Here is a 57,671-nt window from a genome sequence, read left to right on the forward strand (position 1 = left end):
AGTCGAGGTAAGGCCGCAGGTCGGCGATCCGGCCGGTGTCCAACGGCCCCAGCTTCACCAGCACAGCAGGGATGGGAGAAGATGCAGCAGCAGGCACGGGCCACCTCGTGATCATCTGGCTTCGACACCACAATGATCACGAAGCCCGTGCCTGCCCTGCTATACACCCCAACCGGTCACAACCCGACCAGCCACACAACCCCGGAACTTGCAACCGCCCTGAGTCGAGGAACGGGATGAACTCGGCCCACGCGTTGTCCCACAGCCGGATCACCGCCGGATACCGGCCACGCCACTTGTCGGCCAGGTCGTCGAACGCCGCCCGGGCGGCGTCGGCGTTGACGGCCGTGTAGATCGGCTTGATGTCCCGCTTGAGCTCGTCCCAGTACTTGCGGGAGGTGAGCCGGAAGGTGTTGCGGATCAGGTGGATCACGCAGGTCTGCACCACCGTCTGGGGCCACACGTTCGTCACGACCTCGGGCAGGCCCTTGAGACCGTCACAGACGAGGAAGAACACGTCCTTGACGCCCCGGTTACGCAGGTCGGTCAGCACACTCATCCAGAACTTCGCGCCCTCACCACCAGCGCCGGCCCACAAGCCCAGGATGTCCTTCTCCCCGTCGAGGGTGACGCCGATCGCGGCGTAGAACGGCCGGTTGGCGACCTGCCCGTCGCGCACCTTGACCACGATCGCGTCGATGAACACCGCTGCGTAGATCTCGTCCAGCGGGCGGTGGGACCAGTCGGTCATCTCCTCGATGACCTTGTCGGTGATCCGCGAGATCGTCTCCTTCGACACCGAAGCCCCGTAGATCTCCGCGAAATGCGCCGAGATCTCCCCGGTCGTCAGGCCTTTGGCATACAGCGACAACACGACCTCGTCGACCCCTGACAGGCGCCGCTGCCGCTTGCACACGATCTGCGGCTCAAAGGTGCCTGTCCTGTCCCGCGGCACGTCGATCTGCACCGGCCCGTTGGCCTCGGTCAACACGGTCTTCGACCGGGTGCCGTTGCGGATGTTGCCCGAACCAACACCGGCCTGGTCGTGCTTTTCGTAGCCGAGGTGCCCGGTCATCTCCTCGTTCAGCGCGGTCTCCAGGACCGTCTTGGTCAGCTGCTTCAGCAGCCCGTCCGGACCGGTCAGCGACAGCCCTTGTTCCTTCGCGGCCCGGACCAGCTCGGCGGCGGCCTTCGCCTCAGCCGACGGCTCGGGCCGCTTCTTACGTCCGGTCTGGTCGTTCAGTGTCGCGGTCATCACGGCACCCTCCTCACCAGGCACAACGCCCGGCAGGTCAGGCCGGAAACACCGTTAGATCCACAGACCCGTGTATGGGTCGGCAGCAGACAGTGAGGGTGGCGTGGCGGGAGCTTCATCGAGCGATCGAGTCCCGTTGGACGCGTCTCCTAACTGGCTGCAAAGGGAACACCTACATGGATCAGTCCTTCCTCCTCAGCAGTTATGCATTTGGCCAGCTGGTAGCTCCCACGAGGAAGCCCTGCCGCCACTTGGCGCATCGCAGTGTTGTAAAAACTGCGCAAGACGAATTCCACGAAGTAGTAAGGCGTTACCGGAGCGGTAGTAGCAATCCGACAGTTTGTGTATTGGCCTAGCGTCAGATGTGAGACGGGATGAAGCAGGCTGGATGCGACGCCTGGGCGCGGATCATAGTCGAATCGAAAGGGCACACTGACGGCCTTTCTATCGATGACGTCCGCGTATAACACGTCCTCCTCGTAGAGTTCAGGATTATTCTGATAGTCCAACAGGCTCGGGGAGGGCAGGAACCCCAGCCGCGACTGTTGCAGAACCCCTGAGTCGAACGAGTAGGTCAGTTGCAGCATCGCGCCATCAACCATCAGTATATTAAATGCGCGCAAATCGAGAACCTCCCGGTACATTTCCGGGTACGGCCTGTCTCTTAGCATCGGGGCGAACGAGACAGTGTTGGAGAAGCTGACTACAAAGGCATCTTTCCCCCTCTGCGCCACAACCGGGTAGTTCTGATCCTGCGAAAACCCTTCCTCAATGAGATAGCCCGTCAAGTCTTGAACCTCTCGGGCGATGCGTCGGGCGAGCGAGAGACCGCTACTCATCTTCTTGCTCAAGCAGGGCACGAAGCTCGGCAAGAACTGTGTCGTCCAAGTCGCCGGCCAGGAACCTCCGGTCTCGTAGATCTCTCACGAGAGAGCTCAACTCCTTCTCGTGCTTCTGCACCACCTTCGCCTGCTCTGGGGACACGTCTCGGTGAACTACTTGCAGCCGGTTGCGCTCACCCTCGGTCGGATATCTGAAACGGAGCTCGAAGTTCGCGTCCCGAGTCGCTTCGAACTCGGTCTTTAGGCGCTCCATGTCCTCGCCAACCCCTACAACTCGTACCCAAGCCTTACTTCGCGTAATGGCCGTGAAGAGGCGGTTCCTTATTGTCGCAAGACTTCTGGGTGCGTCGTAGGACTCATGCGCGTTCACGACGTACACCATTGCGGCTTCGTTGCCCTTGGCCCGGTGAATACCGGAGAATGTAACGCTCTTCTCAAGTTCCGGCCTAAAGAAGACGTCCGCAGCCGTGTCAACCCCAGCAATGTGACTTGCTATGCCGCGATCAAACAACAGCTTCCGGATCATGCCGACCCCAGCCTTGTTAGTGGTCAGAGGGTCGGGGTTCACCACGACGAGGTCATCCGGTCGCAGTTCGTCGGACGTCAGGTTTACCTGAATTTGAGAAGCCACCCATTCGGCCTGCTCCCGGGCACTACCAAAGACATGAAACTGCACGATGTCTTCGATGGGCGAGTGGGTCTCCAGGAACGCCGGACTCGTCTCAGCGGTTCGCTCTAAGGTTACTGCGCGCCCATCCTCCAGCGCTCCATCTTTGACGTGGTACCCGATCTCCTCCCAGAGGTCAGCCTCATCGAACATTTGGACCAAGCCCGTCTTCTCGTTCTGACGAGTTGGAGTGCGGTAAATGCCAAATCCGAGCGCGTGCGCCGTGACCAGGACCGGACGAGAGTTGCGATAGCATTTGCTTAAAATGATGTCTCGCCGCGCACCGAGGTCGTAGGGCGTCTCCTTGAAAGAGACTTCGGGTTCGCCGGCTGCGGTAATTCCGAAGATCTCGGTGGCGGACGGGAGACTGCTGTTCGACAGGTTTTGCAGTTCGTCGTATGCGTAGACCAGTCGTCTGGGTTCCCGCAGTATTAGACGACAGAGTCTCAGAAACTCTGGGGGCAGGTCCTGCGCTTCATCAACGAGAATGGCGTCGTAGGTTTGCTTCGGCTCGGGCACCGTCTCTAGCGCTGTTCGGCACGCTCCCTTGAATGCATTGACCCGTCCGAAGGCACTCTTCGCCGAGATGTAGTCGAAGTACTCCGTGCCGTTCTCAACGCAGAAGTCGTAGTAGATGCCTTCGCGTGTCGCACCTCCACGAGCACCCCAAGCGTTGACAACCCGCAAGTTGGCCCAGTCCGGCTCTTCCCCCGTGGCCTCAATGGTGAAGAGGTTAATGAGCCGGATCAAATGACCTTTGAGCGACCGGGTGTTGAAGGTGACCGCGATTCGCCAACTCGGGTGTTGCGCATGTAAGTAGGCCGCCTTAAGTGCAAGAACGATGGTCTTGCCTGAGCCGGCGAGGCCTCTGATCCGTTGAACGCCCTCGACCGTCTCAATAACCGCCTTGCCTTGAAGGTTGTCGAGGGTTGCGATAGCGGCTTCGAGTCGCTGCAGCTTTGCGCCTCGCGAGCCTTCGTTCTCAATTTTTCGGGCCGAACGGGCCCTTCGGATGGTTGAAATATTCTGGATTGCAGACAGTGTGCGCTCGTAGACCTCTACGCTAGCAGGCTGCCAAGCCAGCTCGGAGAGTGCCGACGCAAGAGTTTCGGTATTCGCCACTAGATAATCAGAATCGTCTTGCTGACGCAGGTTCGCGGCAGGAGCGTACGTAACAGTGTGGATAGCAACCGCCAGATCGCGCCGCCGCACCAGTTCCTTGTATCCAAGTAGACGCGACTTGAGCCTGGTCGCAGCATCATCTTGACGGTCCTGGTAGCCGCTGACGTCTAACCCTTCCACTAGGTCGAACACCACAACGCCCTGTGTAGGCGAGACATACACCGCGTCAATGGGGTGCTTGCCTTCGATTCCGCCAATAATGGGATAGCCGATGAAAAGCTGGCCATCGACACCGTCTGCGCTCTCAAAGAACCGGGCAAGGCTCTCGCTTGCTACGGGCTTATCGTTCGTGCCCTTAACGATCGTGGGGCTGTCTGTCATTGCCGCCGTTCCTCATCCGCCGCATGTCACCTGCCCCGTCACCCGGCTCGTCGTGGTGGGCGCTGCGGGCTGCCGGGTCGAGTACAACATGATCTAACTACGGCGAGGCGGGATGGCCAAGGACCGGCGCAAGTACTCCGCCTACCGATCCTCTTCAGCGACAGATCGGTCCCTGGCCCACGTTGCCGAGGACGACTGTGGACCAGGGTGCCGAGCCGCGTGAGCTCGTGCGATCCTTGCTTTTGATGTTGATGGGCTCCGCTTGGGACGCCCTCTGCCAGCTGAGGTACGCCCGCACTTGCCGTCATGATGTTGATGCCGATCGCACCGATCATTGCGGCCGCAGATCCCCGTAGTAGATCCAGCGAGGCGCTTCCGCGCCACTGGCCGCAGCCCACGCCGCGAGGAAGCCCTGCGCGACGACGGCGAGCACAGCGACGAGCGCTGCGGCTGTCGTACGCAGACGGGGGGTGCACAGCGAGCGGCGGGGTTCGAACCCGCGACTACGCCCCCAGCGCAACCCATCAACATCACTCCTTCAGTGTGGCTCGGCGTCGCAAGATCACGCCCACCCGCGGGTGAGCCGAATGCTTTCAGCCCCATCAGAGCATGTCGAAAGCCTCCGAGCTACCGGGGAACCTCATGCGCGACCTTGCCCAGCTTGCGCACGGCGTGAGCCCCGTTCATCCAGTCTCTTCGCGGGCCTCGCGCAGCCCGGCGTCCGCCGGTTCCTCACCCGGTTGAACGCTGCGGCCCGGCATCTGAATGCCGACCTCCTCGTAGCTGAGGCCGGTGTACCGGAAGACGAGCAAGTGTCCTTCCCGCAGGACGTAGCAAAGAGCCTTGTTTCACCTCCTCGGAAACGGCACCTTTATCCTCTCGTTCCTGAAGCTCTACCTGGGTCTGCCAGGGGTGGATCGGGCAGCTCGAAGATGGATCGAAGGATCGCGCGGTGGTTGTCTCCTATATAGGCAACACGCCCAACATCGGCAAGTCGTACACCACTTCCGTGGACGCAACCATGGCTTCTTGAGCCGCTCGGGCGAGGGCGGTCCAGACGGCCCACCAGATGCCGAACTGCGCCTCGATCGCGGGGTGCCGGTGAGATGCGTGACGATGGACGAAGCATACGGACAGCCAAAGTCGCTGCGGCTGCGCCTGAAACACCGGGATGACAATTGTGCGCACGAAGAAGTGCGACGATAAGAATCGTCTTGCATTACCCAGCGGAGACTGTCGAAGAGTGCTGAAAGAACACGATGGCCGCGGAGGCGGACCGAACCCCGACTTCGTCCAAGGGAATCACAGTGCGACCGCTGGCGGCAATGATGGCCGACCGCTTATGGCCGGAGTCGGGCACTCTGCCTTCCGACACCCTGCCCCCGTAGTCGCAATGAAGGCCGGCCGCATGCGGCCGGCGTAAGGACAGGGCCAGGGCGTGGGCAGTAATGCCTCAGGCGGTTTCGCAATGAGGGCCGAGGCGCACTTTCGATCAGCGGGTTTGGATCAGGCTTCCGACGTACAGGGATTGTTGAACGTGGTCCCAGACGATGTGCCGCAATGAGGGCCGGCCGGGTACAGCAGGCATTGGTGTTAGTGATGTCCTCGCGGGTGGGTTCGGTCGAGCCGTCGCAATGGTGGCCGGCGGCGCACCGCGGCGTTGCGTCATCCCGCGGACGCGAGGTTCGGATCGCGGGCGAGTCGCAATGAGGGCCGGTCGCGCCGGCTGACGTTGGGTTCCTGCGCGGCTACGAGGAGCCGGCGATGTACGAGGCGCAATGAGGACCGAGCACACGACCGATGCTTGTCGGATGCCGCGTAGAAATGGCCATCGATGGGGTTTCTTCGCAATGAGGGCCAACCGCGTACGGCCAGCATCGTCGGACAGCACGTCTCCGCGGGCAAACTCCAGCTGGTTTTCGCAATGAGGGCCGACCGCCTTTGGCCGGCGTCGGGGTCCAAGGATCAGGGCTGGTGCAACGAGGAGGGCCTGTCGCAATGAGGGCCGGCCACGTGGCACGGCGTTGGCGTACGTGACGTCCTCGCGGGTGGGCTCGGCCCTGCCGTCGCAATGAAGGCTAACCGCGCACGGCCGGCGTTGGCGGACACGATTTGCACGTATTCAGCGGAGGAACACTCGGATCAATACTGGTTGGCCGCTTAGCATTCCTCTGGATTATTTAGCTGCCTCGGAACCTACCGCTTGCAATCGCTTGCAGAGGGTTTCGAACCGGAGTTATGCCGCTCTGTTCAGTTATCAAATGCCGGCAGCGGCTTAGTCACCAGCTACTGTAGCAGTATTTGGCCTTTTCGTCGTGGTCTAGCGAGTGGTTATGTCGGTTGCTGGGGTGAGGGTCCCTGCGGAGTTCTTGCCTGTGGTACGGATCGCGCTTGCGGTGGTGAAGATGCCGAGTGCTGGCCAGGCGTCGCGGTTGCGTTGGGCGGGGTGTTCGAGGAGTGCGGTGACGGCGTGGGTGTCGAGGGGTTGTCGCCAGAGGGGCCAGGTCATGACGGGTTGTTGGTGGTTGGGGTGGTGCCAGCAAGTGGCTCGGGGTTTGGTGCCAGTGCCGGTGAGGCGCAGGAGGGGTAGGGCCATGATGGCGAGCCAGGTTGCTGCGGGGACGCCGGCGGGGACGGAGGTGCCGGTGGGGTGGTCGGCTGCGGTGCGGATGGCGCGGTGGTCGAGGTATTCGCCGGTGTAGCCGTCGAAGCGTCGCCAGCGGGCGAGGGCTTCGTGGAAGCGGTTGGATGGTTCCGGGCGGATCTGTTCGAGGGTTTTGGTGAACATGGTCCGGAAGCTTTGTTGTCCGGCGGGGGCGGCGTAGGGGGTGATGGCGACTCTGCCTTGGCTGTCGGTGGCCAGGTCGGTGACTAGGGCGGATAGCCATTGCTCGAGGGTGGGGTTGTGGTTGTCGCCGGTCAGGGCTGTGTGGGCAGCGCGGTAGTCGACGCGGGGTGAGCGCATCGGGTCCTTTGCTGTGCCCACTTTGGCCTCGGGAAAGGTGGCGGGGACGCTGGGGATGACGCCGTCGTCGGGTATCGAGGCGAGGATGGCGGTGAGTTGCTCGACGACGTCGGTGAGGTCGGCGAGTGGGCTGTGAAGGACGGCGCGGGCAGTGTCGTCGTTGAAGCTGAGGTTGACGTCGAGTCTGGTTTCGTCGGTGAGGAGGCGCAGGAGGCCGAGGGAGGCGAGGAAGCCGAGTGGGTCGCGGCCGTCGAGGGCGGGGAGGTCGACCGGGTGTTTCATGGTTTCTCCTCGTCTCGGGCGGAGCACCAGATGTCGGCGAGCCGGACGATTGCCTCGAGCAGTGCCAGCCCCCACCGTCCGTATTGGCAGTTGAGGCGGCTGAAACGGGCGGGGGCGGCCCAGTCGATGGTGTCCGCCGTGTTGAGTGCGGGCAGCCCCGGGATGTTGATCTTTATCGGTTCGGGGTCGGTGACGGGTGGGAGCAGGGGCCGGTTGCGGCCGTGGTGGCTGGCGATGAGGTGCACGACGAGGTCGGCGTCAAGGTCCGGAGTGTGGGTGAGTCGGTGGCGGGCGATGCGGGCGGAGAGGGCTTCGTGACGCATGCCGGGGGGATATTCGGCGGCTTCCCTCGCTCGGATGGCTTCGGCCCGATTGGTGGGGTCGAGTCCGGATTTGGCGAGGGGTTCGGGGGCGAGTTCAGCGGCGCCGCGGCGCCCGGCGAAGAGCATGGTCTGGAAGCGGAGGTCGCGTTTGCCCTCGTCGTGCCAGCGCCCGGCTGCTTCCACGCTCGCCGTGAGGTAAGGCGCGAGGCCGAGGTTGGTGGCGAACTGCGCGGCGCGGGCGGCGACGGCGCGTTGGTGCGCGTCGAGGCTGATCTTGCGGCGGGGGTAGGCGGTGGTGGAGCTGCCGATCTCGGAGTCGTCGTCGGCGCCGCTGGTGTTCGTGGCGGCGAGGATGACCGGGAAGGCTGGGGTCCAACTCGTACCGGTTGCGGGTTCGGTTTGTTGGGTCGGCGTGGCGGTGATCCTGCCCTGCAGCCCGGTCAGGGTGCGGCGCAGTGGCTCCCCGTGGTCGAGCACCGCCGCCAAGGCAGTGAGGGCTTCTCGATAGGTGTCGGGCTGGGTTTGACCTGTCTTGCTGGTGGCGAGGGCGAGGAGTTCGTTGAACGGTGCCGCCCACGGTGGCGCCTCGGGGGATGTGTCGGGCGAGGTCGTGGGGGCGGGGTTCGCGCCGGTGGCGTAGGTGGCGAGGTGCCGAAGGTGCGGTCCGATCCGTAGGACGGGTTTTCCCCGCCGGTAGGCGAGGTCGGCGACGTCGATGGCGGTATGGGTGCTGGCGGGATTCCAGCCGTACTGGTCGCATCCGCCGTACTCGACGGGTACGACGATCGTGTCGCCGGGCTGGATGTGCCCTGCTGTGGCGATTTCGGTGTCACCGCGGTGGTGGTACCGCAGCACTCGGCGTTCCTCACCAGCGTTGCGGAGTGGCAGGGGTTTGCCGGTGGCTCGCCGCTTGTCCGTATCGGTTTCGGGGACTTCGATGTCGGCGACTGGTTCGGTGTCCGGGTCCTGAAGGAGCCAGCGTCGCAGCTCGCGCAGCGGGATGTCGATGGCTTCCTCAGTGGCCGGCGGCAGGAGGTCGATGATCGCGGGCCAGCGCTGCGGTTCGTCGTTGGGGAGCCCGGTGCGCCAGATGACGGTGACCGGTGGGGCGTGGTCGGTCAGGCCGTGCAGGAACGGTGGGATCGGCGGGTCTGGGTGTGGGGTGGGTGAGGTGCGGCTCCAGGCGTCCAAGGTGGCGGAGGCCAACACGGGCACGGTGACCATCGTCCCGGCGCCGGTCTCGGTGGGGGCGCTGGCGGCGAGGGTCCTCAGCGTGGCCGGTGAGGCGTCAAGTCCGTTGCCGGCGGCCTCGGGTTTGGCGACGGTGCCGGACGGGGTCTGGGTGGTCAGCCACTGCCAGGTGGCGAGCCGGGCGGGCCCGTAGACCGGGTCGTCGTCGGTGACGCTGGCGTCGTGCACGATGTAGGCAGGGGCGGGGTCGTCGTACAGGCCGAGCCGGTTGAGCCGGCCGAGCCGCTGGATCAAGGCGCTCAGCGGCGCGGACTCGGTGATCAGCGCGTCGAGGTCGATGTTCGCGCCGACCTCGATGGTCTGGGTCGCCACGACGATGAGGGGCCGAGGGTCGGCGCGGTTACGGCCGGCTTTGATCCGTTCGTAATGTCGAGCGAGGAGGATGTCGCGGTCGATGGGGCGGCTGCGGCCGGTCAGTAGGATCACCTCGACCGGCCCGCCGGCGAGGTGGCCGAAGATGCCCCGCGCCCGCGCCACCGTGTTCGCCACTACCCCGACGACCGTCGCGTTACAGGCGAGGCGCGAGGCGAGGGTGGCCATGGCCCGGGGAACGTCGGTGGCGGCCTTCGCCCGGCTCGTGGGCACGGTGAGCAGGCACAGTCGTTTGCGGGCCCGCAGCCGCCGTCCGGCGGCCGGGTGTTCCTCATCGGCTGCGCTGATCCGGTGCACCCACGCGCCACCGGACTGCTCCTGCGTCGTGGGGGTGGTGGCGGACATGGTCACCACGGCCGGAGCGGGGGTGAGCGGCCACGGGTCCAGGGCTGACGCGGCGGTGATCGTGGTCTGGAACGCGTCGGCGAGGTGCGCCTCGTCGATCACGATCAGGCTGTCCGTGGCCACGAGGGCGGCGTCGATGCTGCGGGCGTGTTCGCTGACTCCGTAGCCGCGGAACAGCAGTCGGCTGCCGACCTGGTCGACGGTGCCGGTGACGATCGCGTACCGGTCGGGGCGCTCCACCCAGATCCGGTCCCAGGTAACCCCGCCGCGCATCCGCGCGACGGTGAGAACCTCCCCGTCATCACCCGGCATCCTCAAAGCCTGCGCGACCTGCGCGCAGACGCCGGAGGTGGCGTCGCGCAGCGCGGTCGCCAGCCGGGTGGCGTGCTCATGGGCCTCGTCAACCACCAGCCGCCGGTCCACCACGAAGAACACGCGGCGTCGCGCCAGCTGCGGGCGCAGCGCGGCCACGAACACCGCGACGTCCAGCACCGAAGTCTTTCCCAGCCCGGTCGGCACGTCGATAACGTCCGGCCACCGCCCCTCGGCCAGGATCCGGTCGAGCAGGGCCCGCTGCCACGGAAACGGTGTCCGGTCCCCCAGATCAGGGCTATGGACCTGCGCCACGAAGGCGGTGAAGTCGTCAGCGGTCAGCACGAGATGCCTCCGGGATGAACAGGCCGCAACCCAGGTAACGCAACGCGCCGGCGATCACCGGGCCCCGCACCGGCACGGAAAACTCGATGCGGCAGTGCAGCAGCGGACGCCGGTCCCGCCCGGCGGGAATCGTGCCCCGCCGCGGCCGCGTCACCGCACCCCGCGGCAGCGGACCCTCCAGCAGCGTCACCGACGACGGCTCGGGATACCGGGCCGTGATCAGGGACTCGACCACCAACTCGGCGGGGTCGCGTCGACCCGGGTAGCGGTCCAGCATCACCGGCGTCGTCGTGACCCACCGCCGTGCGCCGTTCCGGCCCGTCCAGCGGTCCGGGCGCAGACCCCACCCCTGCGGTGGTAGCGCCGGATCACCCAACCGGAGCCTCGGTGCGGCGCCGCCGCGCAGCTCCCGAATCGGATCTTCTCCACCATCACCGAGAAGACCCCGCAGGATCGCCAGCCGATCGCCCGGCTCCAAATCCCGAGGGACGGCGACCCCGACGCCGAGCAGATGCCCGTCGGCGTGCGGATGACCGACGTCCAGCAGCGGCAGAAACGCCAGGTGCGGCCGGTCATCCGCGCCATGACCGCTAGCCTGCGCCGGCACCGGATCCTTGATACGAGAGATCGCCGCGCGGCGCAGCAGCTCCGCCACCGTCAACAGCGCGTCACCTCCAACCGGCACCTGACCACGCGCCGCTGGCCACACCAGCAACTCCGCGTACGGCCCCGCTTCCGCGAGCGGTTCGGCCTTTTCGTTGGCGGGGCGGCAGGAGTAGGCCATCTCCTCGGACATCTCCCACGCCCGGTGCCCCTGCGCATAGGCGTCCCGCAGCGCATCGAGGTAACCCGGGTAGGGCACCCGCACCCCTACCGACCCCACGGTGCCAATCTTCACCGGCCGGTACGTCACCTGGGACGGCCCACACTCGACCACCTCATCAAGAACCTCCACCTGCGCCGACGACGTCGACCGGCCGACGTACGGCACCCGACGGGCAAGCCGCGACAACCGCCACAACACCCCATCCGGCGCCGACGCCCGCGGCCACACGAACACGACCCGATCGTCAGGGGGAAGCGCTCCCGCGCGTCGGGACTCTCGGTTCGTCCGGCCCGGCCACACCGTGCTACCCGCTCTGCCGTTGGTAGCATTCGTCACCACGAACCCCGCCCGCATAGACGCCGTCACCTGCTCGGCCGCAGATGCCAGCACCAACGGAGCCCCCGCCGCCTCCAACCACCGCAACGCCTCGCTGTCGGCCTCGAACCCCGGCGCCGTCGGATCGTGCTCGGCGGAGGCGACCAGGGCGCAGAACAAGCGGGCCGGGTGGGGCGGCCACTCCATTCGATCTTTCGGATAGGCAGCGTCGTAGCGGCCCGCCCGCAGCCGCACCGTGATACTCACCGCCACCGCTACTCCTCCTCGGCGGCAGCCGACCGCACCGCGAACCGGATAGCCTCCGCCAGCTGCTTCGTCGGCGACACCGACACCACATCCACATCCATCACCACACCCGCCGCCGCCGCGCGGTCCCGAAGCTCCACGAACGCGGCCACCGCCTCCTCCGCAGACACCTCCAATGGCTCCCAACTTCCGCCGTCCTGCTCGAAGCCCACAGTTTCGCTCATCCGCGTCAGGTCGCACCCCGAACGCAGCCACAGCGACGGACGGCCGAACGTCAACCGGTCCCCGACCAGCGCCAACGCCGCCAACGTCGCCCGCGCCAACGTCGCCGCCTCCGCCGAGGCGTCCCCGAACCGCAGCCGCTCCAACCCGGCCAACGAGATCCAGCCCTGCCGGCGCACCTCCCGAACCGTCACGCCACCCGGCGCCGGATTCGGAGCGATGTGCCCATGGCCGATCTCGCTCGGCTTCCCGCCCTTGACCTTGGCGCCCTCCGGGAGAAACCGCCACTCGCCCTCCGCTTTGGTTTTGTCATCGATGGCGCCGGTGATGTTCATCGGGTCGACCTTGCCGGCTTGGCGGGCACCTTCCAGCCAGTGCAGGCCAAACATTTCCGAGGAGTACACCCGCGGGAACTTCGGCCACCGGCCCTTACGGTGCGAATCCCACGCCCCGAACACCAACGAGTAGGGCTCACGCCGGAACAGCGGACGAACGTCTACCGCGGATGCCGTCCGTAGCAGCTGCCCCACCTCGCTGCGGTCAAAGCGCACCCCGCAGACCTCACTGTCGCGTAGGTAGGCATCGGCATAGCGGTGAGGGAAGTCCAACGACGTCAGCCGGACACCCTCCTCCTTCATCGCCAACTCGAACAAAGGAAGATCCACACGGCCGCTGTCCCGTGCCTTGAGCAGAGCCTGCTCAACCCGATTCGCCTGCGACGGGACCTGATCAACCACCACCGTCTCGCATTTTTCGCCTTCGACCAACCGAAGCTCGAAGATGTATGGCCGGGGGAACCGGCCCTCCTTCTTCGCCGACCGCTCCTCCACCTCAGAGATCGGAAACGTCGGTGGCGCGATGCGCCCGCCCTGTCCCCCAACAGGCTGATACACCGCCCGGAACGCAATCCCCGCGTCCCGGCGCTCCTCTTCCACCGCCCTTACGAGGCGACCACTCAAGCCCAACATGCCACTCCTGGTAGATCAGTCCGACGCAGCCAGATACACCTACCAGACCCGACCGACATGTTTCGGCCCACGGACAGCGGAACCCACGCAGCCCCGGCGAACTCTCATTCAGCAACATGTGCAGATCCGGCGCGGAGTCACTACAGGTCGGACGCCCCCTGGCCGCCTGTTGCCGGCACGTGTCGGGCTGGCTACGCTGCCCGACACTCTCCGCGACGGTCGGAGAGATGCCAGCCAGCGGTGGCCATCGCGACAGCAAAGAACACAGCGGAGAAGAGGCTCTGGTCGTTCGCAATGGCGCTACAGATCTTCCATGGCGGCGCAACCCGCACTCACCGACGCCTACCCGCGGACGCTAAAACCGCGCAAGCCTGCGCGCGCCCTTCGACCAGGCGTCGCGCAGTTAGCGACGGGACTGCGTAGATTTCCGTGTTTGACCTGGGTGTGGTCCGTTGGACAGGACGTTGATCCTGTCCGGGAAGGACCACGTCATGGCAGACAAGAAGAAGGCGGTTCAGCTTCCTGAACCGACGGCGGCGGAGGTGGAGTTCGCGCAGCAGTTGGTCGAGCGGGCCAAGGCCGATGGAGCGTCGTTGGTCGGGCCGGGTGGGCTCCTCGCGGGGATCACCCGGACCGTCCTTGAATCAGCGCTCGACGCTGAACTGGATGCACACCTCGACGAGGTCGGCGTCGACGAGGCGACCGGCCGGCGGACCAACGTTCGCAACGGGCACGGGGCGAAGACGGTGCAGACCGAGGTCGGTCCGGTGCGGATCCAGGTTCCTCGGGCTCGGGCGGGTTCGTTCACGCCGCGGATCGTGCCGAAGCACGTCCGTCGGTTGGACGGTTCAACGAGGCGATCCTGTCGCTGCATGCCAAAGGGCTGACCACCGGGGAGATCTCCGCGCACCTGGCAATGTGTGTGACCCCGAGGTGTCCCGGGAGTTGATCAGCCGGGTCACTGACAGCGTCCTGGAGGAGATGGAGGCTTGGCGGCAACGGCCACTGGACAGGATCTATCCGGTGGTGTTCATCGACGCCCTCGTCATGAAGATCCGCCAGGGGCAAGTCGCGAACCGGCCCGTCTACGTCGTGGTCGGGATCAGCCTCGACGGGGAACGTGACGTGCTGGGCATATGGGCCGGGACCGGCGGTGAGGGCGCCAAGCAGTGGGCCGGCTACCTCACCGAACTGCGCAACCGCGGCGTCGCGGACGTGTTCATGGTCTGCTCCGACGGCCTCAAGGGCATGACCGACGCCATCGAGCAGGTCTGGCCGCAGGCGGTGCACCAGCAGTGCGTCGTCCACCTGGTCCGGGCCAGCCTGCGTTACACCAACCGCAAGGACTGGCAAAAGATCACCCCCGCGTTGCGGGAGATCTACACCGCCCCCACCGTCGCCGCCGCCGAGGCCCGGTTCGAGGAGTTCGCCACGCAGTTCGGTGACCAGTACCCCGCCGTAATCTGGCTCTGGCGCCAGTCGTGGCCGCAGTTCGTGCCCTTCCTGGACTACGACCACGAAGTCCGCAAGGTCCTCTACACCACCAACATCATCGAGTCCCTCAACGCCCGATTTCGGCAGGCCGCCCGCCGGCGCAGGCACTTCCCGACCGAGCAGGCCGCGATGAAGGTCCTCTACCTCGTCGTCCAGCAGAACGCCCGAGCGGCGGGAGCATCACCGGCTGGGTCTACGGTTGGGCCAAGGCCCTCAACGCCCTGATCCTCGCCTACGGCGACCGGATCGCCATCTAACAGCATCGATCACACCACAGGCCCAAACACGGAAATCGACACACTCCCTTAGCGACCGTTGGCCTCGCGAGACGGGGTCCGTCGTGCTGCTCTGATGTTCGAGTGGCGGCTTCCGCTCCATCAACACAGGAAGGGGATGAGGGTTTCGTATGCGTGGGGCCACGGGATGCGCTCCTGCTCTAGCAACAGGCCAACCCCGTTCTGCGCCGCGTGGTGAACGAGGTGGGCAAACAACGCCGATTCGCTCGCGTTCAGATTCGCAAGCTCGGTGCGCTGCGGACCCGCGCCATCGACGGCAAGGTGACGGAATTGCTCCAACGTTGCCATGCTCATGAGTACGGTTTCTGCCTTGATTCCATACCCTCGCAGATCATGGACGAACTGTAAGCCGGGAGCGTCGATGTCGCCCCAGTAGAGGACTCGATCCGCGTTGGCCACCCAGTCGATTCGGGCGTAGTGCGCGACACTGAAGCCTTGGCCGTGGAGAACGGCGACGCCCGGGTGGTCGCCGGTGAATGCGTATCCGGTTTCCTTGTTCTCGATGATCAGAACGGTACGGGGTCTGTGTTTCCAGGCGCTGAGGTCGTTCACGCTCGCGGCGAAGTTCCGCATGCCGCCTACGCCGTCGCGAATGTGGGGGTCGAGGACGGCGACCTGAACGAGGTCTGGTGGTAGGCGGAGCCCGAGGCGTTGGTGAAGGCGGACGCGGCTGGAGGATCCGGCGGCCGCGGGCGCGTCGTCCGCGTCATCTTGGTCGCTGTCGCCAAGGAGAGCCAGTACGAGTCGTGCATGTTTGGCGAGCCATTTGGTGTCGAGGCCTTCGATGGGGAGTTGGCGAAGCAGCATGCCGGAGGCCGGGTTGTTGTGTAGCCATGTGGCGGCTCGGGCGAGCCGCTGGTAGTCCGCGTCGTCGAGTTCGGTGATGCGGCGGATGATGCCGGCGAAGTCGGCGCAAGGGAATGTCCGCTGCAGCGTGGTGAGCCGCTGGCCGCATCGTCGCCAGGTCGCGAGGGTGTCCGGGTGGCAGGCGGCAGCCTCGCCCGGATGCCGCAGCATGAGCGCCCGCGGCATTGGGTGGGTGCCGGTCGGGAAACGCAGGTTGGCGTTTTCGACCTGTCCAGGTCCGCGGTACGACGCCCACTCGTCTGCCCAAGCGTGGCAGCCGACCGGGTCCAGTGAACGCTGGTCTGTCGTGGGTGGATGGAGGGGGATACGCATGGGCCAGGCGGTGGCCCCGCGGGCCCACGTCGGATAGTCCTGCTGGAACCGCTGGCGCACCCACGCCATCACTTCTTCAGGTCGGCGCATGGAGGACGTCATTCCTCGTCGCGCCGGGCGGCGAGTTGCCCGAAGGTCGCCGAGGCGGCGTTGGAGCGCGGACCGTCGGGCAGTTGCCGCTTCTCCACGAGGACGGCCTGTCCGATGAAGGGCTCGATGATGCCGGACATCCGGATAGGAGCGGCGATGACCAACTGGAAGCCGAACTCGTGGAAGACGCCGAGCGCCTGGGCGGCGAACGTTTCGTCGGACTTGCTGAACGCCTCGTCGAGCATAAGCGGCGCGAAGAGCGGTACGCCGTCGCCCGTGCCTTCGGCCAGGTTGTAAGTCAACGCTGCCGCCAGGCAGAAAGCGACGAGCTTTTCCTGTTCGCCACCGGAGTTCGTGGAGGTGTTGCTGAAGGTGGCGACAGTGGTTCCATCCTCGATCTTTTCTTCGCGGCCATAGAAGGAGAAGATGTTTCGGACGTCGAGGACGTTGTCACGCCATTGACGGCCGTCGTTAGTGTCTGCGGTGAAGCGGGCCATCAGCTGCCGGACCCGCTTGAATTGGAGCCGAGACGCCTCGGCATCCTTGCGGGCGGCCGGCGCGTGTCGCAGTAGCGTGTCCACGGCATTGCGGAACAGGCGCGCGTCCTCGGACGGCTGCGCCTTGTGGGCGATCTGCAGCCGCGTCCCGGCATTAAACTCCACGCGCTGCAAGCCCTCGTTGACCATGGCGATCCGCTTGCGGATCTCGGTCGATGATTTCTCGACCTCACGTTGCAGGAAGCTGATCGATGGCACCATGTCGTCGGCGATCAGTCGCTGAAATCGATCCATCGCTTCGGGCAGGCGCCGCCGGGCAATGTCGTCATGCAGGGCCACAAAGTCCGCCCCGCTGCGTTCGACGTCACCACTGGTATCGGGCGCGGCGTCGGGCCACTGGTCGAGGAACGCCTTGATGGACGACTCCAGCTTCGTCTGAGCCACCTTCCGATCGCCGTCGGCCGCGTCACGGCGCGCAGTCAACTCTCTGCGCATGGCGACCACGACAGGCTGAAACGCTTCCGGATTGAGGGGTACCGCCGTTGCGGCAAGCACCTCGTCCAGAAACTCTCGGTCGCCGAGGTCGTCAACTTCGTGCGGATGGTTTTCCAACGACTCTTGAAGGTCGACGAGTCGGGGCATTCGCTTGGTGAGCGCCTCGATCTCATTGCGGATGCCCGCACATTTCTGTTCGGCAGCCCTGTGGCGGCCCTGCGCGTCGTTGCGCTCCTTTTCCAGGCGTTGCAAATCCTCGTTCTCGCTCCGAATTGCCTCGATGCGCTGCTGCAGCTCGTTAATGCGGCGACTCGTCTCCCATTTGTCAAGGACAGCCCAGGCGGGATAGTCATCGAGCTGACGCACGGCGGCGATGGTGTTTTCCGCCGCGCGCAGGCGGTTCTGATGCTCGTCCGCCTTCTCGGTCGCGATGCGGCACCGTTCGTGGAGGGCGTCGACCTCGGCCTTCAGCGCCTCCCGCTTGGCAATGGTGTTGACGCCGAGGATGTAGCTGGACGGATTGGTGACCTCCTCACGGTCGTCTTTGCGGTAGTGGTTGCCGGGCAGCTTCAGCGTGCCGCGCACGGTCACGGCCAGGCGGTGCTCGTCGAGGTCATCGGCCATCTCAACGCAGACGTGCTCGAAGCGCTGCGCGAGCTGGGCTGCCAGCCACGTGCGGTAAGGGTGGGTCTCATCGACGATCAACTTGCTGGCCAGGGTGCCCGGCCGGGGTGCGGGCTGATGGTCGGAGGTGGCCGTGACGATGCTGTATTCGACAATGCCCCTCATGTCATTCTCGTCGATGAACCGGCGGACCGTGGCTGCATGGTGTTCCGGCACGAGGAGGCGGAGTCCGTAGTTGCGCAGGACCTTCTCCGCGGCCGGGCGCCACCGCTCCTCGTCGGGCGCAAGGTCGACGAGCTCGGCGACATAGGGCAGATCTGCCACATGCACACCCGCGCCGTGGGCGATGGCCAGGCGTCGGGCGACTTCCCGCTTCGGAATCAACGTGGGCGCCGACTGCAGCGCCTCCAGTTCCCCCTGCTTTTCCTGGTACGCCCGCCGGGCCTCGCTGAGGGCGTCCGCGACGTCGTATCCGGACTTCTTCAGGTCCGTCTCGGCTGTCTGCGCGGTCTCAAGAATGCGGGGAAGCTCCGCCTTCAACTGAGCGAACGCATCAGCCGTGGTCGGAGCTTCGCGCTGAAGCCGAGTCACGATTCCACCGTAGGCGCGATAACTTGCCTTGGCCGCCTTGTCTTCAGCTTCGGCGACGCTGAGCGCCGACTCCAAGCCGCGTATCGCCTCGGCGTCGGTTTCCCACTGCTTGTCGAGGAGCTTGAACTCGTTGAACCGTTTCTCGCGTTTTTCCTCCTCGATGCCGAGCGTTTCGTCTAGCTTTTCCAAGCGTTCGTCGATGCGCTCGATTTCGCCTTCGACGGCGCGGAGGTGCACGCCGCACAGGTATCGTTCGAGCGGCTCGCCCAGCAATTGCCGCGCACGGTTCAGGGAGGTGCGCGACTCCCCATACTGTTTCCACAATTCGGGGACGTCTCTCAGCACCCGTTCCTGGCGGTGAGCGCGCTCAGCGGTCTGGAATGCGTCGTTGAGGGGGGTGAAGGAGGCCACCATCCGCGCCGCGGCGGCGTAGGTTGCGGGCTTGTCGAGCATGTTGTCGCGGATGAACAGGTTCAGGTCGCCGACGTTCTTCAGCGCCTTGGCCTTGCCGAGCAGCGAGATGGCGGTCTTCGACGTGCCGAGACCCACCCGACGGGCCAAATCCTGGACGTAGTTGCCTTGGTTGGAGCCGGGGTCGTCGAGTGGCGGATACGTCACCTTGAGCCATCTGGTGTCGAACCGCCGTACGGCCCACTCTTCCAGCACCTCGAGGGAAAAGTACCCCTCGTGGAGCTGGTACAGGGACTTGAGGGAGGCGCCGTCGGTTTCCGTGCCGGTGAACCATTTCATCACCACGGCGGTAATGACAGAGCCGAGGCCGTTGTCGTAGGTCGCCGCGATGGCCGACCAGGTGGGCTTGCCGCCGCGCAGGTACTGCACATGCGCTTGATCATTTTCATCGTGGTTCTCCGACCATGCGCCGCGTACGTAGTCAGCGATGGAGCGAGTGCTCTGCTTGGCGCCACGCGCAGTGAGATCGGCCGAGGCGTTGAAGCGCTGGTCCGTGCTGGGCAGCAGGACGGCGGAGTGGGCGTCCAGCAGGGAGGACTTGCCGGAGCCGGACAGACCGGTCAGCAGCACACCGCGCTCGTCGATGTCAATCGACTTGTAGCCACAGAAGGCACCCCAGTTGACCACCTGCAGGCGCGTGAGGCGGTACTGCCCGAGGTGCACCGTCCGCTTGCGGTGGTGTTCAGGCATCGGTGTCCTCCTCCTCGGCCTCAACATCGACCGCCTCGATCGCCTCACCGCGTTCGATTGCCAGGTACCGCTCCCGCAGCGCCTCGACTCGCTCGATGGTGAGCAGCGAGGTGATGACCCCGTAGATCAGATACCGCGTGGTGCCCTTGACCGGCTTGATAATCGCGGCGTCGTCGAGCAGCTTGATGGCTGTCATGATCTTCTTGTGGAAGGCAGCCTCATCGGTGTCGCCTGGGCGCTTGTAGGCCAGCATGTGGTCGAGCATGTCGGCGGTTTCGACGACCGGGTCGTCGGGCGACATCAGGTATTGCTGGTACAGGTACAGAGCAAGCGCGCTCGCGGCCAGGCTCAGCGTCCGGGTCCGCAAGATCGTGCGACTCAAGGGGTTGGGGTCGTCGGCCTGCCGGGTGAAGGCGTGCCGGTGTTCGCGGTTGATCTCCAGGATGAGGCCCAGCTCGGACAGACGGCTACGCAGCACGTCCTCGTATTGCAGGACCACGGGCCAGTGTTTGCGTTGCTTGTCGCTGATGTGCGGCGCAGCCACGAGTTCCTGCAGCGTCCAGCACACCTCGGCCGGCAGCTGGCTGGTGTCGCCGTCGAAGCGTGGCTGCGGCCCAGGGCCGATGACCAGGGTCCCCGCCGTCTCCCCGTCGGAGTCGGCGAAGAACTCGTTCGGATCGAGCAGCGGGCCCGCTGGTGGTGTCGGTCCGGCATTGTCGAACAGCGCCGGGCCGAAGATGTCTTCGAACGAGGGCTGCGGCTCAGTGGACATCGTGCAGGCCTTCCAGCAAGGTGGCCGGCGCCCGAGACGCCGAGCCGTGAGGGTGCGGGGACGGCGCCAGGTCGGGTAGCTCGGCGCCGAAAACGAGGTACGGGACGGTGAAGTCGCGGCCCCGGCCGCGGCTGCGGACCTGCACGGTGGTGGTCGTGGTGGGGTCGACGTCGCCGTAGCGGGTGGCCAGCGACCATAGGGCGACGACGTCGCCGGTGCGCGCGGCGGGTAGGTAGGTGAGGACCTCGGGCAGGGTGGCGAACCCGCCGTGTGCAGCGAGGGCGGCGTGGACGGCCGCGCGCAGCGCCGCCCAGTCGATGGCCTCCAGGTTTCGGGCACCTGTCGGGTCGACGGGGAAGTCACCGCCGGCGGCGCTGAGGGGGTCCGGCACGGCGGCGGTGCCGGGATGCAGCTTCAGCCGGCCGACCGAGGCCGTGTTCACGCCGCTGGCGGGCACGATGAAGCCGATGTCGCGCCCTCCATGCAGGCGCTGGAACGCCGCGGCGGCGGCCGCTTGCGCTTCGGCGATGCGGGTGCGCATGCTGCGGTAGTGCAGGACGTCCCCGCCGCGCACGAAGGTGCTGATGCGGCGGAAGGCCATCGCCCGGACCTCCTCGACATCCTGGACCCGCTGCCACATCGCGTCGATGAAGCCGGCCAGCGGCTCGGCCAGGTGCGCGGGGAGGGGATTTACCTGGGCGGTGATCTCCTGGATGTCAGCCTCGAGCTGGGAGCGCTGGGACGGGCGCGCGATGACGGTGGCGAAGGCTCTGAAGGCCTGCCCTTCGGCGGACCCGGCGATGATGTCGTGGCCGTCGAACATCCGCTGCAGGGAGTCGGCGAACTCGGCCGGGTCGTCGGTCAGGCTCTGGCGCATCAGCGCGGCGGCGTTGTCGTGCATCAGTTCGCCGTAGCGGGCGATGTCCGCTGGGATGCGTTCGACGAGTTGCACGACCGCGGTCAGCCGGTCGACGAGTTCCTGGTGGCTGACGGTGGGCAGCTCGCCGTTGTCGAGGGCGTCGCGTTGCGCGACCAGCGCCGCGATCTGGTCAGTGATGGCCACCCGGCGGGCGACGGGGTCGGGGTTGGCGTCGGTGGCGATCTGCCGCATCTCCGCCATCACCATCGTCAGCGCCGACTCGGTCGCCACTGAGCTGTGGCGCTGGAGGTTTCGCATCTGCCGCACGGCCTGACCGGCGCCGGTGGACAGCTGGTAGCGCTCGATGCGGGTGGTGGGGTCGACGCTGCGGTGCAGCCAGCCCTTGCGCGTCCAGCGGGTCAGCAGGACATCGGCGTCGGGGATGTCGGCGATGAGGGCGTCCGATTCGGGCTCCTCGTCATCTCCGGTGTAGCCGCGCAGGAGCACGGGCAGGTCGGCGTTGAGCTGCGCGGCGAGTGTCTGCCCGTCAACGATCTGCCCATCTCCGAGGTGGGCCGCCATCAAGGCGAGGGTGACTAGGGCGTGGGGCGAGCGCAGCAGCGACATCGTGACGTCGGCGGCGGAGTTGCTGCGGAACTCGTGGAAGAGCTGTTCGGCGGATTTAGCCGCCATGGGCCATCACCCGCCCCTCCTTGCGCGGGCCCGGGCGGGCCGGCGCCCACCGGGTGTGATGAGCAGGCAGGAGGGGCAGCCGTCGCCTCCTTGCGCCAGCAACAGTACGGTGTCGCGAGGGGCAGTCGCGGTGTTGCTGGCGGCCGTAGGCCGGGGCCGGGCGGCGTTCCATCGATAGGTGGCCATGACGGCACGCACTGTACGGGATCGGGCCGACCGGCAGGTATGGCGAAGATCCAGGCCGGCGTTCGCTGATGCGTCCGCTGGGGTGGTCTGCCCGGTCGGTCGCCGCGGATGCAGGTTTGTTCGTCGAGGGAGTGCGGTCACGACAGCAGCCCGCGGTTGAGGTCGTCGTTGATGATTTGCTCGCGCTCCTCCGGGCCGGCCCAGTGAGCCCGGCTGCCGGCGAAGGTGCGTTCGACCACGAGGACGTGGTCGGTGATCTCAGCAATCGAGCGCATGTGGCTGATGATCGTGACGAGTCGGCCGGCCGTGCTGTGCGCGGCGAGAGCGTTGAGGGCGTCTTGCAGGACGCCGGAGTCGAGCGAGCCGAATCCCTCATCCAGGAACAGGGAGTCGACCCGGCCGGAGGCCCGGCTGGCGAGTTCGACCACGGCCAGGGCGAGCGCGAGGCTCGCCTGGAAGGTCTCTCCGCCGGACAGGGTCTTCACGTCGCGCGCCTGACCGACCCCGGTGTCGATGATGCGGAAGTTCTCGGCGAAGCCGAACTTGCCACCGGAGATGGTCAGCAGCGTCTTGCTAGCGGCTCCGAGTAGAGCAAGTTGTCGTTGTCGGACGGCGTTGGCGACGAACTTCCCGTCAGTGAGCAAGGCGGCTAGGTCGCCCAAGGCCGTGACCGTGGGTTCGGCCGCCTGGATCCGGCGGTCCAGCTCGGCGGCCAGTGGTTGGTGTGCCGTGGCCCGCCTGAGATCACGGCCGGCGTTGTGCTCGACGGTGCTCGCCGCCCGGACGAGCCGCTCCAGGTGGTCGTCGTCGTCGGCCTGGCAGTCGCGCCGAGCCTGCTCAGCCGCCTGCTCGGCCGCGTCGGCCGCCACTCGTGCGGCCTCCGCCTCCTCGCGGCATGCGGCGACCAGAACGACGGTGTGCTCGATCAGGGAGGTGGCCCAGGCGGCTTCGTCGGCGAGGGAGATTTCGCTGGGGCGCAGAGCATGCCCAGCGGCGTCGAGGAGGGCACCGGCGTCCGCGACGCGGTCGGCCAAGCTGTCGAGCTGGCGGCGGAGGTCAGCGGCGGGACGGGTGACGTGGGTGTTGACCTCGGTGTCGAGCAATCCCAACGCGGTGTGCAGTTCGACCACGCGGCTTCGCACGTCGTTCAGCCGGTCGCAGAGCTGCTTGAGTTCGTCCTGCCGCTGCTGGGCGCGGTCACGCTGATGGGTGATGTCCGCGAGCAGGAGTCCGTGGGCCGGGCGGAAGGCGCGCGGTACGCCGCGTGCCGCGCGGTTGAGCCGCACGACGGCGGCCTCATGGTCGGCCTGCGCCTCCTCATAGGCGGCTTGCCGCCGTGCCTGCTCCTCTTCCAATACGGGCACCTGAGAGTCGGCGCGGGTGTAGTCGTCGTGCGCCTCACCGTGGGTGGCCTCAGCCGCTTCCCGGTCGGCCGCAGCACGCTGGACAGTCGCGGCATGGTGGTGCAGGAGTTGCTCATCCGGTGCGTCTAGGTCGACGTCGCCGAGCACGGCGCGGACGTCGGCGGTGGCCCGGTCGAGGTTGGTGGCGGCGGTCTTCACCTCGCTGATCGCGTCGGCCAGCGTCTTGTTCTCGGCGATCTTGGCTCGTTCGGTTGCGGCGGCCTCCTCGGTGGCCGCGCGCCTCGCGGCCTTCTGCGCAGCCCTCAGTGCGGTCGCGCCCGCCTTGGTCGCGTCGTCGCTGGGTGTGGTGAAGCCCTCCGGCAGTTCCCGCTGGCACACCGGACATGCGTCCCCCGGTCCACATCCGTCTGCGGCGGCGGCCGCCGCGTGCAACCGGCGAGTGCGGGCTTCCTCGGCCTCGGCCGCTTCTACCGCACGCTCGGCCTCGCGGGCCTCCGCAGACGCGTCCGCCGCGCGCGCCTTGAGCTTGGCAACCTCGTCTCGACAGGCGGTGAGCTGCTCCTCCGCGTGCTCGGCGGCGTCGGTGGCCTGTCGGAAGACGGCGAGCGCACCCACCGCGACTTGGTGTGCTGCCTCGGCGAGGGCGGCGCGTCCGGTCGCTTCGTCGGCGGCGCGCTTGGCGAGGGCGACCTTCTCCTTGCGGTTGGCGACGTCGTTCCTGCGATTGTCCAGCACGGTCTTGCCGACGCGGACCTCCCGCTCCTCCTTCTCCAGCCGCTCGGCCTGAATATCGAGCTGGGGCACCTGTTCGGCGAGGTGGATGAGCGTGCTGACGGCTGAGGCGGTCTTTTCCACGCCGGTGCCCTCGGCATCAGCCTGGTCGAGATCTGCTTGGAGCCGCTGCGTCTCCCGGTCGAGTGCGTGCCGCTCCCGGTCGACCTGTTCGCGCCGGCTGGCGATGTCGCCGGCAGCGGCGAGGAGAGCTTGGTACTTCGCCGCCACGTCGGCGGGCGTCGCGTCGACGAGTCGGGCCCGGGCCTTGTCGAGGGCGGCGTGGCGGACGCGGGCCGCGGACGCGGCTTCCGCCGCCTTCGCTACGGCGCGTTGGGCAGCCTGAAGGAGGCCGAGGCGCTCCTGGGCGGCGCGCTGACGCTCGGTGGCCTCCCGGATCGTCGCCGCAGGGTCGCGCATGAATTCGACACGTCGTTCGCGGTATTCGCCAAGGCGTCTCGCGAGGCGGGAGTGCAGAGTGAGGGCGTGTTCGCGGACCGCGCTGAGCTGATCCAGTCCGAGCAGCGACTTCAGGATCGTCGACCGGTCCCGGTCGCGCATGCGCAGCAGTTCCTGGAAGCGGCCCTGCGGCAGGATGACCGACCGTAGGAACGTGTCGTAGTCCAGGCCGATGATGCGCCGCACCTGACTGGTGACGGTGCCCGCTCCGGTGGCCACGACGGTGCCGGCGTCGACGTCGGTCAGCCTGTGCAGCGCGGCGCCGCGGGCGCTGGTGGAGCGTTCCACCCGCCATATCGTGGTGCCGGCCTGGAACGTGAAGGCCACGCTGAGGGTGCCGTCGCCGCTGTGGGCGATGAGATCAGAGACGCTACCGCCGTACCAGCTGCACCGGTTGTACAGGCCGTAGCACATCGCATCGAGGAGGGTGGACTTGCCGGACCCGGTATCGCCGAGGATCGCGATAAAGGTCTTGCCGGTGAAGTCGATCGTCTGGGGCTCGACGTAGGAACGCAGGCCCGTGAAGGTCAGTTCCAGGGGCTTCATGCGGCAGCCTCGTCTTCCTCGGCCGGCACGGTGAAGGCGCTGAGATCCTCGGCGAGAAGCTCCTCAGCGGGGAGAGCCGGCGGGAGTTCGTCGCCCGCATGGTGCAGCAGGGTGCCGAACAGCTCGAGCACACGATCGGCGCTCGCCGCACGGGTGCCCTGCTCGGCGAGGTAGGCGCTGAACATGGCGACGTTGTCCGGTTCACCCCTGGCGGGCGTGTCCGGGGTGATGAGGCCGAGCTTGCGGTCCGCCGCGTTCTCGTCGATCTGCACGATCGTGGCGTCGGGGAAGAGCGCCCGGACCTGCCGCGACAGCTCCGGCTCGTGGCTCGGAGTGTGGACCACGATGCGGCAGATCTCGGTAGTGATCGAGTCGGCGCGTGCCCGGAGCTCGTCGAGCGTGCCGGTAGCGACCTCGAGTCGCCGCCCGGCGTGCAGCGGGAGGCGTTCGATGCGGGCCGGGGCGCCGGGGTGAAGGTGAGCGAGGACGACGCTCTTGGCCTCCCCGATTTCGCCGAAGTCGAGTTGGATCGGCGAGCCGGCGTACGCGCCGCTGACACGGCCCGGCAGCTCCTGCGGCTTGTGGATGTGCCCGAAGGCGGCGTAGTCCACCGGCGGAATCTGCTCCGGGTCGGTGGCGTAGAAGTCGCAGGTGTGGTTGGGGTTCTCCGTGCGCGACGGAACGCTGCCGGCGAGGTACTGGTGCGCGGCGAACACGCTGACGTCGCTGGCCGGGTCGAAGTCCTCATACAGGCGGTGCAGCAGCTCGCGCTGCACGGTCGCGATGTGCGCGGCGTAGGCCTTGCGCCGGGCGCTGGGATCGTCGAGGACGGTGACGATGCGGTTCGCGGTGATGAACGGCAGGGCGGCGAGGTGCAACCGGCCGTCGCCGACCGGGAACCGGAGCACGGTGCCCACACGCACGGCGTCGGGGTCGGCGACGATGTGGACGCGCTCGCCGTGACGCAGCAGCCCGTGGAGCCAGTGCAGCAGCGGCGCGGAGTCGTGGTTGCCGGAGATGACGACGACGGGGGCGATCGCCGAGAGCGCGCGAAGGACGTCGGTGGCGAGCTTCATCGCCTGCACCGGCGGCCGCTGCTGGTCGAAGAGGTCGCCGGTGTTGAGGATAAGGTCGGGCTGCGCGGCGGCCGCGATGGCGGTGATCTCGTCAAGAACCGCCTCGTGATCTTGGTCGCGACTGTGTCCCCAGGTGGTTCTTCCCAGGTGCCAGTCGGAGGTGTGGAGAACCTTCATCGGAGCCTCTTCGCGGTGGTGGCGGCGGTGGCTCGGCATCGCCGGTGTGCGGGCAGGGGGGTACTGCGCGATCGGCCGGTAAACGGGTGCTGATCGCGTGCGCGGAGGTTGGTGCTGGTCTAGGCGGCTCGGATGCGGTGCCGCATGAGGTGCTCGAGCATGGAGTGGTTGGCTTCCCAGCCGTCGGGGAACTTCGGCTTCGTGTTGAGCGGGACCGGGTCGACCGACGGGTGCGCGTCGAGAAGCTCGGCGATGCCGGCCCGCCCGACCACGATGCAGGCGTGGCGGTGTCGGGAGGTCAGCACGCACAGCCGTCCGGATTCCAGGTGGAACGCGGTGGCGTCGCGGCGCCCGGACAGGGGGTGCAGCACCACCACGACGTCGAACTCGGCGCCCTGCAGCCGGTTCGCGGTGTCGACCCGGATGGCCGGGTGACCGACGCGGGTCAGTTCGTCCTTGATGGCGGCGACCTGGTCACGGTGTACCGCGCCGACGGCGACCCGGTCCGATCGCACGGGCGCACCATCGGGCTCGTTCCGGGACTCGACCATGGCGCCGCGTTCCAAGGTGCGTACGGCGAGGGCGACGACGTGCTCGACGGCCTCGGCGTCCGTGCGCAGCGTGTGCCGGGCGGGCAGCTCGACATAAGCCCAACCGGATTCGGCGGCCCGCTCGACGGCGTGGTCGTGGACGCCGCCGAGCCCGTTCGTGGGCAGCCACATCCGCCGGGGCCCCTGCTCGGGCGCCGACTGGAACGGCACGTGGGGATAGAACGCCGCCGACACCGGCGCCGACGCCGACGGGGGCAGCCGCCAGGAGTACGGCAGCTGCAGCGGCTTGATCTCGGGGTTGTTGGCGAGCATGGCCGCGACGGCGCTCTGCATCGGATTCCACGGCAGGCCGGTCCACCGCTCGACGTTGACGACGGAGAACGGGTCCAGCTGGCCGGGATCGCCGACGAACAAGGCGCGCTCGAAGATGAACGCCAAGCGGAGCAGGGTGTCCGAGCGCATCTGGTACGCCTCGTCAATGATGGCCCACGGCCCCCGCTGCTCGACGACCGGATCCAGCCACTTCGCGGCCGTGCCGACCACAATCGGCACGTCGGCCAGGTCACGCAGCCGTTGGCGAATGACGACGCCCGGTCGGTGCAGCCAGTCCGGCGGCACGTAATCCTTCGCGGCGTATCGGCCCACCGAGAGGCTAGGCGCAGCCTCGGCGATGCGGTGGACGAGGTCGTCGACCTGCGAGTTGGTCTGCGCGACGACCCGCACGGGTTCCCCCGCGGCGGCCAGATGCACGGCGGTGCGCACGACCGCCCGGGACTTGCCGGCCCCGGGAGGCGAGTCGAGCACGACGCCACGGTGCGGTCCGTTCAACAGCCGGTCGATCGCGTCATCGACGACGTCGGAGACGGTCGGCGTGGTCACTGCCATTCCTCCTGGGCGTCCTCATCCGTGGGCACGTACTCAGCCGGGGGCCCACCGTGCGTCCACGGCGTCTCCTCTCGTCGCGGGAACGCTGGAATCCGCCGCACCTTGGTGGTGAGCAGGCTGTAGCACACCTCCTCGTGCAGCTCGGGGACACTGCCCGGCTTGGGTTCGCGCCCGTTGCCCATGCCCTCCGACAGCTCCAGCACCACCTGCACCCGGTCACCAACCTCGGTGATCGACACGAGTTCCGCCTTTTGTCCGATACGAGCGGGGCTGCGGAGGCGGTTCTCGCCCAACGGCAGGCGTACCGGGTCGGCCGTCTCGACGGTGATCAGCGGTAGGTTGCGCCGCCCGATGCGGCGGTAAGGTTCGGCGGCCGTCACGGTGCCAACGAAGGCCTCGCCCGCCAACCGCACCTCCGCCATGACGAGCGGGTCGTCGAAGGCCCGCTGGGCCTCGTACCGCGCCTGTGCGCGTTCCAGCTCGTACAGTCGCATCGCGGCGGTGACCGCCGAGTCGCGCTTCGGTTGCGTTGCCGGGCTGTTCTCGATCCAATCCGCAGTGCGGGTGAACGCGTCCAAGTCGTGATCCCACCGCTCGGCGACGTGGCGACTGGGCTCCATCGCGGCGAGCAGGTCGATCGCCTGCCACACCCGCTGCCACGTCCCGATCAGCTGATCGTGCAGCGCGGACTCGATGCGGGACTCCACGCGGGCGCGTTCCACGCTGTTGTCGGCGTTGTCGTGGTAGCGCCGGACCAGCGGGGCCAGCACCGTGTTGTCAAAGGTGGGGTCCGTCGCCGGCCCGGCCGGGGGGTGATCCACCGGGTCTTCCGCGATCTGGGCAGCCTCGGCGCCGGTCAGATCTCCGCCGGGGTCCAGCCATGCCAGGACCGTGCCGAGATGCTCGTCCTCTTCACTGCTCTGCCCCGTCGCCCAGTGCGCCGACAGCGCCGCCGTGGCCGGCACGAGCAGGCTCGAGCCCGGGTACTGCACTCGATCCGCGTAGAACGTCAGCCACTTACCCATCCGCGGGACGTTCGCCGGGACCGCCCATGGGCCCGTGGTCTTTCGGAAGCGGGTGGACCGGCCGAGCATGCGCACGAACTCCACGCCCGCGCGGTTGGGCACCCAGATCTGCGGCGCGTCTGCGCAGCGACGCGGGCCGTCCGCCGGCTGGCCGGGTGCTGGAGGCCGGTGCAAGGTCATCGGCAGAAGTTCCGCGAACAGCAGCCGGGCCAGGTTGTGGGCGAAGGCGAACCGTTGGTCGCGGTTGCGCGGCTGGGCCACGACGAGCATCCGAGGGTTCTCCCGGTCGATGCCGATCATGGCGGCCATGGGGGCGCTGGCTTCGCCGGCCATCTTCAACGGCACGAACACCAGCGGTGTCGAGCTGACGTGCAGGTGCCGGACCGTGGTGATCCGCTGCGCCTGGCCACGGTCCACGGCAAGCGCCCGCCCGAGGGAGGTCAATAGCGTCATGCAGCACCGCCGAGGAACGCGGTGCGGTAGCTGTGCGCGAGTCGCAGCAGCCGCGCCTGCTCGGCCTGGTCATCCGCCGGGATCCGTGCTCCGGTGGCCAGCCCGATCACCTCGCTCACCGATTCCAGCCCGCCCAGCTCCTCGCGTACCTGCCGCCCGAGCGCCGCGGTCGACCCACGCTCCTCGCTGCGGCAGAACTTCGCCATCTCACAGGTGCTCAGGCAGTGCGGGACGTAACGCGCCTCGACGGTGCGCAGGGTGCGCTTGAGCTCCTCCGCCGGCCGCGGATCGAGCCGATTCGGGTCGCGCCACCGGTCAAGGGTCGCGCCGGCGGGCATCATGGCGACGATCGCGTCCAGGCCCTGCATCCGTGACAGCTGCCGTCGGACCGCGTTCAGATGGTTGGTGATGTTGACCTTGACGGCGGTCGGCCGGTTGCTGAAGTCCTTCGGGCAGACCAGCACGACCTCCGGCGCGACGAGCTGCTCATCCAGGCCGCGGGAGCGCAGCAGCTCGCGCATGGCGTGCACGTAGACGGCAGCCTGCAGCTCGGCGGCCGCCACCGAGGCGGCCGGCGCCTGCCCGTCGACGACCGCGAACGACTTGATCTCCACGATGTAGAACTGGCCGTCGAAGCGGAACGCGATCAGGTCCGGCTCGAGGTAGACCGGGTAGCCCGCGACCACCAGTTCCAGCAAGGGGTGGTCGAACAGGGTGCCAGCGTCCTCGGCCAGCGAGCCGGCCTGGGTCAGCAGCCGGACGGTGTGGCGGTGCCGCGCCGAGGGGCTCGCGTTCCCGCCGACGGTCTCCAGATCGTCGTAGGAGACCTCGGCCAGCGGCAGGCCGAGCACTTCGCGCAGGAGCGTGAGCAGCTGCGCGCATCCGTTGGCCTTGACCTGCGCCTCAAACGCGGTGCCACGTGTGAGGGCGAACTGGGACTGGTCCGCCGACATCGCGAAGCCCAGCGCCGAGCCGAGCATCTGCTTGTCGATGCCTGCAGCGTCCAGAACGCTTCTCCGCTGGCAGCCGGGGTTGGCTGTGAGTGCGGCGAGCCCGCGGGCGTTGAGCTTCCGGCGTTCTTCTGACCCCCGCAGCGCATCGAGACGCGCTTTGAGATCGTTCACGTGCCCTTCCTTCGCGTGGGAAGTGCGATCGCACAGCGGAGCGGTGGCCTCTACCCCTCGCCCATGGTTGCCGGGGCGAGACCGAGTGTGGTGCCGAACATCTGCTGTAGATCGTCAAGCTTAATGACCCGCCGAGCGGCCGCTTCGCGGTGCGAACGGTCGGCGTCCTCATGAACTTGAAGTTCTGTGTGTGCTGCGTGCTGGACGGCGTCCGGGGTCATGGACTCGAACGTCCGCGCCCCGCCAGGGATGTTGGCGGCGAACTCCCACAACAGCCGACGCGCGGGTAGCGTCGCCCACTCCGGTTGCCGAAGGTGTTCAGCTACCCGGATGGCTGCCTTGAGAAAGTGCACTCGGGGGCTCAGCGGTCCGACGACGCGCGCCTCCATCGGCCACGTCGATACCGCCAACAGCCCGCGCGCGGGCGACAACCGATCGGCCGTCAACGCCGCGCAGATGTAGTACGGCCGACCGTGCCGGTTTGTCTTGAACGAACGCTCCTCATCCCGCCGAAGGCTGGTCAACTGCCCACTGGCAAGCGTCCCGCCGAAGAGCGCGTTATGGAGAGCGACGATCAACTTCGGCGCCGCCGGGACGGTGAGGAACGTCAGCGCCTGGTGCACCTGCTCCCGGACGGGCAACAGCGGTGCGGTCGGTGCCATGGCCGCGTCCTCGAGCGGGTCCGGCCCGGCAAGGGCGGCCAGGGTCGCGTCCCACTCCGCCTCCACTTTGCGCAGTTCGTAGCGGAGTCGATTGGCCCGGGCGCGGTCGCCCGCGATCGCGGATCGCCGTACCTCTGCACGGAGGTCATCGATCCGCTCTTCGAGAGCATCCATCGAGTCGGCCACGAGGAGACCTTAACCGCCCCAAGGCGTTCCAGCAAGTTCCAAGCTTTTCCGATTTCTGGCCCATCACGGCACCTCGGCGAGCAGCCTGCCAGCACGAGGGCGTTGAGATGCCGCGCCTTTTGCTCCTCCGGGCGCGGCCGGGCAGCGAGGCGGGTTCAACCCGCCAGGCGAGGTGTGTGCGCAGCCTGAACAGCCCAAAGTGGTCAGCTAGGGCCGGGCAGAGCACCGAGAGCTGGATACACGACCGGGCCATATGGACCGGCGAGTGAGCGGCCCACCGGACCGACAGCCGTCGGTCCGGCCGGTGAGCCAGAGCGGGCCCCCCGCGACGCGCATGCCGGCAGCGGCCTTCAGCTCCCAGTCCAGCCAGCCGACTCGGTTTGAACAGGTAACTCAGTAGCGCCACCGGGCGGCCCAAGAGTGGTCGGACACCAGAGCTGGACGCCGCGCTCCCAACTTGCTCCCAATTTAATGGGCAACAGCGCGGAAGCCCGTTACCGGCCGAACCGGTGACGGGCTTCCTACCTGGGAATATCTATGGTGGGCGATACTGGGATCGAACCAGTGACCTCTTCGGTGTGAACGAAGCGCTCTCCCGCTGAGCTAATCGCCCTCAGCGCGCATGACTCTACCCGATCACCGGCCCGGACCAAAAACCGGGCCTCAGTGCGTCGCGAGGTAGTGCAGCGCCTGCGCCACCACGTCGATGCCGAGGCTGTACTTGAGCGAGAGCCACACCACCACCGACACGAACATGAGCCCGACCGCGCCCAGCACGAGCCGCACGCCCAGCGACTGCCTGGTCACCCAGCGCGTCCAGGAGTTGACGTGCCGGCGGGTGAACGCGAGCAGCCGACGCGCCCAGTGGAACTCGACCGCCCAGACGCCGAGACCGGCGATGACCAGCAGCCAGCCGGGCCCGGGCAGCGGGATCAACGCGATGCCGACGGTGACGACGATGGCGCCGAGGATGCCGATGAAGATCTTCAGGGCAACGCGGCCGGTGGGGTTGGCGCGGATGAGGTCGAGCGTGGTGTGCAGGCGTCCGCGCCAGCCCCGTCGCCGCCGGCGCCGCTCCATGAGAGCGCCTTGCGACCGCCCTTCCACCGGCACCTCGTACCCCCGACTTTCGGCTGCTCGGGCCGCACCTTTCGGCGATTCGGCCGTGGTCCGCGACGTCACCGAGGGTCCCCTCGTGACCATTTCCACCCCTAGTGTCGCCCAGGACCGTCACCCCTGCTGACGACTGGACGTTACCGGAGTAAGTCGACGACTGAACCACCCGTTGCCGGGCGGGACGACGGAGTGGGCGGAACCCGAAATTCTATGCGGGGCCGAGCGGTCCCGGGGGCTTTCGGAACCCCTTCCCACCACTGGGTGAAGTCAGCGTATGGCGGAGCGTAGCCAGGAGCAGCACCTGAGTATGGGAAAAGCGGGACACGCGCGTTCCGCACGCGGTGCCGGGGGGAGAACGTCCATGAGTGTCATCCGACCGACGACCGTAGAGGTCGAGACGTCGCTAAGGCTCGTCGCGCCTGACGCCACCGCCTTGCCGGTGCGTGCCAGTCTGCGTTACGACCCTGCTGACCCGTATGCGGTCCATGTCCTGTTCCATGCCGAGTCCGCCGGCGGCGAGGCGGTGAGCTGGTCGTTCGCTCGCGAACTGCTGGTCACCGGGCTCGACGAGCCGGCCGGCATCGGTGATGTGCGGGTCTGGCCGTGGGCCACCCCGCGCGGCGACTTCGTCGCGCTGGCGCTGTCGTCGCCGGACGGCAACGCCCTGTTCGAGGTTCCGCGCAGCGTGCTGGTGCGCTTCCTGCGCCGGACCTACGTCGTCGTTCCGCGCGGTCGCGAGGCCGAGCACCTGGACGTCGACACCGCGGTGAACCGGCTGCTGGCCGGTCGCTGACAAGGCGGCACCCGGGGCCGCGCGGATCTGCCGAGTCCGCGCGGCCCCGGGCCGTCTCCGACCTGGGGTACGCCTCAGCCGCGCGTGGTGATCCCGCCGTCGACCGGGATGACCGCTCCGGTCAGGTACGCGCCGGCGCGCGACGCCAGGTAGATCGCGGTGCCGGCCATGTCCTCGGGCCGGCCGATCCGGCCCAGCGGCACCTGCTGTTCGATCGCGGCGCGCGATTCGGGGTCGTCCAGCGCGAACGCCATCATCTTGCTCTCGAACGGTCCGGGTGCGATCGCGTTGACGGTGATCTGCTCGCCGGCGAGCTGGTGGGCGAGGCCGCGGGTGAGCATGTGCACGGCGGCCTTGGTGGCCGAGTACGCGTACACCTCCATCCACGGCACCCGGATGCCGTCGATCGACCCGATGTTGATCACGCGGGCCGGGTCGTCGGCGCCGGCCGCGGCGCGCAGTTGCGGCAGCAACGCGGTGGTGAGCCGGAAGACGGCCTTGACGTTCACCGCCCAGAGCTTGTCGAAGGCGCTCTCCGGGTACTCCTCCAGCGGCGCTCCCCAGGTGGCGCCCGCGTTGTTGACCAGCACGTGCAGCCGGTCGTGGCGCTCCCGCACGGCCTCGGCGAGCGCCAGCGCGCCCACGTCGCTGCCCAGGTCGGCCGGGATCGCCTCGCAGTGACCCTCGGCGGACAGTTCCTTGGCCACCGACTCGCACACGTCGGCCTTGCGCGAGGAGATGATCACCCGGGCGCCGGCCCGGACGAAACCCCGCGCGATCATCAGCCCGATCCCGCGTGAGCCGCCGGTCACCAGGACCGTCTTGCCGTCGACCGAGAACAGATCCGTCATGTTCGTCCCATCGCCGTCTCCCGGCCGCGGGCCGGTCGGCCGGGGCCGCGTGGCCGGGTGCGGAGCGCACGCCGGTCCGGGTCTTACCGATCGGTAACCTAACCGTCCGGCTCGGCTGCCGACAAGAGCGGCCCGAGCGGGTGAAACCGTCGAGATGCAACGTGCGCGCGGGCCGGTTACCGTCGGGATGATGGTCACTACCGGTCAGCCCTCCCCGGCCACCCGCACCGGTCTGCCGGAGCTGCGCCCCGGCACCGACGAGATCGTCACCGGTGCGCTCGGCGACCTCGCCGCCGAGCCAGGCAGGCCCCGTCCGGTCCTGCTCGACCACGATCTGCTGGTCCTGGTCACCCACGGCCACGGCACCGCCGAGCTGGACTTCCGGCCGGTCCCCTGCCGTCCGGGCACGCTGCTGCGCGCGCACCCCGGCCAGGCGCTGCGGTTCGTCGGCACCCAGCTCGACGCGACCGTGGTGAGCTGGCGGCCGGACGCGCTGCGCGGCCTCGACGTCGACCCGGACGCGGTGCCCGCTCACCGTCAGCTCGCCGGTGAGGACGAGGACGCGGTGATCAGCGAGGTGAGCCAGCTCGCCGTGGACGCCGACCGGCACGCGCTGGTGCCGGCCGCCGCGGCGCTGCTGCGCCATCAGCTCGCCGTCCTGCTGCTGCGGCTGAGCCTGCTGCCGCATCCGGGCGACGGCGCGACGCCCCGGGCCGAGACCGAGACGTTCCGGCGGCTGTGCCGCGAGGTGGAACGCGGCTATCGGCACACCCGCCGGGTGGAGGACTACGCGGCCCAGATCGGCTGTTCGGTGCGTACCCTGACCCGGGCCTGCCTCGCGGTGACCGGCCGCAGCGCCAAGCAGGTGATCGACGAGCGGGTGGCGTTGCAGGCGTGCCGGCTGCTCGCCGCCACCGACGAGTCGATCGCCGCGATCGGCCGGGAGCTGGGCTTTCCCGAGCCGACGAACTTCGGCCGCTTCTTCACCCGGGAGGTCGGGGTGAGCCCGGGGACGTTCCGGGCCGAGCGCGAACGCCCGCTGGCCGTCCGTCTGGTGCGGCCCCGGCCGCCCGCCGACTCCCCCGCACCCGGCGGGCAGGCATGATGGCACTGTGCAGATCTCCGCGCGCGGCGACTACGCGGTCCGGGCGGCCCTGAGCCTGGCCACCGCGTACCCCACCCTGCTGTCCACCCAGGCCATCGCGGCGGAGCAGGACATGCCGCGCAAGTTCCTCGAGGCGGTCCTGGCCGACCTGCGCCGGGCCGGGGTCGTCCGGGCTCAGCGCGGCGCCGAGGGCGGGTACACGTTGGCCCGGCCGCCACGGGAGGTCACCATCGGGCACGTGTTGCGCGCCGTCGACGGTCCGCTCGCGGGGGTACGCGGGCTGCGTCCCGAGGAGACCCGGTACGAGGGGGCGGCGGAGAACCTGCCCCGGCTCTGGGTGGCGGTACGCGCCTCGGTACGCCGGGTGGTCGACGAGGTGAGCCTGGACGAGCTGGTCAGCGGCCGGCTGCCGGCGCACGTGCGCAAGCTGACCGCGCAGCCGGACGCGTGGGAGCCGCGCTGATCTCAGCGCGCGGTCACCACGCCTCGGGCCGGTCGCCGAGCGTGGTGGTGTAGCCGCCCCGGTGATGCGGCAGCGGGTCGCCGTCCTCGCCCGCGCCGAGCGCGAGCGGCTCACCGAGCAGGAGGGTGTGGTCGCCCGCCTCGATCCGGCGTACGACCCGGCACAGCAGCACGGCGAGCGCGTCGCCGATCAGCGGCACGCCGAACGGGCCGATGGTCCAGCCCGGGTGGGCGGTGAACCGGTCGATGCCGGCGGTGGCGAAGATCTGCGCGGTCTCCTGCTGGCCGGAGGCGAGCAGGTGCACCGCGACGTGTTCGGCCTGCTCGACGGTGGGCCAGCTCGACGACGCGCCGAGGCAGACCGAGACCAGCGGCGGGTCGAGCGACACGGACGTGAACGAGGTGGCGGTGAAGCCGGCCGGTGGCAGGTCCGCCCGCATCCGGTTGCCGCGCAGGCCCGGGGCGGTGACGACGGTGACCGTGAACGCCTGGCGGCGCAACAGGCCGCGGAACGAGTCGACGTCGACGGGCCGCAGCTCGACGGTGGCGGCACCGGGCCGGTCCACGGTGGTCACGATGCCACCGACTGCCGGCGCGACGGAGCGGGCACGTGGTCCACGGGAGCCTCCAGTCCAGGGGTAGCTGCGGCGGCACGGTGTTCTCTTCCGATACCCCCGGATGACCGAAGCGATGCGGGGCGACCAGCACTCATGGTGCCGATCGCTCTCGGCACCGGTCAACGCCGTTCCAAAGAGTGAGACTTTCCTCGCTGAGTCTGCCGCAAGCCTTCACCACCAGCATTTACAGCGCCGTAAGACCTACCCGTTGGATAGAGAACAGTCCTACCCTCCAGAGCGGACCGAGGCAGGGTTTCGCGAATCGTCGATCCGGGCATGTTCGATGCCGTAGAGGCAGGGAGACGAAGGAGGCACCCCCGATGGGCGTCCAGTTCCGCAAGCGCAAGAAGTACGGACCGCTGATCCTCCACTTCACCCAGAACGGCTTCTCGTCGTGGAGCATCAAGATCGGCCGCTGGTCCTGGAACTCGAACACCCGCGCCCACCGCGTGGACCTTCCGGGGCCGCTGTCCTGGAAGCAGGACAAGACCCGGGCCTGACACCCGGACGTGGATCGGGGCGCCGGCCGCTGGCCGCGCCCCGATCGTCGTGAGTACCGGCTTTTCCGGTTCTGCCGGCCGGGACGCTCCGGCGATCGGAGAATCGCCGCATGGCGGACCTGTCCCTGCGGCGGACACGACGGCGGGCCGTCGCGGCCTGCCTGCTCATGCTCGTCGGCTACTTCCTGGTGCCGGTCGAGGCCGATCCGAACGGCCTGCGGCTGGTCCTGCGCTCGGCGGGCACCCTCGTCCTGGTGGCCGTCGTCGCGTTCCTGGTCACCGGCCAGGTCCGCCGTCAGCTCGTCCGCGACCAGCCGACCGGCCGGGACGCGGACCGGGCGCTGACCCGGCTCGCGGTCGCGCTGGTCGCCGGGCTGCTGGCCTTCGCGCTCGGCGACTACGTGGTGGCGAACACCCGGCCCGGCGAGTTCGCCGGCCTGCGGACCCGCGTCGACGCGCTCTACTTCGCGCTCGCGACGCTCACCACTGTCGGCTACGGCGACGTGCACGCCCAGGGCCAGATCGCCCGGGTGGCGGTCTGCGCCCAGATGGTCTTCAGCATCGGGGTGGTCGCCACCGGGGCGTCGATTGTGGTCAAGCAGATGACCCGGCGGTCGGCACGGCGCTGATCGACACGTCCCCGCCGAGCCGGCCGTGCTCCGGGTCGCGGGTCACCGCGCCCGAGGCGAGCAGCGAGGTCAGCGCACGGTTGACGTCGGCGGCCCGGTAGACCGTCGAGGTCGTGGCGAAGCGGCGCAGCTCGGTGACCGTACGCGGGCCGGTGCGGGCCAGCTCGGCCAGCAGTTCCCGGCGCAGCGGGCCGAGGTCGGGGTCGGACGAGAGGTCCAGCAGCCGGCCCTGCGGGTCGGCCGGGTCGCGGTAGCGCACGCCGGCGTACTCGTCGACCGCCCAGAGCGCCTCCTTGACCGCCTCCAGCCCGTGGTCGGAGCCGGTGCCGTAGCCGAGCAGCCGCGCCGGAGCGTCCCCGTCCGGCACCAGCTCGACCTCGGTGACGAGCGGAAACCCGGCGTCGGTGAGCGCCGGGCGCAGCGACCGGCCGGGCGCGGTGACGAGCAGCAGTTCGGCCGGCCGCCCGGACACGGCGGCGGCGAGCAGTGCCGGGTCCGGGTCGGCGCCGTCGGCCACGGTGAGCAGCGGCGCACCGGCCGCGCCCGCCGCCTTGAGCGCCACCGGCAGCCGGTCCGGGCCGCCGGGCACCAGGTGCACGGCGACGTCGGCGGGCAGCGCGGCTTCCGCGGCGCCGAGGCGTGCCGGCAGGTCGGTGCCGTCGTCGGCCACCACCAGCACGGTCAGCCGCCGTCCGCGCAGCCGGTCGGCGAACTCGGCCACCACCCGCAGCGCCTCCTGGGCGCCGGTGGCGTCACCTCCGGCGTACGCGAGCGCGAGCGTGGCCCGCCGCGCCCGGTGCAGCGCGGCGGGAAGCCAGTGGTCGAGCCGGCGGACGAGCAGCTCGCGCAGGACGGCGTCGGTGGACATGCTGCCGTTTCTACCGCACGGCGCGGTGGGCCCGGCCGTGAACCCCCGCCGGTGGCTGGACCCCGACGAGCAGCGGACCCTGGTGGCCCTTCCTGACCGCCTCCCGGGCGCTCATGGACGTGCTCGACCGCGAGCTGCAGCACGACGCCGGCATGCCGCACGCGTGCCACGAGATCCTGGTCCGCCTCTCCGAGGCCGCCGGCCGGCGGCTGCGGATGAGCGACCGCCGCGGGCAGGCCGCCGTGCTCACCGACGAGGGCTTCGCCACCCTGGCCGCCGCCGCACCCGGCCACGTCGAGGGGGCACGCCGGCACCTGTTCGACGCGCTCAGCTCGGCCCAGGTCGACCAGCTCCGCCGGATCAGCGAGACGCTCGCCGACCACTTGACGGATTCGGGACCAAACTGATCCACTCCGGGTCTTGTACATACCGTCGCCGGACGAGCACGATGGGGCGTGTCCTCCGGCTTCGCTGACCTGACCGTCCAGGCGCACCAACTGGTGGCCGAAGGCGACCTCGACGGCGCGCAACGGCTGCTCGCCGACGCGCTCAGCGACGCGGATCCCCGTCCCGGCAACGCCTCCCCCGAGCTGGCCGAGGCCGCCGGTCTCCAGGCCCGGGTGCTGGTCGCGCTCGGTGAGCCGCACTCCGCCCGTGGCTGGGCCGCGTTCGCGTACGCGGCGGCCACCCGCCTGTTCGGCCGCTCCGACGAGCGCACCGTCACCGCCGCCGCGACGCTCGCCGCGGTGCTGCACCGGGTCGGCAGCGACGCCCGGGCCGCCCGGCTCTACTCCGACGTCGTCATCGAGCTGACCGCCCGCGACGGCCCGGAGTCCCAGCGGGTGCTCGCCGCGCACGCCGACCTGGCCACCGTGGAGTACGCGCGCGGCCAGTGCGAGGTGGCCCGCGATCGGCTGCAGGACGCCTGGGAGCTGCACCGGGAGGTCTACGGCGACGGCCACCCCAGCGGCATCAAGATGCTGGCGAAGCTCGGCGCGATGGAACGCGACTGCGGCCGGTACGCCGACTCCCACGAGCACCTGACGCTCGTCGAGGAGCTGTGCCGCCTGCACCTGGACGCCGACGACCCGCTCGCCGCCCAGGTGGCCGGGCTGGCCCGCGCCGCCGCCGACCCGGACCATGTCTGTCCCGAGCCCGCGCCCGCCCCGGCTCCCGAGCCGCCCGCCCGGACGACGCCGGTGGTGCCCGCCGCCCGGGTGCCCCCGCCGGCCGAAGGGCCGCACGACCTGCCGCCGTACTCGCCGCCCGCGCTCGACGACCCGGTCGAGACGCCGCTCTACCATCCGCCCGGCCGGGCCGCCGAGACCGCGCACGTGCCGACGCCGCGTACCGCGCCGGAGGCCGACGGGTTCGACGACTACCCGTGGCCGCCCTCGGCCGAGCAGCCGTGGCGCCCGGACGCCGACCCGCTGCCGCCCACAGTGGTCGGGCTCGCCGACGACCAGGCCGGGGTACGCCGGGTGTCGCCGCCCCCGCCCGAGCCGCCGTCGCGCTACCTGCCGGTGCACGTGCCCCGGCCGCCGGCGGCCGAGCGGCGCGCCCGCCCGTGGTTGCCGCTCGTGGCGCTCGGCGTGGCGGTGACGCTGCTGCTCGGCACCATCGCGGTGATCGCCGGGGTGTCCCGGGTGGACGACGGCCGCGACACCCCGCCACCGGCCACCAGCGCGCCGCCGCCGACCTCCGCCGGTCCCGCGCCGACCACTCCCGCAGCCGCCGAGCCGGGCACGCCGCCCGGGCGGTTCACGCTCACCGACCGGCGCGACAGCATCGTGCTGAGCTGGACGTACCCGGCCGGCGCGGAAGGGCCCGTGGTGGTCGCCGGGGGCCGGTCCGGGCAGCCGCAGGGCACGTTCGCGACGCTGCCCGCCGGGTCGGCCGACTACATCGCCTACGGGCTCGACCGCACCACCGACTACTGCTTCACGGTGGCGCTCGTCTGGTCCACCGACACGGTCGCCCGCACCGGCCCGGTCTGCACGAAACGCCGCCGTTGACCGCTCACTCCGGGTCCGGCTCGGCCAGCGCGGGCAGCCGTACCGTCGCGCGCAGCCCCGGCGCGGCGGCGCCGGGCGTCGCGTCGGCCAGCTCCACCGTGCCGCCGGCCCGGCGCACCAGCTCGCGCACGATGGCCAGGCCCAGGCCGGCGCCGCCCGCGTCCCGGGCCCGCGCGTCGTCGAGCCGGGTGAACCGGGCGAACACCCGCTCCCGGTCCGCCGCCGGGATGCCCGGCCCGTCGTCGGTCACCATGATCAGGTGGTACGCGCCGTCCGGCCCGCTCACCGCCAGCTCCACCGCGCAGGACGCGTGCCGCAACGCGTTGTCCACCAGGTTCACCAGCACCCGGCGCAGCTCCCCCGCGTCCCCCTCGACCCAGCGCGGCGCGTCCGGCGGCGTCAGCCGTACCGGCGGCGACGGGTAGCGGGCGGCCACACCGCGCAGCAGCTCCCCCAGCTCCACCGGGCCGATCGGGGACGGGCGGGCGTCCAGTTCGTCGAGGCGGGCCAGCAGCAGCAGGTCGTCCACCAGGCGGCTGAGCCGCTCGGTGTCGGCGAGCAGGTCGTCGGCGACCGCCGCCCAGTCGGTGTCGTCGCCGAGCCGCCGGGCCACCTCCAGCTCGGTACGCATGTTCGTCAGCGGGCTGCGCAACTCGTGCGCGGCGTCGGCGACGAACGCCCGCTGCCGGTCCCGGGACGCGGCCAGCCGGTCCAGCATGTCGTTGAGCGTCACCGCGAGCCGGTGGATCTCGTCCTGCCCGGCCGGTACGGGGAGCCGCTCCGCCCCGGCCCGCCCGGTGATCTCGGCCGCGCCGCTGCGCAACTGCTCGACCGGGCGCAACGTCGCCCCCACCACCCGCCAGGCCACCACGCCGAGCCCTGCGACCAGCAGCGGGAAACCGACGAGCAGGAGGTTGCGGACCACCTGCAGGCTGTGCCGCACGTCGGTGAGCGACTTGGCGACCAGCACCGTACGCGGCTCCTGCGCGGTGCCGGCCGGCACCGTGACCACCCGGACCGGGCCGGGCATGCCGACGCGCCGCCCGTCCACCACCAGCCGCTGTCGCTGCCCGGGACGCAGCTCGTCCGGGCCGAGCATCGGCACGAGGCGGTCCGCGTCGATCGAGGCGGCCCGGATCCGGCCCTGCGCGTCGACCACCTGCACCCGCAGCTGCCCGCCGGCCACCGGCAGCGGATCCGGCAGCGCGTCCTCGGCGGTCAGCAGCGCGACCGCGTCGGCGGTGCGCAGCGCCTCCTCGTCGACCGAGCGCTGCAGCGTCCAGCCCAGCGCGCCGAGCAGCAGCGCCCCGCCGAACGCGAACCCGACCACCAGTCCCACCACGCCGAGCGCGAGCAGCCGCGCCCGCAGACCCAGTCGCGGCAGCGGGCCGCGTACCCACCGGCTCATGTGGCCAGCCGGTAACCGGCGCCGCGTACCGTCTCCAGCCGCTCCCGGCCGATCTTGCGGCGCAGGTAGCCGACGTAGACCTCCACCGCGTTCGGGGCGGTGTCGATCGAGGCGTCCCAGACGTGGTCCAGCAGCTCGGTCTTGGAGACCACCTCGCCGGGGCGGCGCATCAGGTAGTCAAGCAGCGCGTATTCACGGCTGGTCAGCACCACTTCGGCGTCGGCCCGGGTGACCCGGCGGCGGGCCGGGTCCAGGCGCAGGTCGCCGACGGTGAGCACGGCCGGCCGCCGGGGCGCGCCGCGGCGCAGCAACGCCCGCAACCGGGCCAGCAGGACCACGTACGAGAAGGGCTTGGTCAGGTAGTCGTCGGCGCCGCAGTCCAGGCCGTCGGCCTGGTCGTACTCGCCGTCCTTGGCCGACAGCATCAGCACCGGCAGCCAGCGCTGCTCGGCGCGCAGCCGGCGGACCACCTCGTAGCCGGAGAGACCGGGCAGCATCACGTCGAGGACCATCGCGTCGTACTCGCCGTGCCGGGCCGCGTCCAGCCCGTCCGGGCCCGTGGCCGCCACGTCGACCACGAACCCCTCCGCCGACAGGCCCCGGCGCAGCGCCGCCGCGAGCCTCGTCTCGTCCTCCACCACCAGCAACCGCACCGGTCCAGGGTGCCACCACGGGGTCACCCGTAGGGGATCTCCTCAGCGTGGTCACAGCCACGATCGCGCAGCATGGTGCGCAGGAGGTGCACACTATGTCCGTGATGAAGAACCGCGCCGTGCTGCGCTGGCTGGTCCCGGTGACCGCGGGGGTCGCCGTGATCGGCGGTGGCGCCGCCGTCGGCACGTTCGCCGCCGGCGCCGACCCGGCCCTGCCGCCGCGCAGCGCCGCCCAGCTCCTGGAGGACCTGCGCACGTCCCGCCTGGACGGGCTCTCCGGCACCGTGGTGCAGCGCGCCGACCTCGGCCTGCCGCCGATCGCCGCGCTCGCCGGCCGGGCCGCCGGCAACGACCTGGCCGGCCTGGTCTCCGGTACGCACACGCTGCGCGTCTGGTACGGCGGCGAGGACCGGCAGCGGCTCGCCCTGGTCGACACGCTCGGCGAACAGGACATCCTGCGCAACGGGCGCGACGTCTGGACCTGGAACAGTCGGGAGAACACCGCCACGCACCGGGTGCTGCCGGCCGACGCCCCGGAGCGGGCCACCGTGCCGGCTACCCCGGCCGACGCCGCGGACCGGGCGCTGGAGGCGATCGACCCGACCACGGCGGTCACCGTCGGCCGCACCGCGACGGTGGCCGGGCGGGACGCGTACGAGCTGGTGCTCACCCCGCGCGACACGGCGTCACTGGTGCACCAGGTCCGGATCGCGCTGGACGCGAAGGAGAAGGTGCCGCTGCGCCTGCAGGTGCTCGCCGACGGCCAGGACGAACCGGCGTTCCAGGTGGCGTTCACCCAGGTCGACTTCCGCACTCCGGAGGCGGACCAGTTCCGGTTCAACCCGCCGCCCGGGGTGAAGGTCACCGAGGCGACCGAGGGCGAGCGGCCCGCACCGGCCGGTAAGCGGTTCGATAAGGAGGACGCCGAGAAGCCGGACGTGCGTACCGTCGGCACCGGCTGGACCACCGTGGTGGTCGCCAAGATCGGCGACGCGGCGACCGGCGGCGCGAAGCCAGACGCGGACGCGCCTGATGCCCAGATGCTGGCGCAGGTGCTCGATGAACTGCCGAAGGTCAGCGGCGACTGGGGCAGCGGGCGGCTGCTCAGCGGCAAGCTGTTCAGCGTGCTGCTGACCGACGACGGCCGGGTGGTCGCCGGCCTGGTCACGCCGGAGCGGCTCTACGAGGCCGCAAAGGGCTGAGAACTGCCGTGCTCGGGGCTCGGCCGGCTGACGCCGGCCGGGCCCCGAGTCGTGTCCGGGCTTGGTCCGGTGGCGGCCGACGCGCTATCTTTCTCAGTTCAGGCACAAAAAAGGAATGGCTTCTGAATGCCATTCCTGCGGCAATTCTAGTCAATGAGGAGCCGGATTGTCAACGCACTCCGACGTGTCGGCTGACCTGGGCCAGGACGACGAGATCGGCCGGGAGCAGGAATACGTTTCGATGCTGTACGACCGGCTGGACGGTATGCGGGAACAGGCCGCCCGGCGGCTCGACGAGGAGTTGCGCCACACCGGTGGCACGCAGCAGGCCCGGTCGCAGCGCGACTCGACGGTGGCGATGTACGCCGACCAGGTCGAGCAGTTCGCCGCGGTGGAGAGCGGCCTGTGCTTCGGCCGCCTCGACGGCGACGACGACTCGGTCCGCTACATCGGCCGGATCGGGATCTTCGACACCTCCGGCGACTACGACCCGCTGCTGATGGACTGGCGCGCGCCCGCGGCCCGCCCGTTCTACCTGGCCACCGCCGCCAGCCCGCAGGGCGTACGCCGCCGGCGCCACCTGCGGACCCGGGACCGGAAGGTGACCGGGCTCAACGACGAGGTGCTGGACATCGCCGCCGCCTCCCCCACCGCCCACGAGGAGCTGACCGGCGAGGCGTCGCTGCTCGCCGCGCTCAACGCCGGGCGCACCGGCCGGATGCGGGACATCGTCGAGACCATCCAGGCCGAGCAGGACCGGATCATCCGCGCCGACCTGCCCGGCGTGATGGTGGTGCAGGGCGGGCCCGGCACCGGCAAGACCGCCGTGGCGTTGCACCGGGCCGCGTACCTGCTCTACACCCACCGCCAGCAGCTCTCCACCCGCGGCGTGCTGCTGGTCGGCCCGAACGCCACGTTCCTGCGGTACATCTCCCAGGTGCTGCCCACGCTGGCCGAGACCGGCGTGCTGCTGCGCACCCAGGCCGACCTGTTCCCCGGCGTGCACGCCCGGCGCACCGAGCCGGCCACCACCGCCGCGCTCAAGGGCCGCGCGGTGCTGGCCGACGTGCTCGCCGCGGCGGTCCGCGACCGGCAGTGGGTGCCGGACGAGCCGGTCACCATCGAGCTGCCACAGCGGGAGGTGCTGACGCTCGACCCGGAGACCGTGCGGCAGGCCCGCGACCGGGTACGCCGCACCGGCCGCCCGCACAACCTGGCCCGCGCCCTGTTCGACGTGGAGATCGTGCACGCGCTCGCCGACCAGGTGGCCGAGCGGATCGGCGCCGACCCGCTGGGCGGGGAGAACCTGCTCTCCGAGGCCGACCGCGCGGAGATCCGCCGCGAGCTGCGCGAGGAGCCGGAGATCCGGGCCGCGCTCGACGAGCTGTGGCCGGTGCTGACCCCGCAACGCCTGCTCGCCGACCTGTACGCCTCGCCGCAACGGATCGCCACCGCCGCGCCGATGCTCACCGGCACCGAACGGGCCGCGCTGCACCGCGAGCCCGGCGGCTGGACGCCCGCCGACGTGCCGCTGCTGGACGAGGCCGCCGAGCTGCTCGGCGAGGACGAGCGCGCCGCCGTCGCCCGCCGGGAGCGGATCCGGGCGCTGGAACGCGAGTACGCCGAGGGTGTGCTGGAGATCTGGCGCGGCTCCCGCTCCATCGACGTGGAGGACGAGGCCGACGGCGGTGAGATCCTCGGCGTCACCGACCTGATCGACGCCGACCGGCTCTCCGAGCGGCAGGAGGAGTCCGACCGGCTCACCACCGCCCAGCGCGCCGCCGCCGACCGCACCTGGGCGTTCGGGCACGTGATCGTCGACGAGGCGCAGGAGCTGTCCCCCATGGCGTGGCGGCTGCTGATGCGCCGCTGCCCGAGCCGGTCCATGACGATCGTCGGCGACGTGGCGCAGACCGGCGCGCTCGCGGGCACGCCGTCGTGGGACGAGGCCCTGGCGCCGTACGTGGCGGACCGGTGGCGGCTGGAGGAGCTGACGGTCAGCTACCGCACCCCGGCCGAGATCATGGCGGTCGCCGCCGACGTGCTCGCCGAGATCGACCCGGCGCTACGGCCGCCCCGCTCGGTACGCGCCACCGGCGTACCGCCGTGGGACCGGATCGTACCGGCGGACCGGCTCGGGACGGAGCTGGTCCAGGCGACGGCCCGCGAGGCCGCGTCGCTGGGCGACGGGCGGCTCGGCGTGCTGGTGCCGACCCGCCGGGTCGACGAGCTGGGCGGCGCGGTCGTGGCGGCGCTGCCGGAGGCGGCGGTGGGCGAGCAACCGGAGCTGGCGAACCGGGTGGTGGTGCTGACCACCGAGCAGGCCAAGGGCCTGGAGTTCGACTCGGTGCTGGTGGTCGACCCGGCCCGGATCGTCGCCGAGTCCCCGAGGGGCCACAGCGACCTCTACGTGGCCCTCACGAGAGCCACCCAGCGCCTGGGCATCCTCCGCACCCCCTGACAGCGATGATGTGGGAGCGGGTCACCCGCCCGTGCTCCTCACGCCCCGGTGCAAGATCGGCGCTCCTGCGCCAGATCGGGGAAGTTGCTATGTCACGCCCGCCCTGACCACACCACTTCCCCGAGGTGGCGGCGGCAGCGACCGCAGACAGGGTGGCGGGGGCGGCCGGCGGCCACCCCCGCTGCGCGTTCGTGCCGGTCAGCCCGGGTTGGGGCGGTCGTTGGTGAAGTTGCCCACCTGGGCACCGGTGGCCGAGTTGTCGCTCGTGGAACCACCGGCCGGGGTGCTCAGGCCGCCCGTGCTCGCGTCACCGGTCGTCGTCGGCGCGACCTTGCCCGGGTGCCTCTCCGGCTGGCGGGCCACCCGGCGCACACTCGCCGGGCCGGCCGTACCGCCGGTCGTGGTCACCGCACCCTGCCCCCGGGTCGGTCCGCCGTCGCGCAGCACCGTCGGGTCGACCGGCACGTCCGCCGGGTCGTCCGGGTCGAGTTCCTGCCGCACCCGCTCGACGTCGGTCTGCGGCACCGTGACCTCGTCCAGCGCACCCTCGCCGTACACGCCTCCGGCGACCCGCTGCTCGGCCCGCCGGGCGGCGTCCTGCCTCATGTCGTCCTCACGCACGTCAACCACCTCGCAGCTCTCTCGGGTATCGGTGTTGCGTGCCCGAGGGTGGGTCGCTGAAACCGGAACCGGCACCCGAACGGCCCGGCGCGTACCCGGATGTCCGGTTCGGGAACATCACGCCGACCGGCGGTTACCTTGTCTCCGGGCCCGGGTAGACCCAGGGTGCCCCCGCCAACGAGCGCGAACCGCGCCGTGGCCGACCTGCGGTAGCGGGGCGAGGGTGTGCAGGTTAACGACTCATCAAATCCTGAGGAGGACCAGATGAGCACGCAGGCTGCATCCACCAGGCCGATGAACCGGCCGATGTCCGACGTCCAGAACCGGTCGAGCATGCAGGACACGTCGACCCGGCAGATGCCGTCGATGCACGACGGTCACCGGGAGCAGATGCCGTCCCCGGGTACGGAGACGAAGCAGGCGTTCCTGACCACCGAGTTCTGGGTGTACGCCGCAGCGGTCGCGGTCGTCGTGATCGCCGCGTTCTGGCGAGGCGCCGCCACCGACGGCCTGAACATCAACAACCCGAATCAGGCCTGGTGGTACCTGACCGCGCTGACCGGCGCGTACCTGGTCAGCCGTGGCCTGTCGAAGGCGGGCAGCGCGCGCCGCTCCGGCAAGGAGCGCCGCGGACGCTGACCGCACGCCGCGCGAACGGCGACGCCCCCGGGATCCGTCCCGGGGGCGTCGTCGCATGTGCTCACTCCTCGCCGAAGTCCCCGAAGTCGTCGCCGCCCTCGAACGCGTCCTCGATCATCTCACCGGCGACCATGCCGCCGACGACACCGAGCGCGGCGCCCGCGACCACGCCGCCCATGCCCGGACCGCGCCGCCCGTGGCCGGCGTAGCCGTGATGACCCGGGTAGCCGTGGCCGCCGCCGTGCGGCATGCCGAAGCCCTGGGCCCGCAGGCTGCCGTAGCGGCCGGTGGTCTCCCGCAGCCAGCCGTCGACGACCTGCACCCAGTCGGTGCGGCCGGCGTCGCTGTGCGGGATCGAGTACCGCCCGATGGCGTCGTGCCCGGCGCTGAGGAAGCCGCCGCGCTTGTCGCACTCCAGGATCACCTCGACGCCCTGCTGGCTGGTCACGAACGTCAGCTCGACCTCGGTGACCGTCTGCGCGTACTGCGGCGCGGCGAAGAACTCGATCTCCTGGTAGAACGGCAGCGTCTGCGGCACGCCGTAGATGTGGCCCCGCTCCAGGTCGGCGTGCTTGAACCGGAAGCCGAGCGCCTGGAACGCCTCCAGGATCCGCTCGTGGATCGGCAGCGGGTGCACCGACACCTGGTCCAGGTCCGACTTGTCGACCGCGCGGGCCACCGCCAACTCGGTCCGCAGGCCCATGGTCATGCCGTGCAGGCGCTGGCCGTACACGTCGGTGATCGGGGTCTCCCACGGCACCGGCATCTGGAACGGGATGGAGAGCTGCTGCTTCGGTGCCAGCTCGAAGGCGCCGCTGACCGGCATCCGGTGGAACTCCATCACGCCCGCGAACTCGTGGTCGCCGCTCTCGATCTCGACCCGGGTCACCAGACCGACGGCGATCTGCTCGATGCGGGCCGGGGCGTCGCCGCCGACCAGGTTCACGTGCCCGTCCAGGGCCAGGCCCGGCCGGGTGTTCGGGTTGGTGAGCACCGTGTCGACGCTCGGACCGCCCACGCCGAACGCGCTCAACATCTTCTTGAAGACCATCGGTCACTCCCTGCGACTGCGCTCCGACATGGACCGTCGAGCGCCTCGTCAGGGCACCCTAGACGGTGGGGCTGAGAAGTGCCTGTGAGGCGCGCCGTGGCCTCAGTCCGTCCGGACCACCACCAGCTCGCCGACCTGCTCACCGAGCTGCCGGCGGGCCTCTGGCGGCAGGCCGGCGTCGGTGATCAGCAGGTCGGCCTCCTCCAGCGGCGCGATTGTCGCGATGCCGATGGTCTCCCACTTGGTGTGGTCGGCCAGCACCACCAGCCGGCGCGCGGACCCGATCAGCCGCCGGTTCACCGCCGCCTCCAGCAGGTTGGGCGTGGTGAAGCCGGTACGCGGGCTCATCCCGTGCACGCCGAGGAACAGCAGGTCGACGTTGAGCGCGGCGATGGCCGCCTCGGCGACCGGGCCGGTCAGCGCGTCCGACGGGGTACGGATGCCACCGGTCAGCACCACTGTCTGGTCGGCGCGGGGATTCTGGTAGAGCGCGTCGGCGACCGGGATCGAGTTGGTGACCACCGTCAGCCCGCGTATCTCGGCCAGCCGGGCGGCCAGCGCGGCGGTGGTGGTGCCGGCGGACAACGCGACCGCCATTCCCGGCTCGACCAGCCCGGCGGCCCGCTCCACGATGGCGCGCTTCTCGGCCTGCTGGCGCACCGACTTGGCGGCGAAGCCGGGTTCCTCGGTGGAGCCGGGTCCGGCGAGCGTCGCGCCGCCGTGCACCTTGTCGATCAGGCCGCGGTCGGCCAGCACCTCCAGGTCCCGGCGGATGGTCATGTCGGACACGCCGAAGCGGCTGACCAGGTGACTGACCCGGACGCCGCCGCGCTGGCGGATCAACTCCAGGATGGCGCTCTGCCGTTGCTGGGCGAGCATGGGAACCTCCTCGGCGCGAACGGCCACGTACCGGTCAGGCGGTGGCGGGCACCGGCGCGGGCTGTTCGCGGACCACCGCCACCTCACCCGCCGGCACCTCCAGCTCGCCGTCGCAGCGGGTGCCGCCGAGCAGCTCGACGCCGCTGACCGCCAGCCGAACCGGCCGGCCGGTGTGGTTGACCACGAACAGCCAGCTCCGGTCCGCCGAGCGGCGGCGGACCACCTCCACCCCGGCCGGCGCGCCGACCGGCGGGCGTACGCCGGTCTCGGTGAGCAACCTTGCCACCAGCCGGTCGGTGGCGTCGTCGTCGAGCCGGGTGCCGACGTACCAGGCGGCGCCCGCGCCGACCGCGTGCCGGGTCAGTGCCGGCACGCCGGGCAGGGGCCCGTCGGTGTACGCGGCCAGCACCTCAGCGCCCTCCGCGTGCAGCCACTCGGTCCACACGTCGGCGTGGGCGCCGTCGTCGAGGTGTACCGTCTCGCCGTCGCGCAGCGGGAAGAACTCCTCGACGCGTACGCCGAGCAGGTCGCGGAACGCGCCGGGGTAGCCGCCGAGCCGGATGTGGTCGTGCTCGTCGACGATGCCACTGAAGTAGGTGACCACAGCCGTGCCGCCGCCCTCCACGAACCGGCGCAGCGCTGCGGCGTCGGCGTCGCGGACGAGGTAGAGCGTCGGCGCCAGGACCAGCCGGTAGCGGGACAGGTCGGCCGACGGGTGCACCACGTCGGCGGTGATCCCGGCCCGCCACAGCGCGGCGTGCAGCGCCGACAGCCGATCGGTGTACGTGACGTCGACGCTCGGGTGGGAGTCGAGTTCGGCGCCCCACCACGCCTCGTAGTCGAACAGGATCGCCACGTCGGCGTCGACTCGGCTGCCGCGTACCTCCGCGAGCGCGCGCAGGTCGGCGCCGAGCCGGCAGACCTCGCGGAACACCTTGGTGTCCGGCCCGGCGTGCGGCACCAGCGCGGAGTGGAACTTCTCCGCGCCGGCCCGGGAGGCCCGCCACTGGAAGAACAGCACACCGTCGGCGCCGCGCGCGACGTGGGCGAGGCTGTTGCGGCGCATCTGGCCGGGTGTCTTCGCCACGTTGCGGGGCTGCCAGTTGACGGCGCTGGTGGAGTGCTCCATCAGCAGCCACGGCGCACCACCGGCGACGCCCCGGGTGTGGTCGGCGGCCAGCGCCAGGTTGACCTGCGGCTGCGGGTCGGCGGCGGTGAGGTAGTGGTCGTTGGCGACCACGTCCACGTCGGCGGCCCAGGAGTGGTAGTCCAGGTACTTGATGCCGGTGCCGATCATGAAGTTCGTGGTGACCGGCTGCGGGACGAGCCGGTTCAGCAGTTCCCGCTCGGCCCGCAGCTGGGCGCGCTGCTCGTCGGAGGAGAAGCGCAGGAAGTCCAGTTGCTGGGTGGGGTTGGCGAACGTCGGCGCGGTACGCGGCGGGTTGATCTCGGCCCAGTCGTGGTAGCGCTGGCTCCAGAAGGCGGTGCCCCAGGCCGCGTTGAGCGAGTCCAGGTCGCCGTAGCGCTCGCGCAGCCAGCCGCGGAACGACTCGGCGCTGACGTCGCAGTAGCAGTGCACGTTGTGGCAGCCGAGTTCGTTGGAGACGTGCCAGAGCACGACGGCGGGGTGCCGCGCGTACCGGCGGGCGACGGCCTCGACCAGGGCGAGCGAGTGGCCCCGGAACACCGGCGAGCTGGGGCAGTACGCCTGCCGGCCGCCGGGCCAGAGCACCGTGCCGTCGGCGCGGCGTGGCAGCGTCTCCGGGTGCCGGTGCGCGAGCCACGGTGGTGGACTGGCGGTGGCGGTGGCCAGGTCGACGCCGATGCCGCCGTCGTGCAGCAGGTCGATCGCCCGGTCCAGCCAGTCGAAGACGTACCGGCCGGGGGCGGGCTCCAGCAGGGCCCAGGAGAAGATCCCGACCGAGACGAGGTTGACCCCGGCGCGTCGCATGAGGTCGATGTCCTCGGCCCACGTCTGCTCGGGCCACTGCTCCGGGTTGTAGTCCGCGCCGTACCAGATGCCTTCGCCGTGCCAGTTCCGCATGACAGCAGAGGTTGCCCTCGAACAGCACCCAAGTCAACACTTTCCAACATCGACTGAAGTTCCAACGTTTACCGGGACTTTGCGCCGCCTGACCGCCGGCAGCGTCGCCTTTTTGCCCCCTTGACAGCGCCACGCCAAGGGGTAGCTTCAAGCGCCACCGGCTGTTTGTGTTCGGACGTGTGGATTCTCGGTGGATCTACCGCTACCGACATGAACACCGGCCACCGCCAACGATCACGGTCCATGAGCGCAGCGCACCTCTTCCCCGCAGGAGGCACCATGTCCCGTCCCCGCTCGCAAGCCGAATACCTCGCCCGGCTCGTACCCCCGTCCGTCGCCGGCCTGAACCGGCGTTCGCTGCTCGCCGGCGCGGCCGGCGCGGGAGCGCTGCTCGGCACCGGTCTGCTGGCCGGTTGCGGCGACTCCGACTCCGGGTCCGGCGGCGACGCCACGAGCGTCTCCCTCGGCTCGAACCAGTCGGACCCGAAACCCAAGGACGTCGTCGCGAAGGTGATGGACGGCTTCAAGACGTCCTCCGGCGTGACCGTCGACATCAACACGGTCGACCACAACACGTTCCAGGAGAACATCAACAACTACCTCCAGGGCAAGCCGGACGACGTGTTCACCTGGTTCGCCGGCTACCGGATGCGGTTCTTCGCCGCCAAGGGCCTGGCCGGTGACCTCAGCGACGTGTGGGGCAAGCTCGACGGCTACTCCGACGCGTTCAAGAAGGCGTCCACCGGCGACGACGGCAAGCAGTACTTCGTGCCGGCGTCGTACTACCCGTGGGCGGTCTTCTACCGCAAGTCGGTGTGGCAGCAGCGCGGCTACGAGGTGCCCCGGACGCTCGACGACCTGAACACGCTCGGCGCGCGGATGAAGAAGGACGGCCTGGACCCGATCGCGTTCGCCGACAAGGACGGCTGGCCGGCGATGGGCACGTTCGACATCCTCAACCTGCGGATCAACGGCTACCAGTTCCACATCGACCTGATGGCCGGCAAGGAGGCGTGGACCTCCGACAAGGTGAAGAAGGTCTTCGACACCTGGGCCGGGCTGCTCCCCCTGCACCAGCCGGACTCGCTCGGCCGCACCTGGCAGGAGGCGGCCCAGTCGCTGCAGCAGAAGAAGAGCGGCATGTACCTGCTCGGCCTGTTCGTCGGCCAGCAGTTCAGCGGCGCCGACCTGGAGGACCTGGACTTCTTCACGTTCCCCGAGATCGACTCCTCGATCGGCGCGAAGGCGCTGGACGCCCCGATCGACGGCTACATGATGGCCCGCAAGCCGAAGTCCCAGGACGCGGCGCAGAAACTGCTGACGTACCTGGGTTCGAAGGAGGCGGCGGACATCACCGTCAAGAACGACCCGAGCACGCTGGTCGCGAACAGCGGCGCGGACACCGGCGCCTACACCGCCCTGCAGAAGAAGGCGGCCGAGCTGGTCGGCTCCGCCACCGAGATCGCCCAGTTCCTCGACCGGGACACCCGGCCGGACTTCGCCTCCACCGTGATCATCCCGGCGCTGCAGCAGTTCATCAAGGACCCGAAGGACATCAGCGGGCTGCTCACCAGCATCGAGAACCAGAAGAAGTCGATCTTCACCAGCTGACGGCGGAAGGGGGAAGGACACCATGTCCGACCTGCCCCTGATCCAAGCGGATCGCGCCGTGCCGCCGCCGGCCGCGACCACCACCGGTGGTCGCGGTCGCCGGCTACGGCTCCTGTCCCGCACCGACCGCGTGGTGATCACGCTGATGGTGCTGGTACCCCTGCTGCTCGTCACCGGGCTGGTCTGGCTGCCCGCGGTGGCGACGGTGCTGCTCTCCGGCACGAACTGGGACGGCATCGGCCCGGTCTCCGAAATCGAATGGGTAGGGGCCAAGAACTACGACGACGTGGTGAACATCTACCCCCCGTTCGTCCCCGCCGTGCAGAACAACCTGCTCTGGCTGGCCGCGCTGTTCGTGGTGGCCACCCCGTTCGGCATGTTCCTCGCCGTGCTGCTCGACAAGGAGATTCGCGGCAGCCGCTTCTACCAGACCGCGCTCTACCTGCCGGTGGTGCTGTCGCTGGCGCTCATCGGCTTCGTCTGGCAGCTCATCTACAGCCGCGACCAAGGACTGCTCAACGGCGTGTTCGGCGGCGACACCGACTGGTACGGCGACCCGGACGTCAACATCTGGGCCGTGCTCGTGGCGGCCGGCTGGCGGCACGTCGGCTACATCATGCTGCTCTACCTGGCCGGCCTCAAGGGCGTCGACCTGTCGCTGCGGGAGGCCGCCGCAGTGGACGGCTCCTCGGAGACCAGCACGTTCTTCCGGGTCGTCTTCCCGGTGATGCGCCCGATCAACATCATCGTGCTGGTGGTGACGGTGATCGAGTCGCTGCGCGCGTTCGACCTGGTCTGGGTCATCAACAAGGGCCGCAACGGGCTGGAACTGATCTCCGCACTGGTCACCCAGAACGTCGTGGGCGAGGCCAGCCGGATCGGCTTCGGCTCGGCGCTGGCCACCATCATGCTGGCCGTCTCGCTGGTCTTCATCACCATCTACCTCTGGACCGTGATGCGGGAGGACAAGCGATGACCGCCGTCTCCACCGGCCGCCGCCGCCCCGTGCGGCCCGGCCGGGTCGTCCTGCACCTGTTCCTGGGTACGGTCGCCGTGGGCTGGCTGTTCCCCATCCTCTGGGCGGTGCTCACCTCGTTCCGCTCCTACGAGTACACGGCCGTGAACGGCTACGTGTCGCTCGGCGGCTGGACGATCGACAACTACGTCACCGCCTGGCGTACCGCCGAGTTCGGCAAGCACTTCCTCAACTCGGCGTACATCACGATCCCGGCGGTGCTGCTGACGTTGTTCCTCGCCTCGTGCGTGGCGTTCGTGATCGCCCGGTTCAGCTGGAAGCTCAACATCGCGCTGCTCGGCCTGTTCACCGCGGCGAACCTGCTGCCGCAGCAGGCGCTGCTCATCCCGCTGTTCCGGATGTTCACCGAGATCCCGCTGCCGGCCTGGATGAGCGACTCGGAGCTGCTGTACGACAGCTACTGGGGGCTGATCCTGGTCAACGTGGCGTTCCAGTGCGGCTTCTGCGTGTTCGTGCTCAGCAACTACATGAAGGCGCTGCCGCACGAGCTGTACGAGGCCGCGATGGTCGACGGGGCGAACGTGTGGCGGCAGTACTGGCAGGTGACGATGCCGCTGTGCCGTCCGGCGCTCGCCGCGCTCGCGACGCTGGAGGTCACCTGGATCTACAACGAGTTCTTCTGGGCCACAGTGCTCATGCGGACCGGCGACAAGTTCCCCGTCACGAGTTCGCTGAACAACCTGCGCGGCGAGTTCTTCACCGACAACAACCTGGTCTCCGCCGGTTCGGTGCTGGTCGCGATCCCCACCCTGGTGATCTTCTTCCTGCTGCAGAAGCAGTTCGTCCGGGGTCTGACGCTGGGAGCCTCGAAGGGATGACGATCGTCCACCTGCGCCGCGCGCGGACCAGCCTGGTGCTCGACGCGCGCGGCCCGGGCCTGCCCCGGGTCGTGCACTGGGGCGCCGACCTCGGCCCGCTGCCCGACGGGGATCTGCCCGCGCTGGCCGACGCCACCATGCCGCCGGTCGTGCCGAGCAGCTTCGACGCGCCCACGGTGCTGTCGCTGCTGCCCGAGGCGAGCGCCGGGTGGAGCGGGCGGCCCGGTCTCGCCGGTCACCGCGACGGCCGGGACTGGTCCACGGCGTTCCGCCTCACCGGCCTCGACGTGCACGACGACCTCGCCGCGCCGCCTGAGCTGTTAGGAGGGGACCCTTTACCTGCACCAGGCGTTAACAGGGGGCCCTTCCTTACCGCAGGGCGGGTGGTGGTGCGGGCGGCGGACCCGGACGCGGGGTTGAGCCTGAGCGTCGAGATCACGCTGGACGCGGCGGGCGTGCTGACGCTGCGGCACCGGCTGCGCAACGACGGCGACGGCCGGTACGAGCTGCGGGAACTGACGCCGGTGCTGCCGGTGCCGGCGGTCGCCACCGAACTGCTCGACCTGACCGGGCGGTGGTGCCGGGAACGCGCGCCGCAGCGGCACCCGTGGCCGATGGGCGCGTGGGTACGCGAGGGGCGGCACGGCCGCACCGGCCACGACGCCACGCTGCTGCTGGTCACCGGCACCGCCGGGTTCGGCTTCCGGCACGGCGAGGTGTGGGCGGTGCACACCGCGTGGAGCGGCGACCACGTCACCGCCGCCGAACGTCGCCCCACCGGTGAGTCCACGCTCGGCGGCGGTGAACTGCTGGCGCCGGGCGAGGTCGTGCTGGAGCCGGGCGAGGAGTACGTCACTCCCCTGCTCTACGCGGCGCACTCCGCCGACGGGCTGGACGGGCTCAGCGAGGCGCTGCACACGCACCTGCGGGCCCGCCCGTCGCACCCGCGCACACCGCGGCCGGTGACGTTGAACGTGTGGGAGGCGGTCTACTTCGACCACGACCTGAACCGGCTGCGGGCGCTCGCCGACGCGGCCGCCGAGGTCGGTGTGGAACGCTTCGTGCTCGACGACGGCTGGTTCCGCGGGCGGCGGCACGACCAGGCCGGGCTCGGTGACTGGTGGGTCGACGGCGACGTCTGGCCGGACGGGTTGCAGCCGCTGATCGACCACGTACGCGGGCACGGCATGCAGTTCGGGCTCTGGGTGGAGCCGGAGATGGTCAACCCCGACTCCGACCTGTTCCGCGCCCACCCGGACTGGGTGCTCCAGGCGCCGGGCCGGCTGCCGCCGCCGTGGCGGCACCAGCAGGTGCTCGACCTGGCCCACCCGGACGCGTACGCGTACCTGCTCAAACGGCTCGACGCGGTGCTGGGCGAGCACGACGGGATCGCGTACCTGAAGTGGGACCACAACCGCGACCTCACCGAAGCCGGGCACGGCGGACGGCCCGGGGTGCACGCGCAGACCCTGGCGGTGTACCGGCTGCTGGACGAGCTGCGCGCCCGGCACCCGGACGTCGAGATCGAGAGCTGCTCGTCCGGCGGCGCCCGGGTCGACCTGGAGATCCTGCGCCGCACCGACCGGGTCTGGGCCAGCGACTGCAACGACGCGCTGGAACGGCTGTCCATCCAGCGCTGGACCGGCCTGCTGCTGCCGCCGGAGCTGATCGGCACGCACATCGGGCCGGAGCGCTCGCACACCACGCACCGCGTGCACGACCTGGGTTTCCGGGCGGTCACCGCGCTGTTCGGCCACCACGGCATCGAGTGGGACATCAGCGCGATCGAGCCCGGCGAGCGGGCCGAACTCACCGCCTGGGTGGCGCTTCACAAGCGGCTGCGTCCGCTGCTGCACGGCGGCCGGGTGGTGCGGGTCGACCACCCGGACACGGCCGTGCAGGCCCACGGCGTGGTCGCCCACGACAGCTCCCACGCGGTGTACGCGGTCAGCCGGGTCGCCACGTCGGCGGCGCAGGTGCCGGGCGCGGTGCGGCTGCCCGGGCTGGACCCGGCCCGGCGCTACCGGGTCCGCCCGCCCGACGGGGCGCCCGAGCCGGCGCTTCTGGAGCTGTCCCCGCCGGGCTGGCTGGCCTGGCCGGGTGATGGCGTCACGGTGAGCGGTTCGGTGCTGGGTTCGGTGGGCCTGCAACTGCCGGCTCTGCACCCCGAACAGGCCCTCCTGCTGGAGGTCGTCGCGGCCTAGCGGAACAGGTGGGCGTGCTCGGCCGCCCAGTCGTCGAAGCTGCGCGGCGGGCGGCCGATGAGGTCCGCGACGCTGGGGCGCTGGGCGTATGTCCACGCGGTCAGCTCGTCGAACCGCAGGTGGTACTCGCGCAGGGCGTACAGGGTCACGTCGATGCCGCTGTCGGTCCAGCCGTGCCGTCGCCAGATCGCCCGGCTGTCCTCGGGGGACACCTCGACGCCGGTGATCTCACACCCGATGGCCCGGCCGATGCCCGCCAGGCGGGACCGGGTGCTGATCGGCGGCCCGACCGCCTCCAGCACGGCGCCCACGTGGTCGTCGGTCCGCATCGCGACGGCGGCGACGGCGGCGAGGTCGTCCTCGTGGATGAACGGGTACTGGCCGCTTTCGAGGAGCGCCTCCCGTACGGTGCGCTCGCCGCGGATCGTCTCCGGCCAGTCCGACCCGGTGGCGGGGTAGGTGCCCTCGATCGCCGCGCCCATCACCGCGGACGGGCGGATGTGCGTCCAGCGCAGGCCCGATCGCTCGACCGTCTGCTCGATGGCCAGCCAGAACCAGTTCTCGGGCGGGTAGTCCGGCTCGTACTCGGTGCCGTGCGAGGACAGCACCACCACCTTGGTGGTCCCGGCGTCGCGGGCCAGCCACACCACGTCCGACGTCGTGTCGGCCACGGCTCCGGCGAGGAAGACCGTCCCGACGCCGGCGAAGACCGCGGCATGGTCCAGGGGACGGGTGATCGAGCCTTCGACAAGGTCCACGTCGTCGGGCCAGCCGTCGGTCTGACCGGGTTCGGCCAACACCCGTACCCGGTC

The 57,671-nt window shown here is 69.7% G+C and carries 42 protein-coding genes, 1 tRNA gene and 2 pseudogenes (1 of these 45 running past the window's edge); 15 read left to right on the plus strand and 30 right to left on the minus strand.

The genetic code is table 11. The features are described from left to right. Positions 1–223: 223 nt before the first annotated feature. From C569_RS0123260 to cas7u, 8 genes and pseudogenes are all read right to left on the minus strand, one after another. Positions 224–1,255 (minus strand): annotated as a pseudogene (locus tag C569_RS0123260) (IS256 family transposase); the annotation flags it as partial. Positions 1,256–1,404: 149 nt separating this feature from the next. Beyond that, complete coding sequence (locus tag C569_RS32585) at positions 1,405–2,106, minus strand: DUF2290 domain-containing protein (protein WP_155945597.1); 702 nt, start codon at positions 2,104–2,106, stop codon at positions 1,405–1,407. After that, positions 2,087–4,267, minus strand: a complete 2,181-nt coding sequence (locus C569_RS0123265; protein WP_036346730.1) for a DEAD/DEAH box helicase — start codon at positions 4,265–4,267, stop codon at positions 2,087–2,089. Before C569_RS0123265 ends, C569_RS32585 begins: the two co-directional genes overlap by 20 nt. 683 nt (positions 4,268–4,950) lie before the next feature. Beyond that, positions 4,951–5,079: an NUDIX domain-containing protein gene (locus tag C569_RS30910; protein WP_018788150.1), complete on the minus strand. Its 129-nt coding sequence runs from the start codon at positions 5,077–5,079 to the stop codon at positions 4,951–4,953. Positions 5,080–6,587: 1,508 nt separating this feature from the next. Then, positions 6,588–7,514, minus strand: a complete 927-nt coding sequence (locus C569_RS0123280) for a hypothetical protein (RefSeq protein WP_018788152.1) — start codon at positions 7,512–7,514, stop codon at positions 6,588–6,590. After that, on the minus strand, positions 7,511–10,462 hold the full coding sequence (gene cas3u / locus C569_RS0123285; protein WP_018788153.1) for a type I-U CRISPR-associated helicase/endonuclease Cas3: 2,952 nt from the start codon (positions 10,460–10,462) through the stop codon (positions 7,511–7,513). Before cas3u ends, C569_RS0123280 begins: the two co-directional genes overlap by 4 nt. Beyond that, positions 10,449–11,858 (minus strand): type I-U CRISPR-associated protein Csb2, encoded by a 1,410-nt coding sequence (gene csb2 / locus C569_RS0123290; protein WP_231394873.1) that lies wholly within the window; start codon positions 11,856–11,858, stop codon positions 10,449–10,451. Before csb2 ends, cas3u begins: the two co-directional genes overlap by 14 nt. A 20-nt stretch (positions 11,859–11,878) precedes the next feature. Next, on the minus strand, positions 11,879–13,027 hold the full coding sequence (cas7u, locus tag C569_RS0123295; RefSeq protein WP_231394874.1) for a type I-U CRISPR-associated RAMP protein Csb1/Cas7u: 1,149 nt from the start codon (positions 13,025–13,027) through the stop codon (positions 11,879–11,881). A 524-nt stretch (positions 13,028–13,551) separates the two neighbouring features. Between cas7u and C569_RS35115 the strand changes: the two are divergent. Beyond that, a pseudogene (locus tag C569_RS35115) lies at positions 13,552–14,811 on the plus strand (IS256 family transposase). Positions 14,812–14,931: 120 nt separating this feature from the next. Here the strand turns inward: C569_RS35115 and C569_RS0123305 are convergent. From C569_RS0123305 to C569_RS0123360, 12 genes are all read right to left on the minus strand, one after another. Next, on the minus strand, positions 14,932–16,119 hold the full coding sequence (locus C569_RS0123305; protein WP_196806766.1) for a Wadjet anti-phage system protein JetD domain-containing protein: 1,188 nt from the start codon (positions 16,117–16,119) through the stop codon (positions 14,932–14,934). Between the two features lie 8 nt (positions 16,120–16,127). Then, a complete protein-coding gene (locus C569_RS0123310) occupies positions 16,128–19,487 on the minus strand; it encodes an ATP-binding protein (RefSeq protein WP_018788157.1) in 3,360 nt (1,119 codons plus the stop codon). Continuing rightward, positions 19,480–20,259 (minus strand): DUF4194 domain-containing protein, encoded by a 780-nt coding sequence (locus tag C569_RS30925; RefSeq protein ID WP_018788158.1) that lies wholly within the window; start codon positions 20,257–20,259, stop codon positions 19,480–19,482. The genes C569_RS0123310 and C569_RS30925 overlap by 8 nt, the downstream gene beginning before the upstream one ends. After that, positions 20,249–21,811 (minus strand): DUF3375 family protein, encoded by a 1,563-nt coding sequence (locus C569_RS0123320; protein ID WP_018788159.1) that lies wholly within the window; start codon positions 21,809–21,811, stop codon positions 20,249–20,251. The genes C569_RS30925 and C569_RS0123320 overlap by 11 nt, the downstream gene beginning before the upstream one ends. 323 nt (positions 21,812–22,134) lie before the next feature. After that, positions 22,135–25,137 (minus strand): AAA family ATPase, encoded by a 3,003-nt coding sequence (locus C569_RS0123325; protein ID WP_018788160.1) that lies wholly within the window; start codon positions 25,135–25,137, stop codon positions 22,135–22,137. Next, a complete protein-coding gene (locus C569_RS30930) occupies positions 25,134–26,390 on the minus strand; it encodes an exonuclease SbcCD subunit D (RefSeq protein ID WP_018788161.1) in 1,257 nt (418 codons plus the stop codon). Before C569_RS30930 ends, C569_RS0123325 begins: the two co-directional genes overlap by 4 nt. 119 nt (positions 26,391–26,509) lie before the next feature. Next, positions 26,510–27,826, minus strand: coding sequence for an AAA domain-containing protein (locus tag C569_RS0123335; RefSeq protein ID WP_036346734.1), 1,317 nt, complete (start codon positions 27,824–27,826; stop codon positions 26,510–26,512). After that, positions 27,817–29,304 (minus strand): hypothetical protein, encoded by a 1,488-nt coding sequence (locus C569_RS0123340; RefSeq protein WP_026268555.1) that lies wholly within the window; start codon positions 29,302–29,304, stop codon positions 27,817–27,819. The genes C569_RS0123335 and C569_RS0123340 overlap by 10 nt, the downstream gene beginning before the upstream one ends. Further along, positions 29,301–30,428: a hypothetical protein gene (locus tag C569_RS0123345; RefSeq protein ID WP_026268556.1), complete on the minus strand. Its 1,128-nt coding sequence runs from the start codon at positions 30,426–30,428 to the stop codon at positions 29,301–29,303. The genes C569_RS0123340 and C569_RS0123345 overlap by 4 nt, the downstream gene beginning before the upstream one ends. Positions 30,429–30,478: 50 nt before the next feature. Beyond that, entirely contained in the window at positions 30,479–31,276 is a 798-nt protein-coding gene (locus C569_RS0123350) for a hypothetical protein (RefSeq protein WP_018788165.1), read from the minus strand. Between the two features lie 538 nt (positions 31,277–31,814). Beyond that, positions 31,815–31,889, minus strand: a tRNA-Val gene (locus C569_RS0123355). A gap of 50 nt (positions 31,890–31,939) precedes the next feature. Further along, entirely contained in the window at positions 31,940–32,479 is a 540-nt protein-coding gene (locus C569_RS0123360) for a TIGR02611 family protein (protein WP_196806767.1), read from the minus strand. A gap of 274 nt (positions 32,480–32,753) precedes the next feature. Between C569_RS0123360 and C569_RS0123365 the strand changes: the two genes are divergently transcribed. After that, entirely contained in the window at positions 32,754–33,185 is a 432-nt protein-coding gene (locus C569_RS0123365; protein WP_007457244.1) for an SsgA family sporulation/cell division regulator, read from the plus strand. A gap of 74 nt (positions 33,186–33,259) precedes the next feature. On the opposite strand, the gene C569_RS0123370 is transcribed toward C569_RS0123365, so the two are convergent. Continuing rightward, positions 33,260–34,036: a RhlG family 3-oxoacyl-ACP reductase gene (locus C569_RS0123370; protein ID WP_018788168.1), complete on the minus strand. Its 777-nt coding sequence runs from the start codon at positions 34,034–34,036 to the stop codon at positions 33,260–33,262. Positions 34,037–34,223: 187 nt separating this feature from the next. Between C569_RS0123370 and C569_RS0123375 the strand changes: the two genes are divergently transcribed. After that, positions 34,224–35,141, plus strand: coding sequence for a helix-turn-helix transcriptional regulator (locus tag C569_RS0123375; RefSeq protein ID WP_018788169.1), 918 nt, complete (start codon positions 34,224–34,226; stop codon positions 35,139–35,141). 7 nt (positions 35,142–35,148) lie between these two features. Continuing rightward, on the plus strand, positions 35,149–35,604 hold the full coding sequence (locus tag C569_RS0123380) for an Rrf2 family transcriptional regulator (RefSeq protein ID WP_018788170.1): 456 nt from the start codon (positions 35,149–35,151) through the stop codon (positions 35,602–35,604). Between the two features lie 13 nt (positions 35,605–35,617). Here C569_RS0123380 and C569_RS0123385 read toward each other — a convergent pair whose 3' ends face one another. Beyond that, positions 35,618–36,178: a flavin reductase family protein gene (locus C569_RS0123385; protein WP_018788171.1), complete on the minus strand. Its 561-nt coding sequence runs from the start codon at positions 36,176–36,178 to the stop codon at positions 35,618–35,620. 362 nt (positions 36,179–36,540) lie between these two features. On the opposite strand from C569_RS0123385, the gene C569_RS0123390 reads away from it, so the two are divergent. Both C569_RS0123390 and C569_RS0123395 read left to right on the plus strand, forming a co-directional pair. Next, entirely contained in the window at positions 36,541–36,720 is a 180-nt protein-coding gene (locus C569_RS0123390) for a DUF4236 domain-containing protein (protein ID WP_013284922.1), read from the plus strand. Between the two features lie 110 nt (positions 36,721–36,830). Further along, the gene (locus C569_RS0123395; RefSeq protein WP_018788172.1) at positions 36,831–37,349 is read left to right on the plus strand and encodes a potassium channel family protein; all 519 of its coding nucleotides are present in this window, start codon (positions 36,831–36,833) and stop codon (positions 37,347–37,349) included. Here C569_RS0123395 and C569_RS0123400 read toward each other — a convergent pair. Then, on the minus strand, positions 37,315–38,217 hold the full coding sequence (locus C569_RS0123400) for a hypothetical protein (RefSeq protein ID WP_018788173.1): 903 nt from the start codon (positions 38,215–38,217) through the stop codon (positions 37,315–37,317). The two genes, C569_RS0123395 and C569_RS0123400, sit on opposite strands and share 35 nt — an antisense overlap. Positions 38,218–38,330: 113 nt before the next feature. Here C569_RS0123400 and C569_RS30935 point away from each other — a divergent pair, with 113 nt between their 5' ends. Both C569_RS30935 and C569_RS0123410 read left to right on the plus strand, forming a co-directional pair. Continuing rightward, positions 38,331–38,624 (plus strand): hypothetical protein, encoded by a 294-nt coding sequence (locus C569_RS30935; RefSeq protein ID WP_018788174.1) that lies wholly within the window; start codon positions 38,331–38,333, stop codon positions 38,622–38,624. A 48-nt stretch (positions 38,625–38,672) separates the two neighbouring features. After that, positions 38,673–40,232 (plus strand): tetratricopeptide repeat protein, encoded by a 1,560-nt coding sequence (locus tag C569_RS0123410; RefSeq protein WP_018788175.1) that lies wholly within the window; start codon positions 38,673–38,675, stop codon positions 40,230–40,232. Between the two features lie 4 nt (positions 40,233–40,236). On the opposite strand, the gene C569_RS0123415 is transcribed toward C569_RS0123410, so the two are convergent. Both C569_RS0123415 and C569_RS0123420 read right to left on the minus strand, forming a co-directional pair. Beyond that, entirely contained in the window at positions 40,237–41,640 is a 1,404-nt protein-coding gene (locus tag C569_RS0123415) for a cell wall metabolism sensor histidine kinase WalK (protein WP_018788176.1), read from the minus strand. Continuing rightward, complete coding sequence (locus tag C569_RS0123420; protein ID WP_018788177.1) at positions 41,637–42,293, minus strand: response regulator transcription factor; 657 nt, start codon at positions 42,291–42,293, stop codon at positions 41,637–41,639. Before C569_RS0123420 ends, C569_RS0123415 begins: the two co-directional genes overlap by 4 nt. A gap of 95 nt (positions 42,294–42,388) precedes the next feature. Here C569_RS0123420 and C569_RS0123425 point away from each other — a divergent pair, with 95 nt between their 5' ends. Both C569_RS0123425 and C569_RS0123430 read left to right on the plus strand, forming a co-directional pair. Then, a complete protein-coding gene (locus C569_RS0123425; protein ID WP_018788178.1) occupies positions 42,389–43,495 on the plus strand; it encodes a sigma-E factor regulatory protein RseB domain-containing protein in 1,107 nt (368 codons plus the stop codon). A 241-nt stretch (positions 43,496–43,736) separates the two neighbouring features. Beyond that, the gene (locus tag C569_RS0123430) at positions 43,737–45,956 is read left to right on the plus strand and encodes an AAA family ATPase (protein WP_196806769.1); all 2,220 of its coding nucleotides are present in this window, start codon (positions 43,737–43,739) and stop codon (positions 45,954–45,956) included. Positions 45,957–46,154: 198 nt separating this feature from the next. Here the strand turns inward: C569_RS0123430 and C569_RS0123435 are convergent, their stop codons facing one another. Next, positions 46,155–46,577: a hypothetical protein gene (locus C569_RS0123435; protein WP_018788180.1), complete on the minus strand. Its 423-nt coding sequence runs from the start codon at positions 46,575–46,577 to the stop codon at positions 46,155–46,157. Between the two features lie 264 nt (positions 46,578–46,841). Between C569_RS0123435 and C569_RS0123440 the strand changes: the two genes are divergently transcribed. Then, entirely contained in the window at positions 46,842–47,216 is a 375-nt protein-coding gene (locus C569_RS0123440) for a hypothetical protein (RefSeq protein ID WP_036346738.1), read from the plus strand. A 61-nt stretch (positions 47,217–47,277) separates the two neighbouring features. Here C569_RS0123440 and C569_RS0123445 read toward each other — a convergent pair whose 3' ends face one another. From C569_RS0123445 to C569_RS0123455, 3 genes are all read right to left on the minus strand, one after another. Continuing rightward, positions 47,278–48,267, minus strand: a complete 990-nt coding sequence (locus tag C569_RS0123445) for a sporulation protein (RefSeq protein ID WP_018788182.1) — start codon at positions 48,265–48,267, stop codon at positions 47,278–47,280. 102 nt (positions 48,268–48,369) lie between these two features. Then, positions 48,370–49,146 carry a DeoR/GlpR family DNA-binding transcription regulator gene (locus C569_RS0123450; protein ID WP_018788183.1) on the minus strand — a complete coding sequence of 259 codons (777 nt, stop codon included), beginning with the start codon at positions 49,144–49,146 and terminating at the stop codon, positions 48,370–48,372. Between the two features lie 34 nt (positions 49,147–49,180). Next, positions 49,181–51,190, minus strand: coding sequence for a beta-galactosidase (locus tag C569_RS0123455; RefSeq protein ID WP_018788184.1), 2,010 nt, complete (start codon positions 51,188–51,190; stop codon positions 49,181–49,183). 243 nt (positions 51,191–51,433) lie between these two features. Between C569_RS0123455 and C569_RS0123460 the strand changes: the two genes are divergently transcribed. The 4 genes from C569_RS0123460 to C569_RS0123475 are packed head-to-tail and all read left to right on the plus strand — an operon-like array spanning position 51,434 to position 56,859. Then, a complete protein-coding gene (locus C569_RS0123460) occupies positions 51,434–52,801 on the plus strand; it encodes an ABC transporter substrate-binding protein (protein ID WP_231394875.1) in 1,368 nt (455 codons plus the stop codon). A gap of 22 nt (positions 52,802–52,823) precedes the next feature. Then, positions 52,824–53,777 carry a carbohydrate ABC transporter permease gene (locus C569_RS0123465; protein WP_018788186.1) on the plus strand — a complete coding sequence of 318 codons (954 nt, stop codon included), beginning with the start codon at positions 52,824–52,826 and terminating at the stop codon, positions 53,775–53,777. Beyond that, on the plus strand, positions 53,774–54,655 hold the full coding sequence (locus tag C569_RS0123470) for a carbohydrate ABC transporter permease (RefSeq protein ID WP_018788187.1): 882 nt from the start codon (positions 53,774–53,776) through the stop codon (positions 54,653–54,655). The genes C569_RS0123465 and C569_RS0123470 overlap by 4 nt, the downstream gene beginning before the upstream one ends. Beyond that, complete coding sequence (locus tag C569_RS0123475; protein WP_018788188.1) at positions 54,652–56,859, plus strand: alpha-galactosidase; 2,208 nt, start codon at positions 54,652–54,654, stop codon at positions 56,857–56,859. The genes C569_RS0123470 and C569_RS0123475 overlap by 4 nt, the downstream gene beginning before the upstream one ends. Here the strand turns inward: C569_RS0123475 and C569_RS0123480 are convergent. Then, positions 56,856–57,671, minus strand: partial view of an SDR family oxidoreductase gene (locus tag C569_RS0123480; RefSeq protein WP_018788189.1) — the 3' portion only. Its footprint extends 141 nt past the window's final position; the window shows 816 of its 957 coding nt (coding positions 142–957); the start codon falls outside the window, past its right edge; it ends in the stop codon at positions 56,856–56,858. The genes C569_RS0123475 and C569_RS0123480 overlap by 4 nt on opposite strands.

Origin of the sequence: Micromonospora sp. CNB394 (genome assembly GCF_000374985.1) — a bacterium.
GTDB classification, from domain to species: domain Bacteria; phylum Actinomycetota; class Actinomycetes; order Mycobacteriales; family Micromonosporaceae; genus Micromonospora; species Micromonospora marina.

Coding starts and splice junctions, on each gene's coding strand:
- C569_RS0123450 (WP_018788183.1), bottom strand. CDS start 49,146: ATGCTCGCCCAGCAACGGCAGAGCGCCATCCTGGAGTTGATCCGCCAG.
- C569_RS0123265 (WP_036346730.1), bottom strand. CDS start 4,267: ATGACAGACAGCCCCACGATCGTTAAGGGCACGAACGATAAGCCCGTA.
- C569_RS0123390 (WP_013284922.1), top strand. CDS start 36,541: ATGGGCGTCCAGTTCCGCAAGCGCAAGAAGTACGGACCGCTGATCCTC.
- C569_RS0123325 (WP_018788160.1), bottom strand. CDS start 25,137: ATGAAGCCCCTGGAACTGACCTTCACGGGCCTGCGTTCCTACGTCGAG.
- C569_RS0123365 (WP_007457244.1), top strand. CDS start 32,754: ATGAGTGTCATCCGACCGACGACCGTAGAGGTCGAGACGTCGCTAAGG.
- C569_RS0123335 (WP_036346734.1), bottom strand. CDS start 27,826: ATGGCAGTGACCACGCCGACCGTCTCCGACGTCGTCGATGACGCGATC.
- C569_RS0123440 (WP_036346738.1), top strand. CDS start 46,842: ATGAGCACGCAGGCTGCATCCACCAGGCCGATGAACCGGCCGATGTCC.
- C569_RS0123430 (WP_196806769.1), top strand. CDS start 43,737: ATGCTGTACGACCGGCTGGACGGTATGCGGGAACAGGCCGCCCGGCGG.
- C569_RS0123425 (WP_018788178.1), top strand. CDS start 42,389: ATGTCCGTGATGAAGAACCGCGCCGTGCTGCGCTGGCTGGTCCCGGTG.
- C569_RS0123400 (WP_018788173.1), bottom strand. CDS start 38,217: ATGTCCACCGACGCCGTCCTGCGCGAGCTGCTCGTCCGCCGGCTCGAC.
- C569_RS0123305 (WP_196806766.1), bottom strand. CDS start 16,119: ATGCGCCGACCTGAAGAAGTGATGGCGTGGGTGCGCCAGCGGTTCCAG.
- C569_RS0123375 (WP_018788169.1), top strand. CDS start 34,224: ATGATGGTCACTACCGGTCAGCCCTCCCCGGCCACCCGCACCGGTCTG.
- C569_RS0123415 (WP_018788176.1), bottom strand. CDS start 41,640: ATGAGCCGGTGGGTACGCGGCCCGCTGCCGCGACTGGGTCTGCGGGCG.
- C569_RS30935 (WP_018788174.1), top strand. CDS start 38,331: ATGGACGTGCTCGACCGCGAGCTGCAGCACGACGCCGGCATGCCGCAC.
- C569_RS0123395 (WP_018788172.1), top strand. CDS start 36,831: ATGGCGGACCTGTCCCTGCGGCGGACACGACGGCGGGCCGTCGCGGCC.
- C569_RS0123320 (WP_018788159.1), bottom strand. CDS start 21,811: ATGGCGGCTAAATCCGCCGAACAGCTCTTCCACGAGTTCCGCAGCAAC.
- C569_RS0123475 (WP_018788188.1), top strand. CDS start 54,652: ATGACGATCGTCCACCTGCGCCGCGCGCGGACCAGCCTGGTGCTCGAC.
- C569_RS0123455 (WP_018788184.1), bottom strand. CDS start 51,190: ATGCGGAACTGGCACGGCGAAGGCATCTGGTACGGCGCGGACTACAAC.
- C569_RS30925 (WP_018788158.1), bottom strand. CDS start 20,259: ATGTCCACTGAGCCGCAGCCCTCGTTCGAAGACATCTTCGGCCCGGCG.
- C569_RS0123280 (WP_018788152.1), bottom strand. CDS start 7,514: ATGAAACACCCGGTCGACCTCCCCGCCCTCGACGGCCGCGACCCACTC.
- C569_RS30930 (WP_018788161.1), bottom strand. CDS start 26,390: ATGAAGGTTCTCCACACCTCCGACTGGCACCTGGGAAGAACCACCTGG.
- C569_RS0123445 (WP_018788182.1), bottom strand. CDS start 48,267: ATGGTCTTCAAGAAGATGTTGAGCGCGTTCGGCGTGGGCGGTCCGAGC.
- C569_RS0123310 (WP_018788157.1), bottom strand. CDS start 19,487: ATGCCTGAACACCACCGCAAGCGGACGGTGCACCTCGGGCAGTACCGC.
- C569_RS0123360 (WP_196806767.1), bottom strand. CDS start 32,479: ATGGTCACGAGGGGACCCTCGGTGACGTCGCGGACCACGGCCGAATCG.
- C569_RS0123340 (WP_026268555.1), bottom strand. CDS start 29,304: ATGACGCTATTGACCTCCCTCGGGCGGGCGCTTGCCGTGGACCGTGGC.
- C569_RS0123460 (WP_231394875.1), top strand. CDS start 51,434: ATGAGCGCAGCGCACCTCTTCCCCGCAGGAGGCACCATGTCCCGTCCC.
- C569_RS0123370 (WP_018788168.1), bottom strand. CDS start 34,036: ATGACGGATCTGTTCTCGGTCGACGGCAAGACGGTCCTGGTGACCGGC.
- C569_RS0123465 (WP_018788186.1), top strand. CDS start 52,824: ATGTCCGACCTGCCCCTGATCCAAGCGGATCGCGCCGTGCCGCCGCCG.
- C569_RS0123470 (WP_018788187.1), top strand. CDS start 53,774: ATGACCGCCGTCTCCACCGGCCGCCGCCGCCCCGTGCGGCCCGGCCGG.